Source organism: Curtobacterium sp. Csp2 (assembly GCF_013347165.1).
On the sequence record NZ_CP054593.1, the window covers coordinates 1637332 to 1695002 of the forward strand.

The 57671-nt window shown below is 71.6% G+C and carries 44 protein-coding genes, 3 tRNA genes and 3 rRNA genes; 41 read left to right on the forward strand and 9 right to left on the reverse strand.

Annotated features, from left to right (window positions below):
- Positions 1-89: 89 nt before the first annotated feature.
- The 10 genes from HUN59_RS08105 (at position 90) to HUN59_RS08145 (ending at position 13649) form a co-directional block, all read left to right on the forward strand.
- Positions 90-1611 (forward strand): 16S ribosomal RNA (locus HUN59_RS08105).
- Positions 1612-2075: 464 nt separating this feature from the next.
- Positions 2076-5203 (forward strand): 23S ribosomal RNA (locus tag HUN59_RS08110).
- Positions 5204-5338: 135 nt separating this feature from the next.
- Positions 5339-5455: ribosomal RNA gene (rrf, locus tag HUN59_RS08115) — 5S ribosomal RNA — on the forward strand.
- The 16S, 23S and 5S rRNA genes sit together here, the layout of an rRNA operon.
- Positions 5456-5583: 128 nt before the next feature.
- Positions 5584-7071 (forward strand): glutamate--tRNA ligase, encoded by a 1488-nt coding sequence (gene gltX / locus HUN59_RS08120; RefSeq protein ID WP_174778063.1) that lies wholly within the window; start codon positions 5584-5586, stop codon positions 7069-7071.
- 85 nt (positions 7072-7156) lie between these two features.
- The gene (locus tag HUN59_RS08125) at positions 7157-8098 is read left to right on the forward strand and encodes an NAD(P)/FAD-dependent oxidoreductase (RefSeq protein WP_174778064.1); all 942 of its coding nucleotides are present in this window, start codon (positions 7157-7159) and stop codon (positions 8096-8098) included.
- Between the two features lie 45 nt (positions 8099-8143).
- A tRNA-Gln gene (locus tag HUN59_RS08130) sits at positions 8144-8215 on the forward strand.
- Positions 8216-8655: 440 nt separating this feature from the next.
- Entirely contained in the window at positions 8656-9564 is a 909-nt protein-coding gene (locus HUN59_RS19375) for a glycosyltransferase family 2 protein (RefSeq protein ID WP_217483636.1), read from the forward strand.
- Positions 9561-10523 carry a glycosyltransferase family 2 protein gene (locus HUN59_RS19380; protein WP_058741703.1) on the forward strand — a complete coding sequence of 321 codons (963 nt, stop codon included), beginning with the start codon at positions 9561-9563 and terminating at the stop codon, positions 10521-10523. The genes HUN59_RS19375 and HUN59_RS19380 overlap by 4 nt, the downstream gene beginning before the upstream one ends.
- 92 nt (positions 10524-10615) lie before the next feature.
- A complete protein-coding gene (locus HUN59_RS08140; protein WP_174778065.1) occupies positions 10616-12784 on the forward strand; it encodes a hypothetical protein in 2169 nt (722 codons plus the stop codon).
- 7 nt (positions 12785-12791) lie between these two features.
- A complete protein-coding gene (locus HUN59_RS08145; RefSeq protein WP_174778066.1) occupies positions 12792-13649 on the forward strand; it encodes a glycoside hydrolase family 16 protein in 858 nt (285 codons plus the stop codon).
- Between the two features lie 87 nt (positions 13650-13736).
- On the opposite strand, the gene HUN59_RS08150 is transcribed toward HUN59_RS08145, so the two are convergent.
- Both HUN59_RS08150 and HUN59_RS08155 read right to left on the reverse strand, forming a co-directional pair.
- The gene (locus HUN59_RS08150; RefSeq protein WP_174778067.1) at positions 13737-15242 is read right to left on the reverse strand and encodes a lipopolysaccharide biosynthesis protein; all 1506 of its coding nucleotides are present in this window, start codon (positions 15240-15242) and stop codon (positions 13737-13739) included.
- The gene (locus HUN59_RS08155) at positions 15239-16135 is read right to left on the reverse strand and encodes a beta-1,6-N-acetylglucosaminyltransferase (RefSeq protein WP_058741707.1); all 897 of its coding nucleotides are present in this window, start codon (positions 16133-16135) and stop codon (positions 15239-15241) included. Before HUN59_RS08155 ends, HUN59_RS08150 begins: the two co-directional genes overlap by 4 nt.
- 450 nt (positions 16136-16585) lie before the next feature.
- Between HUN59_RS08155 and HUN59_RS08160 the strand changes: the two genes are divergently transcribed.
- A complete protein-coding gene (locus HUN59_RS08160) occupies positions 16586-17926 on the forward strand; it encodes a glycosyltransferase family 2 protein (RefSeq protein WP_174778068.1) in 1341 nt (446 codons plus the stop codon).
- Positions 17927-18127: 201 nt separating this feature from the next.
- Here HUN59_RS08160 and HUN59_RS08165 read toward each other — a convergent pair whose 3' ends face one another.
- A complete protein-coding gene (locus HUN59_RS08165) occupies positions 18128-19516 on the reverse strand; it encodes a glycosyltransferase (protein ID WP_174778069.1) in 1389 nt (462 codons plus the stop codon).
- 313 nt (positions 19517-19829) lie between these two features.
- Here HUN59_RS08165 and HUN59_RS08170 point away from each other — a divergent pair, with 313 nt between their 5' ends.
- The 8 genes from HUN59_RS08170 to HUN59_RS08205 all read left to right on the forward strand — a co-directional run bounded on the left by HUN59_RS08170 (position 19830) and on the right by HUN59_RS08205 (position 25754).
- A complete protein-coding gene (locus HUN59_RS08170; protein ID WP_231049038.1) occupies positions 19830-21119 on the forward strand; it encodes an ABC transporter substrate-binding protein in 1290 nt (429 codons plus the stop codon).
- A 157-nt stretch (positions 21120-21276) separates the two neighbouring features.
- Entirely contained in the window at positions 21277-22251 is a 975-nt protein-coding gene (locus HUN59_RS08175) for a carbohydrate ABC transporter permease (protein WP_058741711.1), read from the forward strand.
- Entirely contained in the window at positions 22248-23159 is a 912-nt protein-coding gene (locus HUN59_RS08180; RefSeq protein ID WP_058741712.1) for a carbohydrate ABC transporter permease, read from the forward strand. Before HUN59_RS08175 ends, HUN59_RS08180 begins: the two co-directional genes overlap by 4 nt.
- Positions 23160-23166: 7 nt before the next feature.
- Positions 23167-23559, forward strand: coding sequence for a hypothetical protein (locus HUN59_RS08185; RefSeq protein WP_174778070.1), 393 nt, complete (start codon positions 23167-23169; stop codon positions 23557-23559).
- Between the two features lie 13 nt (positions 23560-23572).
- Positions 23573-24586: a LacI family DNA-binding transcriptional regulator gene (locus HUN59_RS08190; protein WP_114850103.1), complete on the forward strand. Its 1014-nt coding sequence runs from the start codon at positions 23573-23575 to the stop codon at positions 24584-24586.
- 190 nt (positions 24587-24776) lie between these two features.
- Entirely contained in the window at positions 24777-25409 is a 633-nt protein-coding gene (locus HUN59_RS08195; RefSeq protein ID WP_174778071.1) for an MBL fold metallo-hydrolase, read from the forward strand.
- A gap of 129 nt (positions 25410-25538) precedes the next feature.
- Positions 25539-25614: transfer RNA gene (locus tag HUN59_RS08200), tRNA-Glu, on the forward strand.
- Positions 25615-25681: 67 nt separating this feature from the next.
- Positions 25682-25754, forward strand: a tRNA-Glu gene (locus HUN59_RS08205).
- Between the two features lie 352 nt (positions 25755-26106).
- Here the strand turns inward: HUN59_RS08205 and HUN59_RS08210 are convergent.
- Positions 26107-26601, reverse strand: a complete 495-nt coding sequence (locus tag HUN59_RS08210) for a MarR family winged helix-turn-helix transcriptional regulator (protein ID WP_174778072.1) — start codon at positions 26599-26601, stop codon at positions 26107-26109.
- A gap of 84 nt (positions 26602-26685) precedes the next feature.
- Between HUN59_RS08210 and HUN59_RS08215 the strand changes: the two genes are divergently transcribed.
- Positions 26686-27936 (forward strand): FAD-dependent oxidoreductase, encoded by a 1251-nt coding sequence (locus HUN59_RS08215; protein WP_174778073.1) that lies wholly within the window; start codon positions 26686-26688, stop codon positions 27934-27936.
- A gap of 280 nt (positions 27937-28216) precedes the next feature.
- Here HUN59_RS08215 and HUN59_RS08220 read toward each other — a convergent pair whose 3' ends face one another.
- Positions 28217-29326, reverse strand: a complete 1110-nt coding sequence (locus HUN59_RS08220; protein ID WP_174778074.1) for an FAD-dependent oxidoreductase — start codon at positions 29324-29326, stop codon at positions 28217-28219.
- Positions 29327-29445: 119 nt separating this feature from the next.
- On the opposite strand from HUN59_RS08220, the gene HUN59_RS08225 reads away from it, so the two are divergent.
- The 7 genes from HUN59_RS08225 to HUN59_RS08255 all read left to right on the forward strand — a co-directional run bounded on the left by HUN59_RS08225 (position 29446) and on the right by HUN59_RS08255 (position 36736).
- Complete coding sequence (locus tag HUN59_RS08225; RefSeq protein WP_254630022.1) at positions 29446-30951, forward strand: pyridoxal phosphate-dependent decarboxylase family protein; 1506 nt, start codon at positions 29446-29448, stop codon at positions 30949-30951.
- Positions 30948-32336, forward strand: coding sequence for a lysine N(6)-hydroxylase/L-ornithine N(5)-oxygenase family protein (locus HUN59_RS08230; protein ID WP_174778075.1), 1389 nt, complete (start codon positions 30948-30950; stop codon positions 32334-32336). Before HUN59_RS08225 ends, HUN59_RS08230 begins: the two co-directional genes overlap by 4 nt.
- Complete coding sequence (locus tag HUN59_RS08235; RefSeq protein ID WP_174778076.1) at positions 32333-34654, forward strand: GNAT family N-acetyltransferase; 2322 nt, start codon at positions 32333-32335, stop codon at positions 34652-34654. Before HUN59_RS08230 ends, HUN59_RS08235 begins: the two co-directional genes overlap by 4 nt.
- A gap of 92 nt (positions 34655-34746) precedes the next feature.
- Positions 34747-35217, forward strand: coding sequence for a RidA family protein (locus HUN59_RS08240; RefSeq protein ID WP_174778077.1), 471 nt, complete (start codon positions 34747-34749; stop codon positions 35215-35217).
- 69 nt (positions 35218-35286) lie between these two features.
- A complete protein-coding gene (locus HUN59_RS08245) occupies positions 35287-35748 on the forward strand; it encodes a fluoride efflux transporter FluC (RefSeq protein WP_284800646.1) in 462 nt (153 codons plus the stop codon).
- A complete protein-coding gene (locus HUN59_RS08250) occupies positions 35745-36134 on the forward strand; it encodes a fluoride efflux transporter FluC (protein WP_058742008.1) in 390 nt (129 codons plus the stop codon). The genes HUN59_RS08245 and HUN59_RS08250 overlap by 4 nt, the downstream gene beginning before the upstream one ends.
- Complete coding sequence (locus HUN59_RS08255) at positions 36131-36736, forward strand: histidine phosphatase family protein (protein ID WP_058742009.1); 606 nt, start codon at positions 36131-36133, stop codon at positions 36734-36736. Before HUN59_RS08250 ends, HUN59_RS08255 begins: the two co-directional genes overlap by 4 nt.
- 154 nt (positions 36737-36890) lie before the next feature.
- Here HUN59_RS08255 and HUN59_RS08260 read toward each other — a convergent pair whose 3' ends face one another.
- Positions 36891-37958: an FUSC family protein gene (locus HUN59_RS08260; protein WP_174778078.1), complete on the reverse strand. Its 1068-nt coding sequence runs from the start codon at positions 37956-37958 to the stop codon at positions 36891-36893.
- Positions 37959-38185: 227 nt separating this feature from the next.
- Between HUN59_RS08260 and leuC the strand changes: the two genes are divergently transcribed.
- The 6 genes from leuC to HUN59_RS08290 all read left to right on the forward strand — a co-directional run bounded on the left by leuC (position 38186) and on the right by HUN59_RS08290 (position 44688).
- On the forward strand, positions 38186-39637 hold the full coding sequence (gene leuC, locus HUN59_RS08265) for a 3-isopropylmalate dehydratase large subunit (RefSeq protein WP_058742011.1): 1452 nt from the start codon (positions 38186-38188) through the stop codon (positions 39635-39637).
- Positions 39637-40233, forward strand: coding sequence for a 3-isopropylmalate dehydratase small subunit (leuD, locus tag HUN59_RS08270; protein ID WP_174778079.1), 597 nt, complete (start codon positions 39637-39639; stop codon positions 40231-40233). Before leuC ends, leuD begins: the two co-directional genes overlap by 1 nt.
- Positions 40233-41600, forward strand: a complete 1368-nt coding sequence (murA, locus tag HUN59_RS08275; protein ID WP_058742013.1) for a UDP-N-acetylglucosamine 1-carboxyvinyltransferase — start codon at positions 40233-40235, stop codon at positions 41598-41600. Before leuD ends, murA begins: the two co-directional genes overlap by 1 nt.
- Positions 41601-41604: 4 nt before the next feature.
- A complete protein-coding gene (locus HUN59_RS08280) occupies positions 41605-42453 on the forward strand; it encodes a lysophospholipid acyltransferase family protein (protein ID WP_254630023.1) in 849 nt (282 codons plus the stop codon).
- Positions 42454-42544: 91 nt separating this feature from the next.
- Positions 42545-43558, forward strand: a complete 1014-nt coding sequence (locus tag HUN59_RS08285; RefSeq protein ID WP_058742053.1) for an NAD(P)H-dependent glycerol-3-phosphate dehydrogenase — start codon at positions 42545-42547, stop codon at positions 43556-43558.
- A 32-nt stretch (positions 43559-43590) separates the two neighbouring features.
- Positions 43591-44688 (forward strand): D-alanine--D-alanine ligase family protein, encoded by a 1098-nt coding sequence (locus HUN59_RS08290; protein ID WP_174778080.1) that lies wholly within the window; start codon positions 43591-43593, stop codon positions 44686-44688.
- Positions 44689-44800: 112 nt separating this feature from the next.
- Here the strand turns inward: HUN59_RS08290 and HUN59_RS08295 are convergent, their stop codons facing one another.
- Positions 44801-45286, reverse strand: coding sequence for a DUF3515 family protein (locus HUN59_RS08295; protein ID WP_174778081.1), 486 nt, complete (start codon positions 45284-45286; stop codon positions 44801-44803).
- A gap of 24 nt (positions 45287-45310) precedes the next feature.
- On the opposite strand from HUN59_RS08295, the gene thiL reads away from it, so the two are divergent.
- Positions 45311-46327: a thiamine-phosphate kinase gene (gene thiL / locus HUN59_RS08300; RefSeq protein WP_174778082.1), complete on the forward strand. Its 1017-nt coding sequence runs from the start codon at positions 45311-45313 to the stop codon at positions 46325-46327.
- A gap of 36 nt (positions 46328-46363) precedes the next feature.
- Here the strand turns inward: thiL and HUN59_RS08305 are convergent, their stop codons facing one another.
- Positions 46364-46927 carry an RsmD family RNA methyltransferase gene (locus HUN59_RS08305; protein WP_058742055.1) on the reverse strand — a complete coding sequence of 188 codons (564 nt, stop codon included), beginning with the start codon at positions 46925-46927 and terminating at the stop codon, positions 46364-46366.
- A 168-nt stretch (positions 46928-47095) separates the two neighbouring features.
- Between HUN59_RS08305 and HUN59_RS08310 the strand changes: the two genes are divergently transcribed.
- The 7 genes from HUN59_RS08310 to HUN59_RS08340 all read left to right on the forward strand — a co-directional run bounded on the left by HUN59_RS08310 (position 47096) and on the right by HUN59_RS08340 (position 56283).
- Entirely contained in the window at positions 47096-49276 is a 2181-nt protein-coding gene (locus HUN59_RS08310) for an ATP-dependent DNA helicase RecG (protein WP_441307037.1), read from the forward strand.
- Positions 49277-49367: 91 nt separating this feature from the next.
- Positions 49368-49871, forward strand: a complete 504-nt coding sequence (gene coaD, locus HUN59_RS08315) for a pantetheine-phosphate adenylyltransferase (RefSeq protein ID WP_058742017.1) — start codon at positions 49368-49370, stop codon at positions 49869-49871.
- A gap of 66 nt (positions 49872-49937) precedes the next feature.
- Positions 49938-50489 carry a YceD family protein gene (locus tag HUN59_RS08320; protein ID WP_058742018.1) on the forward strand — a complete coding sequence of 184 codons (552 nt, stop codon included), beginning with the start codon at positions 49938-49940 and terminating at the stop codon, positions 50487-50489.
- Positions 50490-50533: 44 nt separating this feature from the next.
- The gene (gene rpmF / locus HUN59_RS08325; protein WP_056126067.1) at positions 50534-50737 is read left to right on the forward strand and encodes a 50S ribosomal protein L32; all 204 of its coding nucleotides are present in this window, start codon (positions 50534-50536) and stop codon (positions 50735-50737) included.
- A 13-nt stretch (positions 50738-50750) separates the two neighbouring features.
- Positions 50751-51476: a ribonuclease III gene (gene rnc / locus HUN59_RS08330; RefSeq protein WP_083519962.1), complete on the forward strand. Its 726-nt coding sequence runs from the start codon at positions 50751-50753 to the stop codon at positions 51474-51476.
- 4 nt (positions 51477-51480) lie between these two features.
- Positions 51481-52455, forward strand: a complete 975-nt coding sequence (mutM, locus tag HUN59_RS08335) for a bifunctional DNA-formamidopyrimidine glycosylase/DNA-(apurinic or apyrimidinic site) lyase (RefSeq protein WP_174778084.1) — start codon at positions 51481-51483, stop codon at positions 52453-52455.
- A 78-nt stretch (positions 52456-52533) separates the two neighbouring features.
- A complete protein-coding gene (locus HUN59_RS08340; RefSeq protein ID WP_174778085.1) occupies positions 52534-56283 on the forward strand; it encodes a chromosome segregation SMC family protein in 3750 nt (1249 codons plus the stop codon).
- A gap of 155 nt (positions 56284-56438) precedes the next feature.
- On the opposite strand, the gene HUN59_RS08345 is transcribed toward HUN59_RS08340, so the two are convergent.
- The gene (locus HUN59_RS08345) at positions 56439-57467 is read right to left on the reverse strand and encodes a TerC family protein (RefSeq protein ID WP_174778086.1); all 1029 of its coding nucleotides are present in this window, start codon (positions 57465-57467) and stop codon (positions 56439-56441) included.
- Positions 57468-57671 lie beyond the last annotated feature (204 nt).

Here is a 57671-nt window from a genome sequence, read left to right on the forward strand (position 1 = left end):
CAATTCCTTTTGGATTGAATTGATTGTCAGTAGACAGTCTTTACAGTCAGTTTCAACTCGCTGACGCTTTCGGGTGTTGGTTGTATTTTTTTACGGAGAGTTTGATCCTGGCTCAGGACGAACGCTGGCGGCGTGCTTAACACATGCAAGTCGAACGATGATGCCCAGCTTGCTGGGTGGATTAGTGGCGAACGGGTGAGTAACACGTGAGTAACCTGCCCCTGACTCTGGGATAAGCGTTGGAAACGACGTCTAATACTGGATATGACTGCCGGCCGCATGGTCTGGTGGTGGAAAGATTTTTTGGTTGGGGATGGACTCGCGGCCTATCAGCTTGTTGGTGAGGTAATGGCTCACCAAGGCGACGACGGGTAGCCGGCCTGAGAGGGTGACCGGCCACACTGGGACTGAGACACGGCCCAGACTCCTACGGGAGGCAGCAGTGGGGAATATTGCACAATGGGCGAAAGCCTGATGCAGCAACGCCGCGTGAGGGATGACGGCCTTCGGGTTGTAAACCTCTTTTAGTAGGGAAGAAGCGTAAGTGACGGTACCTGCAGAAAAAGCACCGGCTAACTACGTGCCAGCAGCCGCGGTAATACGTAGGGTGCAAGCGTTGTCCGGAATTATTGGGCGTAAAGAGCTCGTAGGCGGTTTGTCGCGTCTGCTGTGAAATCCCGAGGCTCAACCTCGGGCTTGCAGTGGGTACGGGCAGACTAGAGTGCGGTAGGGGAGATTGGAATTCCTGGTGTAGCGGTGGAATGCGCAGATATCAGGAGGAACACCGATGGCGAAGGCAGATCTCTGGGCCGTAACTGACGCTGAGGAGCGAAAGCGTGGGGAGCGAACAGGATTAGATACCCTGGTAGTCCACGCCGTAAACGTTGGGCGCTAGATGTAGGGACCTTTCCACGGTTTCTGTGTCGTAGCTAACGCATTAAGCGCCCCGCCTGGGGAGTACGGCCGCAAGGCTAAAACTCAAAGGAATTGACGGGGGCCCGCACAAGCGGCGGAGCATGCGGATTAATTCGATGCAACGCGAAGAACCTTACCAAGGCTTGACATACACCGGAAACGGCCAGAGATGGTTGCCCCCTTGTGGTCGGTGTACAGGTGGTGCATGGTTGTCGTCAGCTCGTGTCGTGAGATGTTGGGTTAAGTCCCGCAACGAGCGCAACCCTCGTTCTATGTTGCCAGCGCGTTATGGCGGGGACTCATAGGAGACTGCCGGGGTCAACTCGGAGGAAGGTGGGGATGACGTCAAATCATCATGCCCCTTATGTCTTGGGCTTCACGCATGCTACAATGGCCGGTACAAAGGGCTGCGATACCGTAAGGTGGAGCGAATCCCAAAAAGCCGGTCTCAGTTCGGATTGAGGTCTGCAACTCGACCTCATGAAGTCGGAGTCGCTAGTAATCGCAGATCAGCAACGCTGCGGTGAATACGTTCCCGGGCCTTGTACACACCGCCCGTCAAGTCATGAAAGTCGGTAACACCCGAAGCCGGTGGCCTAACCCTTGTGGAAGGAGCCGTCGAAGGTGGGATCGGTGATTAGGACTAAGTCGTAACAAGGTAGCCGTACCGGAAGGTGCGGCTGGATCACCTCCTTTCTAAGGAGCATCTGGCTCGTCCTCGTCTGCAGTAGGCAGGTGTGGGGTGGGTCCAGGCGCCTGGTTCGGACCGAACGTGTCCGACGGGTAGCTCATGGGTGGAACATTGACAGTGCAGTCGGGAGCGCAGCTTCCGGCCTTAGTACGCCAGCTTGCTGGTTGGGACGGGTCGGTGGTGAGCGGGTCGGCTGGTGCACGTTGTTGGGTCCTGAGGGACCAGGCTTCCCGGTCGCCGCCCTGTTCCAGGGTGGATGGTTTCCGGGGGTTGAGCCGGCGGAGTGATCCGTCAGGGTTCTTCGGTGGGCCACATGAAGCTGATGCGTTGGTGTCGGTGGGGTGTGGTGCCGATCGTATGTTGAGAACTACACAGTGGACGCGAGCATCTTTGAAATCGCTTGCAATGGTTGGTCGGCCTTCGGGTCTGACCGGCTTGTTGTGAGTGGATTGCAATTTTTAATCTTTGTGGTCAAGTTTCTAAGAGCAAACGGTGGATGCCTTGGCATCTGGAGCCGAAGAAGGACGTAGAAATCTGCGATAAGCCTCGGGGAGCTGATAATCGAGCTGTGAGCCGAGGATTTCCGAATGGGGAAACCCCGCCAGGCGCTTTGTGACCTGGTGACTCCCGCCTGAATATATAGGGCGGGTAGAGGGAACGTGGGGAAGTGAAACATCTCAGTACCCACAGGAAGAGAAAACAACATGTGATTCCGTGAGTAGTGGCGAGCGAAAGCGGATGAGGCTAAACCGATCATGTGTGATAGCCGGCGGGCGTTGCATGGTCGGGGTTGTGGGACACGTCGCTCAGTTCTGCCGGACTGGGGCGGTTACAGCGCATCATAGTCGAACCGGTTTGAAAGCCGGGCCGTAGTGGGTGCCAGCCCCGTAGACGAAATGGTGTTATGGCCGGATGTGTATCCCAAGTAGCACGGGGCCCGAGAAATCCCGTGTGAATCTGTCAGGACCACCTGATAAGCCTAAATACTCCCAGATGACCGATAGCGGACAAGTACCGTGAGGGAAAGGTGAAAAGTACCCCGGGAGGGGAGTGAAATAGTACCTGAAACCGTTTGCTTACAAACCGTCGGAGCCTCCTTGTAGGGGTGACGGCGTGCCTTTTGAAGAATGAGCCTGCGAGTTAGTGATATGTGGCGAGGTTAACCCGTGTGGGGCAGCCGTAGCGAAAGCGAGTCTGAATAGGGCGATTCAGTCGCATGTCCTAGACCCGAAGCGAAGTGATCTATCCATGGCCAGGTTGAAGCGACGGTAAGACGTCGTGGAGGACCGAACCCACTTCAGTTGAAAATGGAGGGGATGAGCTGTGGATAGGGGTGAAAGGCCAATCAAACTTCGTGATAGCTGGTTCTCTCCGAAATGCATTTAGGTGCAGCGTTGCGTGTTTCTCGCCGGAGGTAGAGCTACTGGATGGCCGATGGGCCTCAACAGGTTACTGACGTCAGCCAAACTCCGAATGCCGGTGAGTGAGAGCGCAGCAGTGAGACGGTGGGGGATAAGCTTCATCGTCGAGAGGGAAACAACCCAGACTACCAACTAAGGCCCCTAAGCGTGTGCTAAGTGGGAAAGGATGTGGAGTTGCACAGACAACCAGGAGGTTGGCTTAGAAGCAGCCACCCTTGAAAGAGTGCGTAATAGCTCACTGGTCAAGTGATTCCGCGCCGACAATGTAACGGGGCTCAAGCACACCGCCGAAGTTGTAGATTTCGCACACCGATTAGCCTTCGTGGTTCAGTCGTGCGGAGTGGTAGGAGAGCGTCGTGTGGCGAGTGAAGCGGCGGAGGAATCCAGCCGTGGACGCCACACGAGTGAGAATGCAGGCATGAGTAGCGAAAGACGGGTGAGAAACCCGTCCTCCGAAAGACCAAGGGTTCCAGGGCCAGGTTAATCCGCCCTGGGTAAGTCGGGACCTAAGGCGAGGCCGACAGGCGTAGTCGATGGACAACGGGTTGATATTCCCGTACCGGCGAACAACCGCCCAAGCTAATCCAGTGGTGCTAAGAGTCCTAACCCGGGCTTACCGGATCCCTTCGGGGTGATGGTGTCCGGTCTAACGCTCGACCCCATGCTGGTGCGGCTAGCGTATGAACAGGTGTGACGCAGGAAGGTAGCTGAGCCAGGCGATGGTATCCGTAAGGTGAACCTGGTGTAAGGATGTAGGGCTGACGATAGGCAAATCCGTCGTCTGTGTGCCTGAGATCCGACGCGTACCCGTTTGGGGAAATCAGTGATCCTATGCTGCCGAGAAAAGCATCGACGCGAGGTTGCAGCCGCCCGTACCCGAAACCGACTCAGGTGGTCAGGTAGAGAATACCAAGGAGATCGAGAGAATCGTGGTTAAGGAACTCGGCAAAATGCCCCCGTAACTTCGGGAGAAGGGGGGCCGGACACGTGATACGAACTTGCTTTGTTGAGCGTTGAAGGCCGCAGAGACCAGTGGGAAGCGACTGTTTACTAAAAACACAGGTCCGTGCGAAGTCGCAAGACGATGTATACGGACTGACGCCTGCCCGGTGCTGGAAGGTTAAGAGGAAGGGTTAGCCTCCGGGCGAAGCTCTGAATTTAAGCCCCAGTAAACGGCGGTGGTAACTATAACCATCCTAAGGTAGCGAAATTCCTTGTCGGGTAAGTTCCGACCTGCACGAATGGCGTAACGACTTCCCAGCTGTCTCAACCGCGAACTCGGCGAAATTGCACTACGAGTAAAGATGCTCGTTACGCGCAGCAGGACGGAAAGACCCCGTGACCTTTACTACAGTTTGGTATTGGTGTTCGGAGTGGCTTGTGTAGGATAGGTGGGAGACTGTGAAGCGGGCACGCTAGTGTTCGTGGAGTCATTGTTGAAATACCACTCTGGTCACTTTGGATGTCTAACGTAGGACCCTGATCGGGTTCATGGACAGTGCCTGATGGGTAGTTTAACTGGGGCGGTTGCCTCCCAAAGAGTAACGGAGGCGCCCAAAGGTTCCCTCAACCTGGTTGGCAATCAGGTGGCGAGTGTAAGTGCACAAGGGAGCTTGACTGTGAGACTGACAGGTCGAGCAGGGACGAAAGTCGGGACTAGTGATCCGGCAGTGGCTTGTGGAAGCGCTGTCGCTCAACGGATAAAAGGTACCTCGGGGATAACAGGCTGATCTTGCCCAAGAGTCCATATCGACGGCATGGTTTGGCACCTCGATGTCGGCTCGTCGCATCCTGGGGCTGGAGTAGGTCCCAAGGGTTGGGCTGTTCGCCCATTAAAGCGGTACGCGAGCTGGGTTTAGAACGTCGTGAGACAGTTCGGTCCCTATCCGCTGCGCGCGTTGGAAATTTGAGAAGATCTATCCCTAGTACGAGAGGACCGGGATGGACGAACCTCTGGTGTGTCAGTTGTTCTGCCAAGGGCACCGCTGATTAGCTACGTTCGGACCGGATAACCGCTGAAAGCATCTAAGCGGGAAGCCGTCTTCGAGATGAGATTTCCATGCACCTTGAGTGTGAGAGGCTCCCAGCAGACTACTGGGTTGATAGGCCGGATGTGGAAGCGGGGACTAACGACCCGTGGAGCTGACCGGTACTAATAAGCCGAAGACTTGACAACACACTTTTTACCCACACCGTTGGTGTGGGGCTCGCGTCCACTTTGTGGTTCCCGACAGACGATCGGGAACATGAAACTGAACACCGCGCATGCGCGGGACAGCTTTCTTGATCCGATGGGTCAAGTCGAAGGTGTTCCGGTGGTCATAGCGAGAGGGAAACGCCCGGTCACATTCCGAACCCGGAAGCTAAGCCTCTCAGCGCCGATGGTACTGCAAGGGGGACCTTGTGGGAGAGTAGGACGCCGCCGGACTCAACGTTGGTAACACCAGGGAACCCCTGACCATGACTGGTCAGGGGTTCCCTGCGTTTCCGGCCCTCTTCCACAGCGTCTCCTGCCGCCTGCTCGGGGCGGTGGGCTGCCGGTAGGATCGACCCGTCATGACTGCACCGTTCACCGCCGCAACCGGCTCCGACATCCGCGTCCGTTTCTGCCCGAGCCCGACGGGGACCCCGCACGTGGGCCTCATCCGGACGGCGCTCTTCAACTGGGCCTACGCCCGCCACAACGGCGGCAAGCTCGTGTTCCGCATCGAGGACACCGACGCCGCCCGGGACAGCGAGGAGTCGTACGAGCAGATCCTCGACGCACTCCGGTGGCTCCGGTTGGACTGGGACGAGGGCGTCGAGGTCGGCGGCCCGCACGGCCCCTACCGGCAGTCGGAGCGTTCGGACGTGTACGACGACGTCATCGCGAAGCTGCGCGCGTCGGGGCACGTCTACGAGTCGTACGTCACCCCGGAGGAGATGGAGGCGCGCAACAAGGCCGCCGGTCGCGACCCGAAGCAGGGCTACGACAACCACGAGCGCGACCTGACCGAGGCGGAGCGTCAGGCCTTCCGTGACGAGGGCCGGCAGCCGGCACTGCGGCTGCGCGTGCCGGACCGCGACCTGAGCTTCGAGGACCTCGTGCGCGGCGAGATCACCTTCAAGCAGGGGACGTTCCCGGACTTCGTCGTGGTGCGTCCGAACGGCAAGCCGCTCTACACGTTCACGAACCCGGTGGACGACGCCCTGATGGGGATCACCCACGTGCTCCGCGGCGAGGACCTGCTGTCGTCGACACCGCGACAGATCGCCCTGTACGAGGCGCTGTACGAGGTGGGGATCACGTCCTTCATCCCGCGCTTCGGGCACATGCCGTACGTGATGGGGGAGGGCAACAAGAAGCTCTCGAAGCGCGACCCCGAGTCGAACCTGTTCCACCACCGTGCCGCGGGCATGGTTCCCGAGGGTCTGCTCAACTACCTCGCGCTGCTCGGCTGGTCGATCGCACCGGACCGGGACGTCTTCACCTCGGACGAGATGGTCGCGGCGTTCGACGTCGTCGACGTGAACCCGAACCCGGCCCGCTTCGACCACAAGAAGGCCGAGGCGATCAACGGCGACCACATCCGGCTGCTCGACGCCGACGACTTCCGCGCGCGACTGCTGCCGTACCTGGCCGGGATGGTCGCCGACCCGCCCACGCCGGAGCAGGAGCGCGTGCTCACCGCCGCAGCCCCGCTCGTGCAGGAGCGCATGCAGCTGCTCGGCGAGGCGCCGGCACTGCTCGGGTTCCTCTTCACGTCGGACGACGACCTGGTGGTCGAGGACGACGCACTGGCCGCCCTCAAGGGCGACACGGCCGAGGTGCTCTGTGCCGGCACGGTGGCGCTCGAGGGCCTGCAGGACTGGGACACCGCCTCGATCGAGGCCGCGCTCCGCACGGCGCTGATCGACGAGATGGGCCTGAAGCCGCGGGTCGCGTTCGGACCCCTGCGCGTCGCGGTGTCCGGCCGTCGCATCAGCCCGCCGCTGTTCGAGTCGATGGAGATCCTCGGCAAGGAGTCCACCCTGACGCGGCTGCGTCGGCTCGCGGATCGCTGACGACACCGTGGGAGCTGACGACGCGGTGCCGGCTGACGCGGTGCCGGCTGACGCGGTGTCGACTGACGCGGTGTCGACTGACGCGGTGACGGCTGAGATCGTGCAGGCGGACGTCGCGGTCATCGGGGCCGGTCCGGCCGGGCTCAGCGCGGCGCTCAACCTCGTGCGTGCACGGCGGACGGTGCTCCTCGTCGATGCGAACCGCCCGCGGAACGCCGCCACGCTGCGGTCGCACGGGTTCGTGACGCGTGACGGCATCTCGCCGCTCGAACTGCGGCGTCTCGGGCGCGAGGAGGTCGCCGGCTACCCGGAGGCCACGGTCGTGCAGGCCGTCGTCGACCGCGTGGCCCCGGACGGAGACGCGTGGACGGTGCACGGCTCGTGGCGCGGCACCGAGACGTCGGCGCGGGTGCGCGCCGTGGTCGTCGCGACCGGGCTCCGCGAGGAGTTCCCCGCGCTGCCGTCGCTCCGGGCGTTCTACGGCACGTCCGCGCACAGCTGCGTCGAGTGCGACGGGTACGAGCACGCCGGTCAGGCCCTCGGACTGGTCTGCGAGACGCGGGACGTCGTCGAGCGGGCGCTGCTGCTGGCGTCCTGGACCGACGACCTCGTCGTGTACACGAACGGGGTCGCGCCGCTCGACCCCGCCGGTCGTGCACGCCTGGCGGCCGCCGGGGTGCGGGTGGACGAACGTCCGGTGGCGGACCTCGAGGGGGACCGGTCGGGCCTCACGGGCGTCCGGCTCGCCGACGGCACCGTGACGCCGCACAAGGGGGTCTTCGTGCGCCCGGTGTGGCACGCGGACCTCGACTGGCTCGACGCCCCGGTCGAGCGTGACGGGGAGGGCCTCGTCCGGGTCGACCGGCTCGGGCGGACAGGTGTCGCAGGGCTCTACGCGGTCGGCGACGTGACGCCGCCCGGACCGGAACAGCTCATCGTGGCGGCCGGTCACGGGGCGGCGACGGCGGCTGCCGTGCACCGTGACCTGGTGGGTGGTCTCGAAGACGCTCGGGATGCTGTACAGTAGTTGATCGTGCCCCGGGCAACCGGGAACAGAAGGCCAACGGCCTTTTGGGGTATGGTGTAATTGGCAACACAGCGGTTTCTGGTACCGTCGTTCTTGGTTCGAGTCCAGGTACCCCAGCAACAGGACAAGTGAAAGGCCCCCGGGAATCCCGGGGGCCTTTCGCGTTGTCCGCGGACGGCCTCGGATCCGAGGACACGCCCGGATCGCCCGCGAGGCTCGGATCCGCCCGGGTCGCGCGCAGCAGACTGCTCACGTCGGGTGGTCCGCGCTGGACTGGTCGCGCCGGCGGCTCGCACCAGGGTGGGGAGCACCCGGCGGGACGCGCGGGGCGGGCGCGGTGGCGATCCTCCAGGCCGGCGGCGGAGCCGCTTGCGGGTTTCCGTAGCGGTCGCTGGTGAGCCGCAAGGCGGACCCGAGCGCATTGACCCGCCCACGCGCCGCGACGAGGGTTGGAGCACGGACGAGGCGTACCCACTCGTCCAGGACCCCCGGCGGCGTACCCGCGCCCCAGTCGGGAGCTGTCCCCTGCACCCTGAACCCGACAGGAGCACCTCCGCATGTCCGTCAGCCCGGTCCGTCCGGCAGACCCCCGCGTCTCCGTGGTCATCCCGGCGCGCAACGAAGCGCGCAACCTCGAGATCATCCTCCCGAAGCTTCCGCCGGTGCACGAGGTCATCCTCGTGGACGGCAACTCCGTCGACGACACCGTCGCGACCGCCCGCCGGATCATGCCCGGCATCCGTGTCGTGCACCAGACCCGGAAGGGCAAGGGCAACGCCCTCGCATGCGGGTTCGAGGCCGTGACCGGCGACGTCGTCGTGATGTTCGACGCCGACTGCTCCGCGGACCCGGACGAGATCCCGCGCTTCGTCCAGGCGCTCCGCGACGGTGCCGACGTCGCGAAGGGCACCCGGTACGCCCTGGGCGGCGGCAGCGACGACATCACCATCGTCCGGAGCCTCGGCAACCGCGGGCTGAACCTGCTGTGCAACGTCATCCTCGGCACCCGGTACAGCGACCTCTGCTACGGCTACAACGCCTTCTGGGCCGACACGCTGCCGGCGATCGCGCTGCTGTCCTCGACGCTGCCGAAGCCGCTGGACGGCTCGATGCTGTGGGGCGACGGGTTCGAGATCGAGACCGTGCTGACGTGCCGGTGGTCGGCCGCCGGACTGCGCATCGCCGAGGTGCCGAGCCACGAGAAGCTGCGCGTGCACGGGGCGAGCAACCTCAACGCCGTCACGGACGGCATCCGCGTCCTGACGTCGATCGTGCACGAGCGGCGGCGGGCCTCCGGGCGCCGTGCCGTGTCGGCTGCGCCGGTGGTGGCTGCGCCGGTGGTGGCTGCGCCGGTGGTGGCTGCGCCGGTGGTGCTGCCCGCGGCGGCGCACGCACCGGCGTCGGTGCACGCGCCGGCGGCCGTGCACGCGTCGCCGGCCGGGGCGCTCGAGGGGGACGCCGCGTGACACGGGTCGCCGTCGTCGTCTGCGCCTACACGCAGCTCCGGTGGGGCGACCTGCAGGACAGCGTCGAGTCGGCGCGTCGGCAGCCGGAGCACCCGGAGGTCGTGCTGGTGATCGACCACGAGCCGGAGCTGCTCGCCCGGGCCCGCGCGCGCTGGCCGGAGCTGCTCGTCCTCGAGAACGCCGAGGACCGCGGCCTGTCCGGCGCCCGCAACACCGGGGTGGCGGCGACGGACGCCGACGTGGTCGCGTTCCTGGACGACGACGCCACCGCCGATCCCGACTGGCTCGGGCACATGCTCGCCGCGCTCGAGGACCCCGCGGTCGTCGGCGTCGGCGGCCGCGCCACGCCGTCCTGGCCCTCGACCACGGGCTCCGGGCCGTACGTCGACGAGCTCCTGTGGATCGTCGGCTGCAGCTACACCGGCCTGCCGGAGACCGCGGGCGACGTCCGCAACGTGATCGGGTCGAGCATGGCGTTCCGTCGCGAGTCGATCCTGCGCGCCGGCGGCTTCCGGTCCGGCATCGGCCGCGTCGGGAACCAGCCGCTCGGCTGCGAGGAGACCGAGCTGTGCATCCGCATCGCCGCGGTGCAGCCGGGGGCGCGGATCCGCCACGAGCCGCGGTCGAACGTGTCGCACCGGGTGTCGGCGGACCGCGTCGGCATGCGGTACCTGCTCCGCCGGAGCTACTACGAGGGCATCTCGAAGGCCGTGCTGGCACGTCGCGTCGGCACCGGTGATGCGCTCGCCAGCGAGTCCACCTACCTGACCCGGGTGATCCCGCGGGCGGTGCTCCGCGAGCTCCGTGCCGTCGGTCGCGGCGGGCTCGCTCGTGCTGCCACGGTGGTCGCGTCGGTCGCCACGACCGTCCTGGGCTACGCGGTGGGCCGGCTGCTCGGCGGCGTGGTCGTCGCCGCACCGGCACCGCGTCCCGTCGCCGACCCGGTCGGCACGCGATGAGCCGGGGGACCGCCACGCCCGCGGTCGGTGCCCACGTCGCCACCGGACCCACGTCGGCCCGACGGCGCGATGGTGTGGACGCGGACGACGTCATGGGACCCGGTGCTCGGCTCGCTGCGGCCGGGGTCGTCGTCGTCACGCTCGTCGCCGTGGCCCTCGGCGCCGGGCTGCACCTGCCGGTCCTGCGGGGGAGCGCGGCCGTCGTCTTCCTGTTCGCCCTGCTCGGCGTCGCGCCGCTGCTGCTCGTCCGACCGATGCCCCTGGCACGCTTCGTGCTGCTCGCGGTCGCGGGGTCGATCACCGGCACGATCGGGATCGGCTACACGATGGCGACCGTCGGGTGGTGGCACCCGGCGGTGCCCTTCGCCGTCGTGGTCGTCCTGACGTCGGCGGTGCTCGCGTCCACCGTGCTGCGGGACCTCCAACAGCTGCGTCGACGGGAGCGCCGACCGGCCCCGGCACCCCTGACGGAGTCCGTGCGGACCGGGTCCGGGCGGATCGTGCTCGGGTGGATCGTGATCGGGGGGACCGTGCTCGGTCTCGCGACGGTGGTGGTCGCCGCGGTGACCCACGTCGGCGACCCGGTGCCCGCCGGGCTGTTCGGTCGGCTCGGGGTCGGGCTGCCGGTCGGGCTCGCCGTGCTCGTCGCGGCGGCGGTCGTCGCGTTCGTCCGGGGTCGAGCCGTCGCCGTGCCCGTCGTGGCGCTCGGCCTGGCCGTGCAGCTCGCGCAGGCGATCACCTACGGGATGCCGACCGTGACCGCTGCCGCGCGGCACGTCGGGGTCCTGGAGTACATCCGGCAGTTCGGCCGCACCGATCCGGCCTCGGACATCTTCCAGACCTGGTCGGGGCTGTTCGCCGGGGGCGCGTGGGCCGCTGACGTCGGCGGCATCGTGAACGCGATGACGATCGCCGCGTGGGTGCCCGTGCTGCTCGCGGGCGTCACGACGCTCGGCGTCGGGGTGCTCGCCGCGCACTGGCTGCCCGGTCGACGCCGGCCGTGGATCGCGGCGCTCCTCACCGCGATGACGGGTTCGCTCAACACGACGTACTTCTCGCCGCAGTCGACCGGCGTCCTGCTCGTCGTCGCGATGCTCGTGCTCGCCACGGGCCCGCTCCTGGAGACCGCCGCGGCCGTCGCCGACGGGTGCGTGCAGCGGGTCCTCCGGCCGCGCAACGTGCGGCTGCCACAGGTGCTCGCGATCGCCGTGATCGGCGTCGTCCTCGTCGTCACGCACCAGATCTCGCCGTACCTCGCGGTCGCGGCGCTCGGCGTCCTCGTGGTCTTCCGGCTCCTGCGTCCGTGGTGGCTGCCGCTCGTCGTGCTCGTGCCGGCGGTGGTCTTCGCCGCGCTGAACGGCGACGTGCTCGGCCGGTTCCTGTCGCTCTCGGCGATCGGGAAGGTGTTCGACAACGTGCAACCGCCCGAGCACGACATGACCGTGCTCCCGAAGCCGCTCGTCACCGGCCTGGCGTTCGACGTGCCGGCGGCGACGCTCGTGCTCGTCGGCCTCGTCGCGGTCGTCACCGTGCTGGTCCGACGCGACCGGCTGCACTGGGGGCTCCTCGCCGCGGCCGCGAGTCCGATCTCGCTGCTCGTCGCGACGAACTACGGGCAGGAGGGCATCTTCCGCGTGGTCCTGTTCGCGACCCCGTGGCTGGCGGTCCTCGCCGCCGGGCTCCCGCTCCCCGCCGGTCGGTGGGCGCGCGTCGGGACGGCCGTCCGGGCAGCGCTCCGATCGGCAGCCGCCCGGTACGTCCTCGCGGCGGCGGGCGTCGCGGCCCTCGTGGCGGTCGGTGCCTTCGGACAGACCGCCCTGGACTGGAACCGCGTGACGACCCGGAGCGAGTCGGCGGCGACGCAGTGGTACGACCGGACCGCGCCGAAGGGGTCGGTCATGCTCCTCACCGGTTCGGGGAACGCCGTGCCGGGGAACACCGGCGCCCGGTACTTCGACGTCGACTACGTGTCGCGTGAGGCGCTCGGCCCGTACCCGTCCGGTACCGGCTACGACCCCGACGCCGACGTCTCGACCCTGACGCGGCAGTTCGTCGCCCGGACCACCGCGACGAAGTACTACGCCCTCGTGGCCGCGCCGATGGGTGCGTACGACGAGCGCTACGGCTACCAGCGGTACCCCGACTACGAGCGGCTCGCGGACGCGATGGCCTCGTCGCCGTACTGGCACCGGGTCTGGTCGTCCGGCACCACCGCCGTGTACGAGCTGACCACGGCCGGGATGCGGCATGCCGCGAGCTGATCCACCGATGACGACGACGGCCGCGCGGGCCACCACGGACCGTGGCGGCCCGCCCGGCCGCGGCCGACACCGTGCGACGGCGCTCGGTGTCGGCGCGGTCGTCGGCGCGCTCGCCGTCGGCGCCGCGGTGCTCACGGTGACCGGCGGCTCGAGCGCGCACGACCCGAGCGGCGAGACGATGCCGACCTCGGACGGCGGTGCGTGGCATCGCGTGTACTCCGAGGACTTCGCGGACGATGCGCCGACCGGAACCTTCGCCTCCCGGTACGCCGACCGGTTCACCACCTACGACGGCTTCGCGGACACCGCCGGGACCGGACGGTACAGCGCGTCCGCGGTCACCGCGCACGACGGACTGCTCGACGTCGGGCTGCGGACGACCGACGGCGGCACCCCGCTGGCCGGCGGCGTCGTGCCGCTCGTCGACGGGCGCTGGGGCGGGCAGACCTCGGGGCGGTACAGCATCCGCATGAAGAGCGACCGGGTCGACGGCTACGGCGTGGCCGTCCTGCTGTGGAGCGACGCGAACCGGTGGTCGGACGGCGAGGTCGACTTCCCCGAGGGCGGCCTGGGGCAGCGGGCCTGGCTCAACGTGCACTGCCTGGACGAGCCCGCGCGGCAGTGCGTGCACCACGAGACGGACGCCCGGCTCAGCGACTGGCACACCTACACGATCGAGTGGACGCCCGAGCGGATGACCTTCATGGTGGACGGACGCACGGTCGGCACGACCACCGAGGACGTCCCGACGGCGCGCATGCACCTCGTGCTGCAGGCGGGGTCCACCGGGGGGACGCCGCCGCGGGCCGCTCGGGGGTCGGTGCTCGTGGACTGGGTCACGATCGACGTCCCCGCGGCGGGCTGAGACCGTCGGCCCCGACGCACGGACCGCACCGCGCCCGCCGCTTGCGCCGGACCGGGCGCACGAGCACGCGTCCGCGCGGCTCCGTCGTCAGACCGCGGTGGCTCCGCCGCGCGCCGCCCCGAGCCGCCGCAGGAACCACGGCACGCACGCCGCGACGCCGACGACCCGCACGACGTCCCAGGGGGTGTCCTGGGGCAGCAGCAGGGACACCCCGGCCACCACGAGGGCTGCCACGAGGGGCAGGGTCACCCGGGCTCCCGGTCCCCGCCACGCCCGACGGTCGGGCAGCGCGAGCAGCTGGGCCGCCGCGAGGAGCGTGTACGCGAGCACGGTCGCGACGCCCGCGCCGAGGATGCCGAGCCACGGGACGAGGAACAGGTTCGCCGCGATGTTCACGGCCCCGGCGCCGGCCGCGATGACGCCGACGGCGACTCCGCGGCGCTCGACCACGAGCAGCCGCCCGGTCGCGCCGCTCGCCACGACGGGCACGGCCGTGACGGCCACGACGAAGACGACGACGCCGAGCTCGTCGACGCGGTACGACGCGGGCGCGAGGAACGGCAGCGCGACGGGTGCCGCGAGCGTCACGGCGAGGACGACGGGCGCCACGAGACGGTAGAGCTCGTCCCGCGCGTGCAGGGCCAACCGGAGTCGGGCGCCGGCGTCCCGGAGCGCGGCGAAGTGCGGTGCCCACGCCGAGTTCGTGAACGTGAGGAGGAGGACCACGGCCGACCCGACGACGTAGGCGATCTGGTAGCGGGCGACCTCCGCCGGGCCGAGCAGGCTCTGCACGACGACACGGTCGCCGGCGTTGAGCACGAAGTACGACAGGTTGCCGAGGGCGACCGGGACCCCGAGTCGGAACGCCCGGGCCGTGGTCCGCCGGTCGAACAGGCCCTGGAGGCGGGGCCGCGTCGCCGCGATCCCGATCACCATCGCGACGCCCTGGGCGACGACACCGCCCCACGCGTACGTGGTGGCGTCGGCGTGCACCCACAGGAGCAGCCCGAGACCGATGACGGAGCCGCCGACCGACGACAGCAGGCTCGTGACCGCGAAGACCCGGATGCGGTCCTGCGCGACGAGGAGCGCCAGCGCCACCTGGACGACCGCGGCCGGCGCGGTCCAGAGCACGGCGACGAGGAGCAGCGGGTGCGCTCCGACGAAGCCCGCGGCGTCCGCCCAGACCGGGATCGTGGCGAGCGCCGTCCCGGTGACGACCGCGGCGGTCAGCGCGCCGACGGCGAGCAGCCCGCGGGCGCGACGGTCCGAGCCGTCCTCGGCGCGCTGCAGGACCGTCGCCTGGTCGAGCCCGGCGACCGCGAGCACGGAGAGCGCCTGAAACAGGGCGATCGAGGACGCGAGGACGCCGAACTCCGACGCGGGCAGCAGGTGCGCGAGGACGGGGGAGATCAGCGACGAGACGACGAGCTGCATCGACCAGACGACGACGTACAGCAGACCGCGGCCGAACAGTCGGGACGACCCCTCGGCGACGTCGTCGACTGCCGCGTCCGATGCGTCCGACATCCGGTCGGACGCGGCCCGTCGTGCCCGACCGAGCGCCTCGCGCCGGGTGAGGGGCTGGGTCACGACCGGACCACGTCCTGCCGCAGGGCGAACGCCCCGTCGATGAGGTCGAGCAGCTCCGTGCTCCGCTCGGTCGAGAACTTCCGCGCGAACAGGTGCGGCAGGCCGCCGTCCGGGACGGTCCGGCGCTCGAGCACCCGTCCGGCGTCGGCGGTCCCGAGCCACGGCGGGCTCTTCCGCCGCGAGTCGTCCCAGCCGATCCACCACAGCGAGTGCTGCACGTGCTCGTCCGCGAACCCGGGGGTGAGCGCCGGGGTCGCCAGCACCGTCGGGACGAAGGTCTCGTCGGCCACCCAGCTGCGCCGCCAGGTCCGGACGAGGTCGGGGCGGCCGTCGAACGCGTCCACGACCGCGGTGGCGTGCCGGCGGGCGAGGACCTTGAGCTGCGACCCGCCGGTCAGGACGACGCCCGAGGGCAGCCGCCGGGGGATCGGCAGCCGCAGCATGTGCTTGCGCCAGGCCCAGTGCCGGTAGCGGAGCCGGGCGAGCCCGCCGTCGCGGCCCCAGAGCGGGTCGGGCAGCGGGAACGTCGCGACGAAGGAGTCCTCGCGGTGCGCCTCGAGGGTCGCGCGGATCTCGGCGGCGTCCGCCAGCGGGTAGTCGCTCCCGGTGAGGACGGCGACGTGGGTCGCGTCCGTGCCGTCGAGCGCGGCCCGGTAGCCGGCGACCTCGGCGACGACGTTCTCCCACCGGGCCCACCCGGTGCGGATGCGCGGCAGGAGTCGGACCCGGTCGGGCAGTCCGTCCACCATCGCGCGGTACACGGACTCCGGGGTGCTCACGTCGCAGTGCAGGAACACGTCGAACGGGTCGAGTGCCTCGACGAGCCGGCGCACGTGCGCAGGGTCCTGGTGCGCGAGCACGACGCACGCCGGGACCGCGGGGGAGATGGCCATGCCGGGACGCTAACCCGGGTGCAGCGCGGCGGGCAGCCGGTCCCGGGCCCCCTGCGGGGAAGCGGCGGTTTCCCGCAGGCGACGACACAGGCGCACGGCGCACGACACAGGCGCACGGCGCACGACGCAGGCGCCGGCCACGGCGCCAGCGCAGCCGCAGTCGCCGGTCAGCGCCGCAAGCGGAACCTCGGACAGTCGCAGAGCGCGCAGTCCGTGCCCGAGCGGTAGTGCTCGTGCGCGGCACGCGGGTGCCCGCAGACGCAGGGGTCCGTGTCGGATCCGGCCGGCATGGGTCCTCCTCGTGCCCGGCTCGGGTCGGCCGGTGCGTCACCCGCGATCCTACGGGGCGCGAGCGGTCCGGTCGCGGCAAACCGCACGGCTCGGCGACCGTCGCCGCAACCGTCGCCCGGGTCGCTTGACCCGTCCCGGCCCGCTGCCGAGCATCGGGACGTGACCCCGAGCCGGACCAGCCCGATCGCCAGCAGCGTCCTGACGCTCCGCCCTGCGCTGCCGCGCGCCGACGAACCGACGTGGGCCGGAGCCGCCTGGGTCGGCGCCGTCGACCGACCGACGGCGCTCGCCGCGACGACGGTCGCGCTCGCGGGAGCCGACGGCTTCCGTCGCGCCCGCCTGCTCGTCCGCGACGGGCTCGAGATCGCCGGCTCCGTCGACGTGTCCGTCACCCCGGACGGGGACCTGGACCCGGCCGAGCTGGGACGGGCGCTGCGCGCGCTGCCGGCCACGATCCTCCCGGCCGACACCGGCCCCGCACCCGTGGGGCGCGTCTCTGTCGTGATCGGGACCCGCGACCGGCCGGAGGACCTGCGGACCTGCCTGCGGTCCGTCCTCGCGTCGACGTGGCCCGACCTCGAGGTGGTCGTCGCGGACAGCGCGCCGACCACGTCGGCGACGCGGGACGTGGTCGCCTCGATCGCGGATCCTCGTGTCACCTACGTCCTGGAGGCACGGCCTGGCGTCGCGCGGGCACGGAACGCCGGGCTCGCCGTCGCCACGGGCGAGGTGGTCGCGTTCACCGACGACGACGTCGTCGTCGACCCCGACTGGGTGACGGCCGTCGCGGGCGCGTTCGCGCGCGACGCGGACGTCGCGTGCGTGACGGGGCTCGTGCCGAGCGCGGAGCTCCGGACGCCCACGCAGCGGTGGTTCGACGAACGCGTGACCTGGGCACGGAACACCCGGCGCCGGGTCTTCCGGGCCGCTGAGCCGCCCGCCGACCTGCCGCTCTTCCCGTTCTCGGTCGGGGCGTTCGGCACCGGGGCGAACGTGTCCCTCCGGCGCTCGGCCGCGGTCGCGCTCGGCGGGTTCGACGACGCCCTCGGCGTGGGGACGCCGACGAAGGGCGGCGAGGACCTGGACGTGTTCGTCCGGGTGCTGTCCTCGGGTGCGGCGCTCGCGGTCGAGCCCTCGGCCGTGGTGTGGCACCGGCACCGCTCGGAGCCGGCGGCGCTGCGCGCGCAGGCGGTCGGCTACGGCGCAGGGCTCGGTGCGTGGGTCACGAAGCTCGTGCTCCACCCGCGGACGGCGCTCGCCGTGGTGCGGCGTGCGGTCCCGGCGCTGCGGCGGCTCGGGTCGCTCGGGCAGGACGATGGAGGGCGGTCGGCCGGTGCTCCTGGCGCGGTGGGTGCGGATGCACCGGGGACGGCACGGTCCGGCGCGTGGGCGGCCGACGAGGAGCTCCGTGCGGCGACGGTGGGGTTGCGGCGGATCGAGCTGACCGCGGCGCTCGGCGGCCCGTGGCGGTACCTCGTGTCGCGGCGCGCACGACGCTGACGCGGGGCGCTCGCGCGCGGGGTCGTCGCGCGGGCCGTCGTGGCGCGGGTCGTCGTGGCGCGGGTCGAACCACGGATGCGACGTCGAACCAGGGAGAGGCACTGGTTCGACGTCGCATCGCTGGTTCGACGCAGCCGAGCGCGGCGGGCGGCGGGCGGCGCGGGCCGTCCCGGCGCGGGGCGCCGGGGCGCCCCGCGCGCGTCAGGCGCCGGTGTGCGTCCGCTCGACCTCGCGCCAGGCGCGACGGCTGCGCAGCCACGCGGCCGGTCCCGCCGGGAACCCCCGGAGCTCGTGGAACGCCAGAGACCGCGGCACACGCGTCGGCGGCACGGTCGACGGGGTCACGGACGCCGCCGGAGTGCTCCCACGTCGGACGAGTCGGCCGAGCACCCGGCCCGCCATCGCCCGGGCCGCCGGGGGAGCGAGCCGCACCAGGGCTGCCAGGTGCCGACGGTCCGCCGACACGAGTGCGCAGAGCAGCGCCGTGAAGCCCACCCCGTTCGCGTGCAGCTGCGCGTGCAGTCCGGCCAGGTCCGGCCGGTGCCGGTGGTGCACGACCGCGCGCGGCTCGACGCCGATCCGCCCACCGCGCCACAGGACGTCGATGAACATCGCGAGGTCCTCGCCGCCGCGTGCGGGGACGCCGGCACCGAGCACCGGGTCGAACCCGCCGACGCGGTCGAACACGCTCCGACGCACCGCCCAGTTCGCACCGGCACCGTACCCGCCCACGCCGTACACCGGGAACCGCCGACGGACCGAGCCGTCGGCCGCCACGGCGGAGACCCGTGCGTGCCGCAGGGCCCCGGGAGCGTCCTCGGGCACCAGGGTCAGCGGGTCGAAGGTGCGCTCGCCGCTGAACCCGCCGTAGTACGCCTCGTACCAGATCTGCGCGGGGGTCTCGAGCTCGGCCGGCAGGATCATGCCCGTGACCGCGTCCAGCTCGGGTTCCTGGACGAACCGGGTACCGATCATCCGGAGCCACCGCGGGTCGACGCGGACGTCGTCGTCCGTGAAGGCGACGACCTCGCCCGTGGCCGCCGCGACACCGGCGTTCCGTCCGGCGGAACAGCCCGGGCGACGCTCGACGACGAGTCGCACGTCGTGCCCGGCGAGGAGTCCGGGCAGCGGGTCCTCGGCGGGGACCGCGACACGGTTGTCGACGACGACGACCTCGTAGGACGGGTAGTCGAGTGCCGCGAGGTGGTCGAGCAGCCGCGCGATGTCGGCCAGGCGCGTCACGATCGTCGAGACCACGACGGAGACGGACGGCAGCGCGGCGTCCGGTACCGCGGACGTGCCGGCGGTCCAGCCGGTCGGCACGACGGACGAGCCGGCGTGCGGGCCGTCCGATGTGCCGGCGCGCGCATCGGCGGGACCCGCGGCGAGGGCTGCGATCGCCCGCCCGGCATCGGCCGGGTCGTCGGTCAGTGCGACGTCGAGCGTCGTCACGGGGTGGCCGTCGCGGTACCCGACCACGAGCGCGGTCGCCCCGCGGTCGTCGGCGACGAGTTCCGGGAGCGGGGCGTCCAGGTCCACACGGACCACCCGTCGGGGACCGGGGGTCGACACGGGCGTGAGCAGGGCCATGTCCGGACGGTACCGAGCAGTGCGGGAGACGGACAATGCCCGACGAGCGCCGTGGCGGGGTTCCCACGCGGTTCCTGCGTGGTTCCGCAGTCAGAACGTCTCAGATTCCGCGCTGCCGGAGAAGTGAGCGCTCACCAGGGAAAACCGTCCACCGGGTGGAGATCACGGGCAGGTCACGATCTCTTTGCAACCGGTTGCGAAGATCTTCTGGATGGGCGTAGCTTCCTCCTCCAGCAGGCAGCGCCGCCTGCTCCAGGCCGCGTCGTCGCACCCGATCGACGCCCCCTGGTGATCTCGATGAGGAGACAACGCTGTGCAGAAATCTCGCGCCAAGGTGCGCCTCGCATCCGTCGCCGGGGTCGCCGTCATCGGCCTCGTGCTCACCGGTTGCTCGTCCGGCGGCTCGGCCAGCTCGAACGACGCTTCGAACGGCCAGGACAGCCGCGGACCGATCACGTACGTGCAGGGCAAGGACAACTCGAACGTGGTCCGCCCGCTGATCGAGAAGTGGAACGCCGCCCACCCGGACGAGAAGGTCACGTTCAAGGAGCAGTCCGACCAGGCCGACCAGCAGCACGACGACCTCGTGCAGCACTTCCAGGCCAAGGACGCGAACTACGACGTGGTCGACGTCGACGTCGTCTGGACCGCGGAGTTCGCCGCGAAGGGCTGGCTGACCCCGCTCACCGGCAAGATGAAGATCGACACGTCGAAGCTCCTGCCGTCCACGGTCAAGACCGCGACGTACAACGACACGCTCTACGCCGCACCGCAGACCTCCGACGGTGCGCTGCTCTACTACCGCAAGGACCTGGTCAAGACGCCCCCGACGACGTGGGACGAGATGATGAAGGACTGCGACATCGCCAAGCAGGCCGGCATCGGCTGCTACGCGGGCCAGTTCGCGAAGTACGAGGGCCTGACCGTGAACGCCTCCGAAGCGATCAACGGCTCCGGCGGTTCGGTGCTGAACAAGAGCGGCTCGCCCGACGTCGACACGGCCGACGCGAAGGCCGGCCTGCAGAACCTGGTCGACGCGTTCAAGGACGGGAACATCCCGGCCGAGGCGATCACCTACCAGGAGGAGCAGGGCCGCACCGCGTTCGAGAGCGGCAAGCTGCTGTTCCTGCGCAACTGGCCGTACGTCTACAACCTCGCGAAGACCGACGGGTCGAGCACGGTGAAGGACACGTTCGGCATCGCGCCGATCCCCGGCAAGGACGGCACGGGCGCCTCGACGCTCGGCGGGCACAACGCCGCGATCAGCGTGTACTCGAAGCACAAGGCGACCGCGCACGACTTCCTCGAGTTCCTGGAGTCGAACGAGACGCAGAAGTTCTTCGCGACGCAGGGCTCGCTGGCCCCGGTCGTCGGTGACCTGTACACCGACTCCGAGCTCACGTCGAAGCTGCCGTACCTGCCCACCCTGCTGAAGTCGATCGAGTCGGCCGAGCCGCGTCCGGTGACGCCGTTCTACCCGGCCGTGACGAAGGCGATCCAGGACAACTCCTACGCCGCGCTCAAGGGCTCGAAGAGCGTCGACGAGGCCGTCAAGGACATGCAGGCCGCGCTCAAGACCGCGACCAGCGGCAACAGCAACTGACCGTGGCCCGCGGCTGACGCCGCAGCGGACTGGAGGATCGTGGCGGTCCCGCCACGATCCTCCCGTCCGCCCCCACATGCGTCCCGACACCCGGCAAGGAGGCCGCCACGTGTCCGCAGCAACCGAGATCCCCGCCGCCATCCCGAACCCACAGGGGATGGAGCCGCCGAAGCGGCGCAAGGGCGGACTGAACGCCGAGCACGGCCGGTGGGCCGTGTACCTGATCGGCCCGACGATCGTGCTCCTCGCGATCGTCATCGGCTACCCCGTCGTCAGCGCCGTCATCCAGTCGTTCCAGCTCGACGCCGGACTCGACAAGGCGACCGGCCTGTTCGTGCAGGGCGGGTTCGCCGGCGTCACGAACTACGTGCACTGGCTCGCACAGCAGTGCGGCAACACCACCTGCCCGCCCGGCAACCTCGGCTCGCAGTTCTGGGTGTCGATGGGCAACACGGTCTTCTTCACCGTGGTGACCGTCGCGCTCGAGACCGTCATCGGCGTGTGGATGGCGATCATCATGAACCGCAACTTCAAGGGCCGCGCCTTCGTCCGTGCCGCGATCCTGGTGCCGTGGGCCATCCCGACCGCCGTCACCGCGAAGCTCTGGTACTTCATCTTCGACGCGAACGGCGTGCTCAACCACGTGCTCGGGCAGCAGATCCTGTGGACGTCGAGCGAGTGGGCGTCCCGCTGGGCGATCATCATCGCCGACACCTGGAAGACGACGCCGTTCATGGCGCTCCTCATCCTCGCCGGGCTGCAGCTCATCCCGGAGGAGGTCTACGAGGCCGGGAAGATGGACGGCGCCTCCACCGTGCAGCGCTTCGTCAACATCACGCTGCCGCTCATCAAGCCCGCGCTCATGGTCGCCGTCCTGTTCCGCGTGCTCGACGCGCTGCGCATGTACGACCTGCCGGCGATCCTCACGGGCGGCGGCGGTGGCTCGGGCAACGCGACGACCACGCTGTCGATCCTGGTCGTCGACCAGATCCGGCAGGGCTTCAACTCCGCCTCGGCACTCTCCACCATCACGTTCCTGGTGATCTTCCTCGTCGCGTTCGTCTTCGTCCGGTTCCTCGGCGCGAACGTCGTGCAGACCCAGGCCGCCCAGCAGAAGGGTGAACTCAAGTGACGCTCGCAGCAGACCGACCCCGCTCGGCCGCCCGTTCCCGCGACCACGCCACCGACCGGTCGCAGGTGCGGGTCAAGCGGCACACCGGCCCGCGGCTCCGCACCGGCATCCAGGCCGTGGTCATCGCCGTGTGGTGCCTGCTGCCGTTCTACTGGATGGTCGTCACGAGCTTCCGGGACGTCGGCTTCACGTTCGACGCCACCCCGTGGCCGACCCACGTCACGCTCGACAACTACGCGACGGCGTTCTCGACGGCGCTCGGCAACCATCTCGGCCGTGCGCTGCTGAACAGCCTGCTCATCGGCGGCGTGGTCACGATCATCGCGCTGCTCGTCGGCACGAGTGCGGCGTACGCGCTGGCCCGGCTCGAGTTCAAGGGGAAGTCGCTCATCGCAGGCGCAATCCTCGCCGCGTCGATGTTCCCGGGTGTCGCGCTCATCTCGCCGCTGTTCCAGCTGTTCACGGACATCGGCTGGATGGGCACCTACCAGGCGCTCATCCTGCCGAGCATCTCGTTCGTGCTGCCGCTGACCGTCTACACGCTCGCGTCGTTCTTCCGCGAGATGCCGTGGGACCTCGAGGAGGCGGCCCGCATCGACGGGTGCACCCGGGTTTCGGCGTTCCGGCGGATCATCCTGCCGCTCGCCGCGCCCGCCGTGTTCACGACCGCGATCCTGGCGTTCATCTCGTCCTGGAACGAGTACCTCATCTCGTCCCAACTGTCGTCCGACGCCACCCAGCCGGTCACCGTCGCGATCGCGTCGTTCGCCGGGTCGCAGCCGCACCAGGAGCCGTACACCGCGGTGATGGCGGCGGGCACGATCGTCACGATCCCGCTCGTCATCCTCGTGCTCGTGTTCCAGCGACGCATCGTGGCCGGCCTCACCGCCGGTGGCGTGAAGGGCTGACGGAGTCATGGCACAGCGAGGACCCACCCGTCCCACCGCCCGGATCGAGGAGGCGATCGGCTTCGCCGGCACCTTCGGCGTCCTGTTCCTCGGCGTCACGGTCTTCTGCGAGGTCACCGGACGCCCCGCGCTCGGCTGGGCGATGACCCTGCTCGTCTGCGTGCTCGCGGTGGTGGTGCTCGACCGGTGGCGGGTCTCCGTCCTCCGGCGGCACGCGGCGGCGACCGGGGTCGTCGACGGCATCGGTGCGACGGGACCGGCGAGCGGTCGGCCCGGGTCCTCCCGGACCGGCGTCGACCGCGCCGCTCCGGGCCGGACCGCGTCCGTGTCCGCACCGGCGTCGCGATCCGCGGTCCGGACCCGGCCCGTCGCGGACGCGACGCACGGTGCCGACGGCTGACGGGCCTCCCGGCATGCCCATGGGGATCCAGGAGATCGCGACCGTCACGGGCCTGTCCAAGTCGACCGTGTCCCGCGCGCTGCGGGGGATGCCGACGGTGGCGGACGCCACCATCGACCAGGTGCGGCGGGTTGCCGACGAGCTCGGGTACGTGCCGAGCTCGGCGGCGGCCGGACTCGCGACCGGACGGCAGCGGGCCGTCGGGGTGGTCGTTCCGGTGATCGACCGGTGGTTCTACGTGCGGGCCCTCGGCGGGGTCGACGCGGAACTGCGGCGGGCCGGGTACGACCTCGTGCTCTACAACCTCGGCGGTCCCGGCGGCGACCGTGGTCGGGCGTTCCGGCGCTCGATGCTCCGGCACCGCGTCGACGGCCTCGTGCTGCTCTCGCTCGTGCTCGACGAGACCGAACGCGCCGAGCTCGAGCTCACCCGACACCCGATGATCGTGATCGGGGGCCCCGCGCCCGGGCTCCGGAACGTCGGGGTCGACGACCTCGCCGTCACCGAGACCGCGATCGGGCACCTCGCCGGGCTCGGCCACCGCGAGGTCGCGTACCTCGGCGGCCAGGACGAGGACGGCATGAACGTCGCCGTGCCGTACCTGCGCCGGGACGGGTTCGCGGACGCGATGCACGCGCGGGGCCTCGACGTCCGCGCGGACCGGCTGCTCGACGGACGGTTCTCGTTCGCCGGGGGAGTGGCGGCCGGTGCGCACCTGTTCGACCGTGACCCGGCGGACCGTCCCACGGCGGTGTTCTGCGCCTCGGACGAGATGGCACTCGGGGTACTGCTCGCGGCGTCGCGGGCCGGGCTGTCGGTCCCGGGGGACGTCTCCGTGATGGGCATCGACGGCCACGAGTACGGCGCGGTCGTCGGGCTGACCACGGTGGCCCAGGACCCGGAGGCGCAGGGCCGCGCGGCCGCACGGGCCGTGCTCGCGGAGGTCGACGGCGGTTCGGCGGGGCCGTTGCCCGCGGCGCCGGCGGAGCTCGTGGTGCGCACGTCGACGGCGGCCCCGCGGCGGTAGGGCGCCGGGGCGGCGCGGGGTGGCGCGCAGGCCGGTCCGTGGTGCGGCGTGCTGCCGCACAACCGGAAGCACGCCGCGCCGTCGAAGTCCGTGGCACGGTGTGCTTCTGGTTGTGCCGAGGCCCGCCCGGCCGGCCCGCCCCGCCCGCCCGGCCCGACCGGCTCGGCGCTCCGGGCGTAGGGTCGCCGGCGTGGAGGTCACGAAGCTCGAGCACGCCTGCCAGGTCGTCCGGTCCGGGAACGTCCGCCTGGTGCTCGACCCCGGCGAGTTCACCCGCCCGGTCGAGGTCACCGGGGTCGTCGCCGTCGTCGCCACGCACCAGCACCCCGACCACGTCACCGCCGAGCAGGTCAGCCGGATCCTCGCGCGCAACCCGGACGCGGTCGTCCTCGGCCCGCCGGGGGTCGCCACGGTCCTCGCCGACGCCGGGATCACCGTGGACGTGGTCACCGACGGCGACCACCGCGAGATCGGCCCCTTCGCCCTCGACTTCCACGGCACGCGGCACAACGTGATCCACGCGTCCGTCCCCGTCGTCGACAACACCGGCGTGCTCGTGGACGGCCGGCTGTTCCACCCGGGCGACGCCTACACGGTGCCGGGGGTCCCGGTCGAGGTCCTCGCCGCACCCGTCGGCGCCCCCTGGCTCAAGGTCGCCGAGATGATGGACTGGATCGCCGCGGTTGCGCCGCGCCGTGCGTACCCGATCCACGAGGCGACGCTCTCCGCGGTCGGCTTCGCGATGCACACGGGCCGCCAGCGCGAGGCGCTCGGCGACGGGGAACTCGTGGTGCTGCAGCCGGGCGACGTGCTGCAGGTCTGACCCGACACCGGCCTGGAGGCACGCCCCACCACCCACGGATCGGCCCGCTCCGGGCGCGGCACACCCGGGCGACACGCCTCGTTTTGGCAGTGCGCTGCGGCTGTGCCATACTTATCGGGTTGTCGGAACGGCCCCATCGTACAGCGGCCTAGTACGTCGCCCTCTCACGGCGGTAACGCGGGTTCGAATCCCGCTGGGGTCACCAAGAGCAGGTCACTTCGGTGCCTTGCCTCCGTGTCCGACAACACGTGTGCTCCGTCCGCGGAGACCACGGCCCCATCGTACAGCGGCCTAGTACGTCGCCCTCTCACGGCGGTAACGCGGGTTCGAATCCCGCTGGGGTCACACACCACGAACCCCCGTCGAGCTCCGGCTCGGCGGGGGTTCCGTCGTTCCCGGACTGTGTCGCCGCCGGGCTCTGTCGACTCCGGGCTCGGAGCTCCGAGCTCCGAGCGCTGCTTGCGCGCTGTTGCCCGTGCGTCGCGCGTCTCCGGTCGCTCGTCGATTGAGCAGAAGACGTCGGACATCCGGATCCGACCCGACAGCTTGTGCTCCACGACGGGAGAACGACGGAAGTGCGCCGGAGTGCTCGACGGCCGGTCGCTCGTCGATTGAGCAGAAGACGTCGGGCGTCCGGACCCGACCCGACGACTTCTGCTCCACGACGGAAGTGCGCGACGGAAGTGCGTCGGTGTGCTCAGCGCCCGCGCCGTGCCAGTCGGGCGTTCGCGGTCGTGGCCGCCTCCGTCATCCGGTCGAGGAACGCCAGCGCCGCCCGGGTCTCGTCCGGCGCCGACCCGCGGAGCGTCGACGCGATCTCCTGCCCGGCGAACCCGAGGAACGCCGCGTTCGCCCGCTGTGCGGTCTCGGTCGTCCGGAGCGTCACACGCCGCCGGTCGGTGCTCTCCCGGTGCCGGGTGACGTGCCCCGCCGACTCGAGCCGGTCGACCAGGACCGAGGTCGCCCCGGAGGTCATGCCGATCCGCCGCGCCAGCTCGGCGGGTGACAGCGGCTCGCCGGCCCGCTCGGCCCAGAGCAGCTGCCCGAGGGCGTTGGCGTCGGACGGCGTCAGATCGACCCAGGCGCCGAGGTGCCGGTTCAGCTCGTCGAACGCCACCGCCCAGTCGCGCAGGCGCTGCATCACCGCGACCTCCACCTCGGTCCACGCGGTGTCGAGCGGGTCGACGTCCATCCAGATTCCTCCACAGTCAAGTCGCTTCACTGTAAAGCACGACGGCCGAGCGGTCGCTCGACGACAGCACACGAGGAGCAGGACATGTCCGCACCACACGCAGTGATCTCCGGGGCGAGCATCGCAGGTCTGTCCGCGGCCTGGTGGCTGCGCCGCACCGGTTGGGACGTCACGGTGATCGAACGCGCGCCGGCGTTCCGCGACGGCGGCCAGAACGTCGACGTCCGCGGCGTCGCGCACGAGGTCCTCGAGCGGATGGGCCTCGTCGACGCCGTCCGTGCGGCGAACACGACCGAGACGGGCACGGTCCTCGTCACACAGGACGGGTCGGTCCGGGCCGAACTGCCGAGCGACGGGCCGGACGGCGCGACCGCCGAACTCGAGGTGCTGCGCGGCGACTTCGCCCGCATCCTGCTCGACGACCTGCCCGACGGGGTCGAGGTCGTGTACGGCGACACGATCACCTCGGTGACCGACCGCGACGACGCCGTCACCGTGACGACCTCGGCCCGACGACGGTTCGACGCCGACCTGCTCGTCGTCGCCGAGGGCGTCCGGTCGTCGACGCGGAGCCTCGTGTTCAACGCCCCGGACGACGTCGACCCCCGCGACCTCGGCGACACGATGGCCTTCGGCACGATCCCGCGCACCGCCTCCGACGACGACCGCTGGCGCTGGTACACGGCGGTCGGCGGCCGGCAGGTGCACCTCCGCCCCGACCCGCACGGCACCACGCGGGCGATCCTCGCGTACGCCGCCGAGGTTGACCAGGACGACCTGGGCGACGTGGCCAGCCGGGACCGGTCGTCCGTCGTCGCGGCCCTCACCCGTCGCTACGAGGGTGTCGGGTGGGAGACCGACCGTGTCCTCGCGGGCTTCGCCACCACCGACGACCTGTACGTCGACCGCCTGACCCAGATCCGGATGCCGTCCTGGCGGCGCGGGCGTGTCGCCCTGGTCGGCGACGCCGCGTGGTGCGTCACGCCGATGGGCGGCGGCGGGGCGTCACTCGCCCTGACGAGCGGCTACGTCCTCGCCGCGTCCCTGGCCGCCCAGCTGCGGGACGACACCGCAGCCCGCGACGAACCCTCGACCGCGTCGGTCGAGCGCGCACTGGCGGCCTTCGACGACTGGATGCGTCCGCTCGTCGACGACGTGCAGGGCATCCCGAGCGGCGTGGTGCGGTTCGCCTACCCCCGCAGCCGGGTCGGACTCGCGGCGCGCTGGGCCGTCGACGCGCTGCTGCTGTCGACGCCGCTCCGCTCACTGGCCGCGCGGGTGACCCGGGTCGCGGACACCGACCGGCCGCTCCCACCGCTCACTCTGGTCTCCTGAGGCACCCTCCGGTGCGCCTGACGCCGCCGAGTCCGCGAGAAGCCGCCGGATCCGGGGGCGTCTCGCTGCGCTGGGGCGTTTCGCGGACTCGGGGCGTCTCGCGGGCGCAGGGCGCGGGAGCGGGAGCGGGTGCACGTGCGTCCGGCGTCGCGACCCGACCAGGCGACGGACGGGAGGCGCGGGGCGGGCTGGCGCCGTCCTCCCTCGCAGGCTCGGTCGGCGCGGCCCGCGTGCCGCTGGCGCGTCACCGCTGAGCGTGCCGCGCCCGCCCGCCCTGTGGTCACGTCGCGGACGGGACCGGCGCGCCGTCGAGGAACCGCGCAACCTCGCGGGCGGCCGCGCGTCCCGCGCGGTTCGCGCCGATCGTGGACTGCGACGGTCCGTAGCCGACCAGGTGCACACGGGGGTCCGCCGTGACCTGCGTCCCGGTCATCGGGATGCCGCCGAGCGGGCCGCGCAGCCCGAGCGGCGCGAGGTGGTCGAGGTCGGCGCGGTAGCCCGTCGCCCAGAGGACGACGTCGACCGAGGTGGACGACCCGTCCTGCTCCACGACCCCGTGCGGCCCCATCCGCGTGAACATCGGCCGCCGGTCGAGCACGCCGCGCTCCCGGGCAGCCACGGCGTAGTCGGTCCAGATCAGGCCCGTGTAGGACACGATGCTGCTCGGGGTGCGACCGGCCGTGACGTCCGCCGCGACCCGGCGCTCGACGTCGACCCCGTCGAGCTCGTGGACGAAGTCGCCCGGCAGGAACACCGGCTCGCGGCGGGTGTACCAGACGGTGTCGGTCACCCGGCTGACCTCCTCGAGGAGCTGCACGGCCGAGATCCCGCCACCGACGACCGCGACGCGCCGGCCGCGGAAGTGCTCGGCGTCGACGTAGTCCCGGCTGTGCAGCTGCTCGCCGGTGAACCGCTCGGCACCGGGCACGTCCGGGACGACCGGGGTGTCCCAGGTGCCGGTGGCGTTCACGACCGCACGGACCCGCCAGTCGCCGCGGTCCGTCTCGACGAGCAGCGGCGCCGTGGTCGTCGCCCCGAGGGACCGGACGGCGCGGACGTGCACCGGGCGGTGGACGGGCAGGTGCTCGTGCTCCTCGTACCCGGCGAAGTACCGGGGGACTGCCGTGCGGCTCGGCTCCTCGGGGTCGATCGGTGGCACGGGCATGCCTGGCAGGTCGAAGATGCCGTTCACGGTGCGCATCCGGAGCGACTCCCAGCGGTGCTGCCACGCCCCGCCCGGCCGCGGGTTCGCGTCGAGCACGACCACGCTCCGTCCCGCCGGGTCGCCGTCCGGGACGAACCCGCGTCGGACGAGGTGGTGCGCTGACGACAGTCCGGCCTGCCCGGCCCCGACGACGGCGACCGACGCGGTGGCGGGGGCAGCGGGCACGGTCCGACGATAACCCGGCGGGTGCGTCGCCTGCTCCGGGGGACGGTCCCGCCAGAACGACCGTTCTTCCCCCGAACGCGGGTACCGGCGGGCCGCAGGTAAGGATAGCCTTCCCTAACGTGAACGCCTCCGAACCACAGCTCGAGATCCTCGACACCGCCCGGGCCGACCGCTACCGGGCCGTCGTCCACACCGCCGTCGACCGGACCGCGGACCGCTTCGCGTCGGTCACCGCGCCGACCACCGACACCCCGGCCGCCGTGCTCCGGGACCGGATCGCCGCGATCGACCTCGACCGCCCGCTCGGGAGCGCCGAGGCCGCCGTCGCGGAGATCGACACGCTCTTCTGCGCCGAGGCGGTCTGGTTCCACCACCCCGACTCCCTCGCACACCTCAACTGCCCGGTCGCGGTGCCCGCCGTCGCCGCGGAGACGGTGCTCGCGGCCGTGAACCCCTCGGTCGACACCTGGGACCAGTCGCGCATCGGCACCGACATCGAACGGCGCGTGGTCCGTTGGGCCGCAAGGACGATCGGCTTCGCGGACGGGGACGGGATCTTCACCTCCGGCGGGACCCAGTCGAACCTGCACGCCCTGCTGCTCGCACGGCAGGCCGCCACGAGCCGGACGGGCCGGGCCGGTCGCCGTCCGGCGCTCGACGACCTGGTCGTGTTCGCCACCGCGTCGAGCCACTTCAGCGTCCGCAAGTCGGCGATGGTCCTCGGGCTCCCCGAGCACGCCGTCGTCGACGTCCCGGCCGACGCCGCCGGCCGGATGCGCCCCGACGCCCTGGCCCACGCCGTCGCGGACGCCCGCCGCGAGGGCCGCACGCCGATGGCCGCCGTCGCCACCGCCGGGACGACCGACCGCGGGTGCATCGACCCGCTCGAGCCGATCGCGGACGTGTGTGACCTCGAGGACGTCTGGCTGCACGTCGACGCTGCGTACGGGTGCGGACTGCTCGTGTCCCCGACGCGCCGGCACCTGCTCGACGGGATCGAACGGGCGCGGAGCGTCACCGCGGACTTCCACAAGTCGTTCTTCCAGCCGGTGTCCTCGAGCGCGCTGCTCGTGCGGGACCCGGCGGACCTGGGCCGTGCGGCCTGGCACGCCGACTACCTGAACCCCGCGGACGCCGACGAACCGAACCAGGTCGACAAGTCGCTCCAGACGACCCGGCGCTTCGACGCGCTCAAGCTCTGGGCGACGCTGCGGGCGAGCGGTGCGACCGCGATCGGCCGGGCGTTCGACACCGTGCTCGACGTGACCGAGCAGGTGCACGAGCACGTGGGTGCGCACCCGGACCTGGTGCTCGTCGCGCCGACCCAGCTGAGCACGGTGCTGTTCCGCTGGCAGCCGGACGGGGTCGTCGACGCCGATGCGGACGTCCTCGTCGCACCCCTACGCGCCGCACTGCTCGCCGAGGGGCGGGTGCTCGTCGCGAAGACCGTGGTCGACGGTCGGCCGTGCAACAAGCTCACGCTGCTCGACCCCGGGACGAGCGCCGAGCAGGTCGTCGCGGCGCTCGACCACGTGGTCGCGACCGCGGAGCGCCTGCACGCGGAGCGCACCGCGACGACGACGAACCACCTCCGCACCACCGAGCCGACGGGAGCGAACCGATGACCCCGACCCCGACCCCGACCACGGGCACCGTCCACGACCTCGTCGGCGTCGGCATCGGCCCCTTCAACCTCGGCCTCGCCTGCCTGACGGACCCGATCGCCGACCTCGACGCCGTGTTCCTCGACCGGGCCGACGGCTTCGCCTGGCACCACGGCATGATGCTCGACGACGCCACGATCCAGGTGCCGTTCCTCGCCGACCTCGTGACGATGGCCGACCCGACCTCGCCGTACTCGTTCCTCGCCTGGCTCAAACGGACCGGGCGGCTCTACCCGTTCTACATCCGCGAGGACTTCCACCCCCTGCGCAGCGAGTACGACGCCTACTGCCGGTGGGCCGCCGACCAGCTCGACACCCTCCGCTGGGGCCGCCGGGTCGTCGCCGTCGAGCACGACCCCGAGACCGACCTGTTCACGGTGCACGCCGAGACCCCGACCGGGCCCGAGACCTACCGCGCCCGCCACGTCGTCACGGGCATCGGCACCGAGCCGGCGGTTCCCGAAGCCCTCCGCGACCTGGGCGGCCCCGTCGTGCACTCCGCCGGGTACCTGCCCGCCCGCGAGGACCTGCGCCGCGCCGACTCGATCGCCGTCGTCGGCAGCGGGCAGTCCGCCGCCGAGGTCTACCGCGACCTGCTCGAGGGCATCCGCGACGGCGGGTACCGCCTCGACTGGATCACCCGCTCGCCCCGGTTCTTCCCGATGGAGGACACCAAGCTCACCCTCGAGATGACGAGCCCGGAGTACACCGACCACTTCCACGCGCTGCCGCCCGACGTCCGCGACCGTCTCGGTCGCGAGCAGCGCGGGCTGTACAAGGGCATCAGCGCCGACCTCGTCGACACGATCTACGACACGCTCTACCGGATCAGCGCCCACGGACCCGTCCCCACGACGCTCCGCACGGACACGAGCGTGGTCGCGGCAGAGTGGCTGCCCGACCGCGACCGCTTCCGCCTGACGCTCCGGCACGCGCAGCTCGGCACCGAGGCGACGCACGAGGTCGCCCGGCTCGTCCTCGCGACCGGGTACCGCCCCCGCACGCCCCACTTCCTCGCCCCTGTCGAGCACCTCGTCGCCCGCGACGAGTGCGGCCGGTTCGCGGTCGCCCGCGACCTGCACGTCGACACCCTGGGCGGCCGCATCTGGGTGCAGAACGCCGAGGAGCACACGCACGGCCTGACCGCGCCCGACCTCGGGATGGGCGCGTGGCGGAACGCGTCGATCATCCGGTCCGTCACGGGGCGCGCCGTGTACGGCCTGGAGGATCGGATCGCCTTCCAGGAGTTCGGCCTGCCCGGCGGGCGGCCGGCTCCCGGAGCGTCGCCGGTGGCGGCGAGCGCCGCCACCACGCGCCTCCCGCAGGCCGCGGGGGTGCGCGCGTGAGCGCCCGGACGGCCGAGCGCGACCTGGCGCGCGCAGCCACGGGCCTCCTGTCCGTCGAACCCGTGGACCCGGGACGGGACGCCGCCCTGCTGGGGTCCTGGCTGGCGGACCCCGCGTCGTCCTGGTGGGGGATGGCGGACCGCGACGTGGACGCGGTCCGGACGTACCTGACGGCGGTGCGCGACGACCCGGCGCAGGCGGGGTGGCTGCTCCGCCGCGACGGCGCGCCGATCGCCTACGCCGAGACGTACGACCCGGCCGTCGTGCTGCTCACCGACGTGTGGGACGCCGAGCCGGGCGACGTCGGCATGCACCTGCTCGTCGCACCGCCGCCCGCCGGGGGACGGGTGCACGGCCTGACGAGCGCGGTGATGCGAGCGGTCGTCGAGCACTGCCGCGACGTGCTCGGCGCGCGCCGTGTCGTCGTCGAGCCGGACGTGCGGAACACGGCCGTGCAGCGGAAGAACGCCGAGGTCGGGTTCCGAGCGCTCCGTGTGGTGGACGTCGACGGCAAGCGGGCGCTCCTCTCGGTGCTCGACACCGCGCGCATCGGGGTGCCGGACGACGGCGGGCCGGCGGCGCACCTGCGGCCGGAGCACCTGGAGCCCGCGGAACGGCACCTCGTCGCGAAGGCGATCGCCGAGTTCACCCACGAGCGGTTGACCGCGCCGCGTGTGGACGGTGACGGGTGGGCACTCGACGCGGGGGACTCGACCTACCGGTTCCGGGCGCGGGTGCACACGCTCGAGCACTGGGTGCTCGACGAGGACTCGCTGACCCGGACGCGTGACGGCGTCCCCGCGCCGCTCAGTGCGCAGGAGCTCGTGCTCGACCTGCGGGACGTGCTCGGGATCCCGGACGCGATGCTCGGCACCTACCTGGACGAGATCGCGTCGACGCTGGCGAGCGCGGCGGCGAAGCACCGGCGAGGTGGGCCGTCCGCGGCGCAGCTGGCGCGCGGGCGGACGGACGGCGACGTCGTCGCGTCGTTCCAGGACGCCGAGGCCGCGATGACCGAGGGGCACCCGGCCTTCGTCGCCGCGAACGGGCGGATCGGGTTCGGGCTCGACGAGTACCACGCCCACGCCCCGGAGGCGGGCGCCCGCTTCCGCTACCGGTGGCTCGCCGCACGGCGGGAGCACACGCACCTGGCGCTCGCCGCGGACCGCACCGAGCACGACCACTGGGCCGCCGAGCTCGACGCGGCGACCGTCGCAGGCTTCCAGGCGACGCTCGAGCGCCGTGGCCTCGATCCCGACGGGTACACCTGGTTCCCGGTGCACCCGTGGCAGTGGCAACACCGGATCGCCGTGACCTTCGCGCCCGACCTCGGCCGGCAGGACCTCGTCGACCTCGGCGAGGGACCCGACGAGCACCAGCCGCAGCAGTCGATCCGCACGGCGTTCAACCGGAGCCGTCCCGCGCGCTCGTACGTCAAGACGGCGCTCGCCGTGCAGAACATGGGGTTCCTCCGCGGCATGTCGCCCGCGTACATGCGGACGACCCCTGCCGTGAACGACTGGGTCGCCGGACTCGTCGACGCCGACCCCGTGCTCGCCGACGCCGGCTTCGGTGTGCTCCGCGAGCACGCCGCCATCGGGTACACCGGGGACGCGCACCACCGCGTCGACGTGGCGTCACCACAGCGGAAGATGCTCGCCGCGCTCTGGCGGGAGAGCCCCGTGCCGCGGCTGGGACCGGGGGAGCGGCCGATCACCATGGCCGCCCTGCTGCACCGGGACGCGCGCGGTCGCTCGGTGGCCGCTGCCCTCGTCGCACAGTCGGGCCTCGGCGCCGCGGACTGGGTGCGCCGGTACCTCGACGCGTACCTCCGACCCGTCGTGCACTGCCTCACCGAGCACCAGCTGCTCTTCATGCCGCACGGCGAGAACCTCGTGCTCGTGCTGCGCGACGGCGTGGTCTCCCGGGTGTTCATGAAGGACATCGGGGAAGAGGTGGTGGTCGTCGGCGACGTCGCCGTCCCGGTCGGCACCGAGCGGATCGTGCACCCGGTCGACGACGCCGAGGCGGCCCTCGGCGTGTTCACCGACGTGTTCGACGGGGTGCTCCGGTACCTCGCCGCGATCCTCGACGAGGACGGGGTCCTGTCCGGTGCGACGTTCTGGCGGTTGGTCGGCGCGTGCGTGGACGACGCCGTCGTGGGCCGTGCGCGACCGCTCGACCTGCGGGCGCCGGACTTCGAGCACTCGTGCCTGAACCGGCTCCAGCTGCGGAACACCCTGCAGATGGTGGACCTGTCCGCGCAGACGGAGTCGCTCATCCGAGCGGGGCGGATGCCGAACCCGATCGGGCGCTGAGGGCGGGCGGCGCCGAGCCGCGCCGGGCCGCGCCGTGCTGCGCCGGGTCGTGCCGTCGCGCCGGCCCGGCGCGGCTCTGCCAGGCTGTGGCCATGACCGGTGTCGTCCAGCTCGTCCGATCCGACCGACTCAGTGACGTCGCCGAGTACGCGTACGCGGCGACCGCACCCGCCGACGCCCGCCTGGTGTTCGCGGCCGGGGCGTGCCCGCTCGACGAGCAGGGTCGGACCGTGGCGGTCGGGGACCACCGCGGCCAGGCCGCCCGGTGCATGGCCAACCTCGAGACGGCGCTCGCCGCAGCGGGAGCGGGACTCGGTGACCTGCTCCACACGCGGGTGCTCGTGGCGTCCTCGCGGCAGGAGGACCTCGTCGCCGCGTGGCAGGTGGTCCGTGCGGCGATGGGCGACCACGACGTGCCGAGCACCCTGATGGGTGTCACCGTCCTGGGCTACGACGACCAGCTCGTCGAGGTCGAGGGCGTCGCCGCGGTCCGGGACGGAAGCGGTATCGTCGGAGCGTCGTCAGACCCGGCAGTGGGGCCTGCCGGACCCAACCGCGGCTGAGCCGCCAACGGTCCCTGTTCCGAGATGAGTGCACGTGTGCGATGCCGCGTGCTCGGTGACAGGAGACCCGTGACGACCAGACCCATGACGACCGCGACCGACCGCCCCCCGCACCGCCGCTGGCGGTACCTCGTGCTCGTCGCCCTCGGCGGCGCGATCGGCACCGGTGCCCGTGCGGCGCTCGCCGCGGCCCTGCCCGCGGTCGACGGCCTGAGCTGGACGATCCTCGCGATCAACGTCGTCGGGGCGCTCTGCCTGGGCGCGCTGCTCGAGTCGCTCGCGCACCGCGGCCCCGACGTCGGTGCGCGCCGCACCGTCCGCCTGTTCGTCGGCACGGGTGTCCTCGGCGGCTTCACGACGTACTCGACGCTCGCCGACGACACCGCGAAGCTCCTCGACGTCGGCCGGTGGGGCGCGGGCACCGGGTACGCGCTGCTGTCGGTCGCGCTCGGGGTGGTGGCCGCGGCCGCGGGTGCGTGGCTCGCCGGGGCCCGCCGCTCGCGCCGCGCCCGGACGGAGGACGCCCGGTGAGCCCCCTCGAACTCCTCGTCGTCTCGCTCGGCGGCGGCCTGGGCTCCGCGCTCCGCTTCGCACTCGACGGCACCGTGAAGGCGCGGGTGGCACGGGCCGCGCTGGGGTGGTTCCCGGTCGGCACGATGCTCATCAACGTCACCGGATCGCTCGTGCTCGGGGTCGTGACCGGGCTCGGCGAGGCGGGCACGCTCGGCCTGCCGCTGGTCGCGGTCCTCGGGACGGGCATGATGGGCGGGTACACGACGTTCTCGACGGCGAGTGTCGAGACCGTGCAGCTGTTCCGGTCCGGGAAGCCCGGGCCCGCCGTGCTCAACGGCCTCGGGATGCTCGTCGTCTCGGTCGGCGCGGCTGCGCTCGGCCTGTACCTCGGAAGGAACACATGACCTCGGAACGCCCCGGCGAACTCGTCCTCGTCCGCCACGGAGAGACGGAGTGGTCGAAGAGCGGTCAGCACACCGGCCGCACCGACATCCCGCTCACCGAGAACGGCATCGAGCAGGCGAAGCGCGCCGGACGCTACCTGGCGGACCGGACGTTCGCGCTCGCGCTGTCGAGCCCGCTCGAGCGCGCCCGCGAGACCGCGCGGCTCGTCGGTGTCGACCCGGAGCTCGACGAGGACCTGTACGAGTGGGACTACGGCGCGTACGAGGGCTTGACCACCCCGCAGATCAAGGTCAAGCGGCACGGACCCTGGGACCTCTGGACCGACGGCGTCCCCGCGGGCGACACCCCGGGGGAGAACGCCGCCGAGGTCCGCGTCCGCGTCGAGCGCGTGCTGAACCGGGTGCGCCCGGTCCTCGCCGAGGGGGACGACGCGATCGTGGTCGCCCACGGGCACGTCCTGCGCGCCCTCGGTGCCGCCTGGATCCGCCTCGCGCCGCAGGACGGTGCCGTGCTGAAGCTCGGCACGGCCACGGTGAGCTCGCTCGGCTACGAGCACGGCCGCCCGGTGATCGACTCCTGGAACATCGCACCGCGCGACTGATCCCGGGGGCGGAACGTCCCATCACACGTGCGATCGGAGGACGATCCGCGCATGGACAGCCGGAACGAACGGCCTTCCATGCGCAGATCGTCCTCCTTCGCGCGGAACAGCTTCCGACGCGCGGATCGGCCGAGCAGACCACCCGCCCCGCGGCTCAGACCGTGCGGATCGCGCCCGTCGCGCCGAGCGCCCGGCCCCGCCGACGCTCGATCAGCCGCCCGACCACGAGGAGCGCCACGCTCACCACGGCGCCGAGCGTCGTCTGCGCGATCCGGTCGAGCGCGAGGAGCTCCGGCGCCTCGGGCAGGCTCAGCCACGACACCGCGAGCGCGAGCGGCGTGAGGAACAGCAGCGTCACGGCGTAGTGCCGCGCGACGAAGATCTCGGCGAAGAACTGCCCGACGACCGCGATCACGACGATCCACCACGCCGAGGGCTCCAGGAGCAGGATCCCGACGGCGACCACGGTCCCGCCGATCGTGCCGATGACGCGCTGGGACGCGCGCCGGACGGTGTGCCGCTGCCGGATCGCGGGCAGGGTCGACACCACGGCGACGACCGCCCAGTACGGGTGCCCGAGGGCCGGGACCGACTCCGCGACCGCCCCCGCGAGGAGCGCCCCGACGACGTTCAGCCCGACGGTCTCCCACAGTGCCGGCGTCCGCAGGACCGCGAACGACCGGTGCTTGTGCGGCGCGATCGGACGGAACACGTGCGGTGCGCGCGGGTGCAGCACGAGCCGGATGACCGCGCCTGACATCGCCACGAGCCACGCCCACACGACCGAGCCGACGATGATCGTCGCGACGAGCGGCAGGTCCGCCGGCCGCACCGGGACGAGGGCCGACACGCAGAACGCGAACACCGGGAAGATCGGCTGGGCCGGGATCGTCTGCAGCGTGCTGAGGGTGCACACCGCGACGACGAGCACCACGACGAGCCCGGTGCCCTGCAACCACAGCGGCGCGCCGGACATCGACACCGCGATGCCGGCGGCCATGCACGCGGCCTGCAGCAACCCCGCGATGCCGGTGGTCACCATCCGCTGTCGGTACGGCTCGGTCGCGCCGAAGATCGCGGTGAACCCGGCGAACATCGCGAACGCCGCGTACCCGGGCATCCCGAGCGCGATGAGCAGGGCGAGCGGGGCGCCGCCGGCGATCGCGGCGCGGGCTGCGCCCTCGAGGTTGGTGGTCCGGGTCGAGTGCGCAGGTGTCGTCATGTCCTCCCCATCATCCCACCGCGACAGGTGTCGTCCGGGACCGCGGGTGCTCGGCCCGCCCCGGCGCGCGACGCGACCCACCACCGGACGGGAGGATCGTGGCGGCCCCGCCCCGTGCCTCCAGGCCGTCCCGCCCTGGGCACGCGAGTTGGTATACCAACCTGCTAGTCTTGCCGGACCGAGCCGCGCACGCGGCGCATCGACGTCAACGAGGAAGGGCCGGGCCGATGGGAAAGACGCTCGCCGAGAAGGTGTGGGACGACCACGTCGTGGTCAAGGGCGAGGACGGGAACCCGGACCTCCTCTACATCGACCTCCACCTCGTGCACGAGGTCACGAGCCCCCAGGCGTTCGACGGCCTGCGCCAGGCCGGCCGCCCCGTGCGCCGCCTCGACCTGACCATCGCGACCGAGGACCACAACACCCCGACCCTCGCGATCGACCGGCCCATCGCGGACCCGACGAGCCGCACCCAGATCGAGACCCTGCGCCGCAACTGCGCCGAGTTCGGGGTCCGCCTGCACTCGCTGGGCGACAAGGAGCAGGGGATCGTCCACGTGGTCGGCCCGCAGCTCGGCCTGACGATGCCCGGCATCACGGTCGTGTGCGGCGACTCGCACACGAGCACCCACGGCGCGTTCGGCGCGATGGCCTTCGGCATCGGCACGTCCGAGGTCGAGCACGTCCTCGCCACCCAGACCCTGCCGCTCAAGCCCTTCAAGACGATGGCGATCACGGTCGAGGGCACGCTGCGCCCCGGCGTCACGGCGAAGGACATCATCCTGGCCGTCATCGCCCAGATCGGCACCGGCGGCGGGCAGGGCTACGTGCTCGAGTACCGCGGCTCCGCGATCCGGGCGCTCTCGATGGAGGGCCGCATGACGATCTGCAACATGTCGATCGAGGCCGGGGCCCGCGCCGGCATGGTCGCCCCCGACCAGACCACCTACGACTACGTGCAGGGCCGCGACCACGCGCCGACCGGCCAGGACTGGGACGACGCCGTCGCGTACTGGGACACGCTCGCGACCGACGACGACGCCGTGTTCGACGCCGAGGTGTTCATCGACGCCGACGCCCTCGAGCCGTTCGTCACGTGGGGCACGAACCCCGGCCAGGGCGTGTCCCTGTCCGAGTCGGTGCCGGACCCCGCGAGCTACAGCGACCCGAACGACCAGGCTGCGGCGCAGCGCGCGCTGGAGTACATGGACCTGCAGGCCGGAACGCCGATGAAGGACATCGCGGTCGACGCGGTCTTCATGGGCTCGTGCACGAACTCCCGCATCGAGGACCTCCGGGCCTTCGCGTCGATCATCAAGGGCCGGTCGAAGGCACCCGGTGTCCGCGTGATGGTCGTGCCGGGGTCCGCCCGGGTCCGGCTCGAGGCCGAGGCCGAGGGGCTCGACCAGGTCTTCACGGACTTCGGCGCCGAGTGGCGGTTCGCCGGCTGCTCGATGTGTCTCGGCATGAACCCCGACCAGCTCGCGCCGGGGGAGCGCTGCGCGAGCACCTCGAACCGGAACTTCGAGGGCCGCCAGGGCAAGGGCGGGCGCACCCACCTGGTGTCGCCGCTCGTCGCGGCCGCGACCGCCGTCCGCGGCACGCTCTCCAGCCCGTGGGACCTCGCCACCGATGACGAACTGAACGACGTCGTGAACAGCACCGAAGGGGCCAACTGATGGACAAGATCACCACCGTCACGGGGATCGCCGCCCCGCTGCAGCGGTCGAACGTCGACACCGACCAGATCATCCCCGCGGTGTACCTCAAGCGCGTCACGAAGACCGGCTTCGAGGACGCCCTGTTCGCCGGGTGGCGCCAGGACCCCGAGTTCGTGCTCAACCAGCCCGTGTTCCAGGGCGCGCAGGTGCTCGTCGCCGGGCCGGACTTCGGCACCGGTTCCTCGCGCGAGCACGCCGTCTGGGCGCTCCGCGACTTCGGGTTCCGCGTCGTCGTCTCACCCCGTTTCGCGGACATCTTCAAGGGCAACGCGGGCAAGCAGGGCCTGGTCACCGCGATCGTGGCCGAACCGGAAGTCGAGCGGCTCTGGGCCGAGATCGCGGCGAACCCGGGGATCGAGGCGACCGTCGACCTCGTCGCGCAGCGCGTGTCGCTCGGCGCGGTGGACGTGCCCTTCGAGATCGACGCTTACACTCGTTGGCGGTTGATGGAAGGGCTCGACGACATCGGGCTCACCCTCCGTGACGAGTCCTCGATCACGGAGTTCGAATCCCGCCGCTCCAGATGGCGGCCGAAGACATTGCCGGTGAAGTAGTGAACTCCCTCGTACAGGACGCAGCAGCAGCAGGGGCCCGCGTCGGCCTGAAGTCGGACGAGATCGTCATCCGGGGCGGCAAGCCGCTCGTGGGACGCATCGAGGTCCGCGGCGCGAAGAACCTCGCGACCAAGGCGATGGTGGCGTCCCTGCTCGGTGACACCCCGTCGATCCTCAAGGACGTCCCGGACATCTCCGACGTCAAGGTCGTCCGCGGCCTGCTCGAGGTGCACGGTGTGCGCATCACGGATCCTGCACGAGGCGAGCTCATCCTCGACCCGTCGAACGTCGAGTCGGCGCACTTCGCCGAGATCGACGCGCACGCCGGGTCGAGCCGCATCCCGATCCTGTTCTGCGGCCCGCTGCTGCACAAGCTCGGCGAGGCGTTCATCCCCGACCTCGGCGGCTGCCGCATCGGCGACCGGCCGATCGACTTCCACCTCGACGCCCTCCGCGCGATGGGCGCCGTCGTCGACAAGCAGGTCAACGGCATCCACCTGACCGCACCGGACGGCCTCCGCGGCGCGAAGATCGAGCTGCCGTACCCGAGCGTCGGCGCGACCGAGCAGGTCCTGCTGTCGTCGGTCCTCGCCGAGGGCGTGACCGAGCTCCGCAACGCCGCGATCGAGCCCGAGATCATGGACCTCATCGCGATCCTGCAGAAGATGGGCGCGATCGTCACGGTCGAGCCGTCCCGCACGATCTTCATCGAGGGCGTCGAGTCGCTCCGCGGCTACACCCACCGCGCGATCAACGACCGCAACGAGGCCGCCAGTTGGGCCTCGGCCGCGCTCGCCACGAACGGCGACATCTTCGTCGAGGGCGCGGACCAGCAGGACCTCATGACGTTCCTCAACGTCTTCCGCAAGGTCGGCGGCGGGTTCGACGTCCAAGAGGACGGGATCCGCTTCTACCGCGAGCGCGAGGTCCTGCGCCCGGTCGTCGTCGAGACCGACGTGCACCCCGGCTTCATGACCGACTGGCAGCAGCCGCTCGTCGTGGCGCTGACCCAGGCCGAGGGCACGAGCATCGTGCACGAGACCGTCTACGAGAACCGCTTCGGCTTCACCGACGCCCTGAACGAGATGGGCGCCGACATCGTCGTCCACAAGGAGGGGCTGCCCGGCCACGACCGTCGCGTCGCCCGCCGCCCGTTCGAGCAGGCCGCCGTCATCACCGGGCCGACGCCGCTGCACGCCGCGAACGTCCGCGTCCCCGACCTGCGCGGCGGCTTCAGCCACCTCATCGCGGCGCTCACCGCCGAGGGCGAGTCGCACATCACCAACGTCGGCATCATCAGCCGGGGCTACGAGCACTTCATCCCGAAGCTGCGCAAGCTCGGCGCCGACTTCGACTTCGCGGGCTAGGCGCGTGGCTGCTGACGCGGCCGGTCGCGGCCCGGCAGACGGTGCCGGCGACGGCCTGGAGGCACGGCGCACGTCCGCCACGGACGTCACGACGGGTCTGCCCACGCCCGGGCGCCGGTGGCGACGCGGAGAGCTGAACACCGCGTTCCGCATCACCGCCTCCGTCGTGATCCCGGTCTTCCGGTTCTCGGCTCGGTACCACTGGCACGGGTCGAAGCGGCTGCCGGAGGGCGGCGCGTTCGTGCTCGCCCCGAACCACTTCACGAACATCGACCCGCTCGTGGTGGGCACGGCCGTGTGGCTGTCCCGGCGCGCCCCGCGGTTCCTCGCGAAGGCGTCCCTCTTCAAGGTCCCGGTCTTCGGCAAGCTCATGTCGGGGATGGGCCAGATCCCGGTCGAGCGCTCCGGACGCACGCGGCTGAGCGACCCGCTCGGCGGCGGCAGGTCGGTCATCGAGCAGGGCGGTGCGATCATCGTCTACCCCGAAGGGACGCTGACACGCGACCCCGACCTGTGGCCGATGCGCGGCAAGACCGGCGCGGTGCGGATCGCGCTCGAGAACGACGTGCCGCTCATCCCGATGGCCCACTGGGGCACGCAGGGGATCATGGCGCGGTACGGCAAGGAGCTGAAGCTGTTCCCGCCGACCCGCGTCGACGTGATCGTCGGCGACGAGGTCGACCTGTCGGCGTACCGCGGCCGACCGATCGACCAGCAGATGCTGCTCGAGGCCACCGCGATCGTCATGCAGCGCATCACCGAGCTGCTCGAGGAACTGCGCGGCGAGACGGCTCCCGCCACCCGCTGGGACCCGTCCGCGAACAACCAGAAGGAGACCGGCAAGTTTGAGTGACCACGGCACGGGCCTCCGCCCGCACGAGGACCACCCGGACCCCGCGGTCGCCGCACCCGGCGCGGTCGACACCGCCGCCATCCGCGTGGTGATGCAGTCGACCGACAAGCCGCGCGTCGCCGTGATCGGTGCCGGCAGCTGGGGGACCACGTTCGCCAAGGTGCTCGCCGAGGGCGGTGCCGACACCGTCGTCTGGGCGCGCCGGCCCGAGGTCGCCCGCGAGATCACCGAGACGAAGCGCAACTCCGACTACCTGCCCGGCATCAACCTGCCCCGGACCCTGACGGCGTCGACCTCGCTGTCGGCCGTGCTCGACGGCGCCGAGCAGGTGTACGTCTCGGTCCCGTCGCAGTCCCTGCGCTCGAACCTGGCCGCGATCGCGCCGCTGCTGCCCGAGGGCGTCCCCGTCGTCAGCCTGATGAAGGGCGTCGAGAAGGCCACCGGGCTGCGGATGAGCGAGGTCCTGCACGAGGGACTCGGCATCGACCGCGACCGGATCGCCGTCGCGAGCGGCCCGAACCTCGCGCTCGAGATCGCCCGTCGGCAGCCGACCGCGGCCGTCGTGTCGTCGACCTCGATCGACACCGCCACCGCGGTCGCCGCGGTCGCCACGAACCCGTACTTCCGGTCGTTCACGAACACCGACGTGATCGGGACCGAGTTCGGCGGCGTGCTGAAGAACCTGATCGCCGTGGCGATCGGCATCGTGGACGGCGTCGGCTACGGCGAGAACACGAAGGCGTCGATCATCACCCGCGGGCTCGCCGAGATGACCGACTTCGCGGTGTCCCTCGGGGCGCAGCCCTCCACGCTGTCCGGGCTCGCCGGGCTCGGGGACCTCATCGCCACGTGCCAGTCGCCGCTCTCGCGGAACAACACCGCCGGGCGACTGCTCGGGCAGGGGTACCGCTTCGACGAGGTCGTGCGGCAGATGGACCAGACCGCCGAGGGGCTGGCGTCGGTCGCTCCGATCCTCGAACTCGCGGCGGCGAACGGCGTCGACATGCCCATCGTCGGGCAGGTGGCCGAGGTCCTCGCCGGTAGGCTCGACCCGCGCAACATCGCGCCGCACCTCACCGAGACCGACGAACCCCAGGGCGAGTGACCGGTCCGGTCCCGACCAGCAAGGGGACTGCCATGCCCACGATCGCTCCCGCGACCACGACCGTCGCCGTGCTCTTCGGCGGGCGCTCCAGTGAGCACGAGATCAGCTGCGTGACCGCCGGAGGGATCATGGACGTCGTCGACCGGTCGTCCTACGACGTCGTGCCGATCGGCATCACCGCCGAGGGTGCGTTCACGCTGCAGGCCGACGACCCCGCGCAGTGGGCGCTCCGGGACGGCGTGCTGCCGACGGTGCCCGACAACGGCACCCGCGTGGCGTTCCCGACGTCCCCCGCGACGAACGAGCTCGTCGTGTCGCACCCGGACGGCTCGGTCGAGACGATCGCCGTCGACGTGGTGTTCCCGATCCTGCACGGCCCCTTCGGCGAGGACGGCACGATCCAGGGCCTCCTCGAGATCGCCGGGCTGCCGTACGTCGGCGACGGCGTGCTCGCGAGCGCCCTGGCGATGGACAAGCACACCGCCAAGGCCGTGCTCGAGCACGCCGGGCTCCGCGTCGCGCCGTGGACCACGGTGCTCCGCCGCGAGTGGTCCGCCGACCCGGTGGACGTCGCCGAGACAGTCGCCGCGCACGGCTGGCCGCTGTTCGTGAAGCCCGCGCGCGCCGGTTCCAGCATGGGCGTCTCGCGGGTCGACGAACCGTCGCAGCTCGGAGGCGCGATGGACCTGGCGTTCGAGCACGACTCGAAGGTCATCGTCGAGCCGCGGGTCGTCGGTCGCGAGGTCGAGGTCGCCGTGCTCGAGGGCCGCGACGGTGTGCCGCGCACGAGCCTGCCCGGCGAGATCGTCGTCGCCGAGGACGGCTTCTACGACTTCGCCTCGAAGTACCTCGGCGGGGACGAGGCGCTCCTCTGCCCGGCGCCGCTCACCGAGGCCGAGACCGACGAGATCCGGTCGATCGGTGCCCGTGCGTTCGAGGCGATCGGCGGCGCGGGACTCGCCCGCGTCGACTGCTTCCTGACCGACGACGGCTTCGTGGTGAACGAGGTCAACACCATGCCCGGGTTCACGCCGTTGTCGATGTACCCGCGGTGCTGGGCGGCGTCGGGCGTGTCGTACGGCGAACTCGTGACGGAGCTCATCGAGCTGGGGCGCGCCGCCGTCCGTTGACGCGCGGCGGGTCGTGCGTCAGCCCGAGTCTCGCGTGCAGCGACGAGTCGCGGCGTGGCGCGACCGAGTCGTGTCGGTCAGCCCGAGACTCGGGGCGACTGGCGGCCGTGCGTCACCCCTGCACCTGCGACGGGTCGAGGCACTCGCGTCCGTCCTTCGGCAGCGTCGACACCGCGTCGGAGAGGTCCTGCACCACCTGTGAGGTGGTCAGCTTCGTGTCGATGACGACCTGCACCGCGGGCGTGCGGCCGAACGTGGTGAACACGATCTGCGCGCCCCGGTCGTCGCGGATCCAGTCGACCCCGCCCTGGCTGAAGCACGGCAGGTCGGACACGGTCGGCACCGCGACGCCGCAGTGGTAGATCGCCGCCTCGGGGTCGCCCCACGCGGCAGTCGACTGCGCGTTCGTGTTCCGCATCGCGTACTTCGTGTCGACGGTGCCCGGCAGCCGGACCTGCACGGCGGCGCACGCGGCCGCGTCGGCTGAGGGCGCCGGGGACATCGAGACGGCGTTCGTGCAGCCAGTCAGGCCGGCGGCGAGGGCCACGGCCACGCCCGCGATCGCGGTCCAGCGGAGGGGGCGGCGCACGGTGTCCATCGGGGTCCAGGCTACCGTTCTGGTGTGGACGCACCGAACGAGGCCTGGGCCGGACCGACCGCGGGCGAAGCCGGACCGACCGTCGGCGAGGTCGGTGAGCTGGCCGTCCTGGACCGCATCGTCCGACGGCTCCCGCCCGGGGCACCCGAGGTCGGCCCCGGCGACGACTGCGCCGTGGTGTCGGCGCCGGACCGCCGGTTCGTCGTGACGACGGACATGATGGTGCACGGTCCGGACTTCCGGTGGGCGTGGTCCTCGCCGGCCGACGTCGGGTGGAAGGCCGCGGCGACGAACCTGTCCGACGTCGCAGCGATGGGCGCGGTGCCCACGGCGCTCGTGATCGCCCTCGCGGCGCCCCAGGACACCCCGGTGACGGTCCTCGAGTCCTTCGCGGACGGGGTCCGGCAGGCCGTCGACGCGCTGGCGCCCGCGTGCGGTGTCGTCGGCGGCGACCTCTCGACGTCGGCGACGTTCACGGTGTCCGTCTCGGCGTTCGGCGACCTCGACGGACACGCACCGGTCCTGCGCTCGGGAGCCCGTCCCGGCGACGTCCTCGCCGTGTCCGGCGAGCTCGGCCCCGCGGCGCGCGGGCTCGCCCGGCTCTTCCGTGACGGCGTCGACGCCGACGGCAAGCCGTCCCGAGCGGCGACGCTCGCGAGTGGTGCCGACACCGACCCGGACGTCGCGCGGCAGCGGCGTCCCGTCCCACCGATCGCCGACGGCCCCGCGGCCGCGGCTGCGGGGGCCACGGCGATGCTCGACCTGTCCGACGGCCTCGCGATCGACGCCGGTCGCCTCGCCCGCGCGAGCGGGGTCACGCTGGCGTTCGACGCCGAGGCCGTCCCCGAGGGCCCTGCGCTGCACGGCGGCGAGGACCACGGGCTCCTCGCGACCTTCCCCGCCGGGACGGACCTGCCCGGGGGCTTCCGGCGGATCGGCAGCGTGCTCGACCGCGGCGAGCACGACCTGCGCCGCGCCGGCGTCCCGGTGCCGACCTCCGGCTGGGACCCCTACGCGGACTGGGACGGCGCCGCGGGCTGACACGCCCGCGCCCGCACGGAGGCCCCGGCCCCCGCGTCACGCGGTCGGCGCGACGGCCTCCCACGCCACGGTCTCGCCGTAGCTCCGCTTGCTGAAGGGCTCCAGTCCCGCGGGCCACGTCGGCTCCGGGGAACGCTTGCTCCGCTCGACCACCACGACCGCACCAGGGGTCAGCCGCGGCACGAGCGCCTCGAGCACCTCGGCGATCTCGTGCTCCGTGACGTCGTACGGCGGGTCGATGAACACCAGGTCGAAGGTCCGCACCGTCGCCCGCAGGAACCCGAGCGCCGGCTGCGGGTGCACGTCGACGCGCACCCCGGGGACCCGCTGCTGCACGGCCCGCGCGTTCGCCCGGCACGCCTCGGCCGCCCCGGAGGCCCGGTCCACCAGCACCACCTCGACCGCGCCGCGGGACGCCGCCTCGAGTCCGAGCGCGCCCGTGCCGGCGTACAGGTCGGCCACCGCCGCGTCGTCGACGAGCCCACGCGCCTCCAACGAGGAGAACAGCGCCTCGCGCACCCGGTCGCTCGTCGGTCGCGTCCCGGACTTCGGCACGCGGAGCGTCGTGGAACCGGCGGCACCGGCGATGATCCGTGTCATGCAGCCACCGTAGCGGCCGCCGGGCGTCGCCCCGGGTCCCTCCACAGGCGCGCGTGACCAGTCGCCTGCTCCACAGGCCGGACGGGAGGATCGGGGCACGTCGGCCGTGCCGGGTACCGTGGTCGCGTGGTCACCTCCGCGAGCCCCGCACCGGCGGTGGCGCCCGACCTGGGTCCGGCGCCGCTCGACGCCCGGCTGAGCGGCGTGCTCGGCGGCCGGACGGCGACGGCGATCGAGAAGGCGTTCGGGTACCGCACCGTGGGGGAGTTCCTCGAGCACGCCCCGCGGCGCTACGCCGAGCGCGGAGCCCTGACGGCGCTCGACTCCCTGGCGATCGGCGAGTCCGTGACGATCGTGGCCGAGGTCATCGACGTCCGCGAACGCACGATGCGCGCCCGCCGCGGGTCGATCCTCGAAGCGAAGATCGGCGACGGCAAGGGCCTCCTGACGCTGACGTTCTTCAACCAGGGCTGGCGGACCAAGGACCTCGTCCCCGGTGCCCGCGGGGTGTTCGCCGGCAAGGTGGGCGACTACCGCGGCGCCCGGCAGCTGGCGCACCCCGACTACGAGCTGTTCGACGCGGACGACCCCCGTGCGACCGCGGACCCGGAGAGCGACGAGGCCATCCGCTGGTCCCGCCAGCCCATCCCGATCTACCCGGCGACCGCCTCGCTGACGTCCTGGCAGATCGCGAAGGCCATCGGTGTGGTGCTCGACACCCTGCCCGACGTCGACGACCCGATCCCGGCACCGGTCCGGAACCGACTCGGCCTCGTGCCCTTCCGCCGGGCACTCGAGCTGCTGCACCGTCCGGAGAAGGTCGCGGACTTCAAGCGCGCCCAGGACGCCCTGCGCTACCGCGAGGCGTTCGTGCTGCAGACCGCGCTCGTGCAGCGGCGGATCGCGGCACGGGCGACCGCGGCGACCCCGCGGCGCGCTGCACCGGGCGGCATCCTCGAGCGCTTCGACGCGACGCTGCCGTTCACGCTCACCGACGACCAGCGTGCCGTCGGCGCCGAGATCGACCACGACCTCGCCGGCGACTGGCCGATGCACCGGCTCGTGCAGGGCGAGGTCGGTTCGGGCAAGACCCTCGTGGCGATCCGGGCGATGCTCACGGTCGCCGAGTCCGGCGGGCAGTCGGCGCTCATCGCCCCGACCGAGGTGCTGGCGGCGCAGCACCTGCGCTCCATCGTGAAGTTCCTCGGGCCGGACCTGGCCGCCGAGCTCCGCCCCGTCATCCTGACCGGCTCGCAGTCCACCGACGAACGCCGACGGGCCCTGCTCGCCGCCGCGTCCGGCAGCTCCCGCCTCGTCGTCGGGACGCACGCGCTCCTCGGCGACCGCGTGGACTTCGCCGAGCTCGGACTCGTCGTGGTCGACGAACAGCACCGCTTCGGCGTCGAGCAGCGCGAGGCGCTCCGCACGAAGGGCGCGACCCCGCCGCACGTGCTCGTCCTGACCGCCACGCCGATCCCGCGCACGGTGGCGATGACGGTCTTCGGCGACCTCGACGTCTCCACGATCACGGGCCTGCCGTCCGGCCGGGCCGGTGTCGAGACCTTCGCCGTCGGGCTCGCCGAGCACCCCGGGTGGGAAGCCCGGATCTGGACCCGGATGGCCGAGGAGCTCGCTGCGGGGCGCCAGGCGTTCGTGGTCTGCCCGGCGATCGACGACGCCCACCGCGAGGACGACGGCGACGCCGACCCGGACGGCGACGACGCGCCGAAGCGCGCGCCCGCCACGGTGCTCGCGACCGCCGAGCGGATGCGCGCGATGCCCGTGCTCCAGGGCCGCCGGATCGAGGTCCTGCACGGTCGGATGTCCGCCGACGAGAAGGACCGCGTGATGACCTCGTTCGCGGCCGGCGACGTCGACGTGCTCGTCGCGACCACCGTCATCGAGGTCGGGGTCGACGTCCCGAACGCCTCGATGATGGCCGTGCTCGACGCCGACCGGTTCGGGGTGTCCCAGCTCCACCAGCTCCGCGGGCGCATCGGCCGCGGGCAGTACCCGGGCGTGTGCCTGCTGGTCACCACCGCCGAGGCCGAGACGGTCTCCCGCGAGCGCGTCGACGCGGTGGCGGCCTCGGACGACGGCTTCGAGCTCGCCCGGGTGGACCTCGAACTCCGCCGCGAAGGAGACGTGCTCGGCGAGCGGCAGTCCGGCGGCCGGTCGTCGCTCAACCTACTGCGGGTGGTCGAGCACGCCGACCTCATCGTCGACGCGCGCGAGGAAGCCGAGCGGGTCCTCGAGCCGGACCCGCAGCTGCAGGACCACCCGGCCCTGCGCGAGGCCCTCGCGCGCCGCCTGGACGAGTCGGACGCCGCCTTCCTCGGCAAGAACTGACGGCACGCGGCCGGACGCGGCGGCACGCGGCCGGATGCGACCACACGCGCTCCGAGGCACCCGGACGCCCGGACTCGGTAGCGTTGCGGCCATGGCCCACATCGCCGTCGTCCCCGGCTCCTTCGACCCCGTGACCCTCGGGCACCTCGACGTCATCGGACGGGCCGCCCGGCTCTTCGACGAGGTGCACGTCCTCGTCGTGCACAACCCCGACAAGAAGCCCGCCATGTTCGAGGCCGCTGACCGGGTGCGGCTCATCGAGTCCTCGCTCGCCGAGGTCGGCGTGCCGGGGGACGTCCGGGTCGGCGAGTGGACGTCGGGCCTGCTGGTCGACTACTGCCGGCAGGTCGGTGCCGGGGTCCTCGTGAAGGGCGTCCGCTCGGGCGAGGACGTCGCCTACGAGACGCCGATGGCGATCATGAACCGGCACCTCGCGGACGTCGAGACGGTGTTCCTGCTGCCGGAGGCCTCGCGGGCGCACGTCTCGAGCTCCCTCATCCGCCAGGTCTCCACCCTGGGCGGCGACGTCACGCCGTACGTCCCCGCCGTCGTGGCCGAGGCGCTGGCACAGCGCACAGGCGCGACCGACGACTGACACGCCCTTCCGCCATCTCGACTCTCCGCCCGGTTCGCGCTAGGCTCGACGATCGTGTCTTCCCCCGTGAACAGCCCCTACGCCCTGCGCGTGCGTGACCTCGCGCACCGTCCGGGCGAGATGCGCGAGCACTCGCTCGACGTCGAGGTGCCGGACGCGATGGGTGCGGGCGTCATCGCCGTCCGCACGGGGGCGCAGCTCCACCTGGACGTCCGACTCGAGGGCCTGCACGAGGGTGTCCTCGTCTCCGGTCACGCCTCGGCAGAGGCGACGGGGGAGTGCTCGCGCTGCCTCATCGACATCAGCGAACCCGTCGAGGTCGATTTCGCCGAGTTGTTCGCGTATGATGCCTCGGAGGATTTCGACTTCTTCGTTCGCGACGACCACGTGGACTGCGAACCGGTCGTTCGAGATGCGGTGGTGCTGTCGCTGCCGTTCCAGCCGGTCTGCCGACCGGACTGCCCAGGACTCGACCCGGAGACGGGTGAGCGTCTGGCCGACCTCGACGGGTACACCCCTCGCGAGGTCCTGGACCCGCGCTGGGCCGCACTGAGCGGCTTCCAGGGGGCCGACGACACACCGAACCAGAGCCCCGAGGACGACGGCCGCACGGCCTGACGCTCCTCGCACACCGACCACCGACCTACCGAAAGAGAACCACCATGGCCGTTCCCAAGCGCAAGCAGTCCCGTGCCAACACGCACGCCCGTCGTTCGCAGTGGAAGGCCGCGCCGGTCCAGCTCGTGAAGACGATCGAGAACGGTCAGGTCACCTACAGCCTTCCGCACCGCGCGAAGGTCGTCGAGGACTCGGCCGGCACGCCCCTGTACATGGAGTACAAGGGCCGCAAGGTCGCCGACGTCTGATCGGACACCACGCATGACCGCGACGTCCGGCACCACGGGGTCCCGCCCCGTGGGGCCGGACGTCGTTCGTCTGCAGGGCATCCTCGGCGTCGACCTCGACCCCGAGCTGCTCCAGCTCGCCCTGACCCACCGCTCGTACGCCTACGAGCACGGCGGAGTCGGGCACAACGAACGCCTCGAGTTCCTCGGGGACTCCATCCTCGGCCAGGCCGTGACCGTGAAGCTCTTCCGGTCCTTCCCCGACCTCGACGAGGGCGAGCTCGCCAAGCGGCGTGCGAGCCTCGTCTCGACGGTCGCCCTCGCCGAGATCGCCCGCATCATCGGGCTCGGCGCCTTCCTGCGCCTCGGCAAGGGCGAGGAGCAGACCGGCGGCCGTGACAAGGCGTCGATCCTGGCGGACACCGTCGAGGCCGTGATCGGCGCGACGTACCTGTCCGCGGGCCCCGACGACGCGACCGACCTCGTGCTCCGCCTGGTCGAACCGCTGCTCGTCGACCCGGACCGCTTCGGCGCCGCGATGGACCCGAAGACGAGCCTGCAGGAGCTCGCCGCCAGCCTGGCCCTCGGCAACCCGTCGTACCGGGTGACCGAGGAGGGCCCCGACCACGACAAGACGTTCCACGCGACCGTCGTGCTGCAGGGCGAGGACGTCTCCACGGGCTCCGGCTCGAGCAAGAAGACCGCCGAGATGGCCGCCGCGCTCGACGCGTGGACGCGGCTGTCCGGCCGGGCGGCCTGACCGCGTGCCCGAACTCCCCGAGGTCGAGGTCGTCCGCGCCGGCCTCGAACCCGCCGTCAGCGGCGCCCGGGTCCTGCACGTGGACGTCCTCGACGACCGGGCGCTCACCCGGCACGACGGCCCCGCCGAGGACTTCGCGGAGCGCCTGACCGGGCGGACCATCGCCGCGGCCGTCCGTCGCGGCAAGTTCATGTGGTTCCCGCTGGCGCCCGCGCCGGACGGCGACACGCACCCCGAGGCGCTCGTCACCCACCTCGGCATGTCCGGCCAGGTGCTCCTCGGCCGCGACCGCCCGGCGGCGAAGCACCGCCGCATCCTCATCGACGTGCAACCCGTCGGCACCGACCGCGACGGCGCCCCCGAGGCCCCGGTCCAGCTCGAGTTCGTCGACCAGCGGACCTTCGGGTCGATGGCGATCGACGCGATGGTCCCCACCGTGGACGGCGCGCCGGCCGGGTCCGCCGGGGCCGTCGACACCCGGGACCCCGACGCACCGTGGCGCCGCTCGGTCCCGTACCAGGTGTCGCACATCGCGCGGGACCCGCTCGACCCCGCGTTCGACGACGACCGGTTCGTCGCCACGGCACGGAAGCGCTCGAGCGGCATCAAGCGGGTGCTCCTCGACCAGGGCGTCGTGAGCGGCATCGGGAACATCTACGCCGACGAGTCGCTGTGGGCTGCCCGCCTGCACTTCGACCGTCCGGCGGACCGGCTGCCCCGGGCCGACCTGCACCGGCTCCTCGCCGAGGTCCGGAGCGTCCTGGGCCGCGCGCTCGAGGACGGCGGGACGAGCTTCGACGCGCAGTACGTCAACGTGAACGGGCAGTCCGGGTACTTCTCGCAGCGCCTGGCGGTCTACGGGCAGCAGGGGAAGCCGTGTCCCCGGTGCGGCACGACGATCGTGCGCGAGGCGTTCATGAACCGGTCGAGCCACCGTTGCCCCGTGTGCCAGCCCGCGCCGCGCCCGCGCAGGCGTTAGCCTGACGCCCACCAGGACCACCGCCAGCGGCGGCAGCACCGCCGCCCCCAGCAGCGCAGCAGACCGCCCGGAGACCGCATGTACTTGAAGAGCCTGACCATCAAGGGGTTCAAGTCCTTCGCGCAGCCGACGACGTTCGCGTTCGAGCCCGGGGTGACCTGCATCGTCGGACCGAACGGATCGGGCAAGTCGAACGTCGTCGACGCCCTCGCGTGGGTGATGGGGGAGCAGGGCGCGAAGACCCTGCGCGGCGGCAAGATGGAGGACGTCATCTTCGCCGGGACCTCCACCCGCGGCCCGCTCGGCCGGGCGCAGGTGCTCCTGACGATCGACAACACCGACGGTCTGCTGCCGATCGACTACTCCGAGGTGACGATCTCGCGCACGCTCTTCCGGAACGGCGGCAGCGAGTACGCGATCAACGGCGAGAACTGCCGCCTGCTCGACGTCCAGGAGCTCCTGAGCGACACCGGACTCGGCCGCGAGATGCACGTCATCGTCGGGCAGGGCCAGCTCGACAAGGTCCTGCACGCCACCCCGGAGGACCGCCGCGGCTTCATCGAGGAGGCCGCCGGCATCCTCAAGCACCGCCGCCGCAAGGAGAAGACCCTCCGCAAGCTCGACGCGATGCAGACGAACCTGACGCGCTTGTCCGACCTCGCGGGCGAGATCCGTCGGCAGCTGAAGCCCCTCGGGCGCCAGGCCGAGGTCGCCCGGCGCGCGCAGTCCGTCGCCGCCGTGGCCCGGGACGCCAAGGCCCGCATCCTCGCCGACGACGTGGTCCGGCTCCGCCGCGAGCTGCACGACCACCAGGAGGTCGAGGCCGGCCGGAAGTCCGAGCGCATCGTGCTGCAGGAGCGCCTGGAGCAGACCAGGGCCCGGCAGCAGCAGGTCGAGCAGAGCATGGTCGGCGACGACGTCGACCGCGCCCGGACGGTCGTGCACCGGCTGGAGAGCGTCCAGGAGCGGCTGCGCGGCCTGTCCAGCCTGGCGAACCAGCGGCTGATGTTCCTCGCGCAGCAGGCCGATGCGCCGCAGCAGGGCCCGACGATCACCCCGGAGCGGGTGCAGGGCGTCCGCGACGAGGCCGAGCGGCTCGAGGCCCGCGCCGCCGCGATGACCGCGGGCACCGCCGACACCGCCCGTGCCGTCGCCGAGGCCCGCGCCCGGCTCGACGCCCTCGACGAGCAGATCGCCGCGCAGGCCGCCCTCGTCGCGCAGCACGACCTCGAGGCCCAGCGGCTCGCCGGTGCCGTCGAGGTCGCGCGGTCGCGTCGCGGATCGGCCGTCGCCGACCGGGAGCGACGGGCGCGCGCCCTCGCCGAGGCCGAGGACCGTGCGGAGCGCGCGGCCGCGGCGCTGGCCGAGGTCGGCGTCGACCCCGCCGAGGGCGTCGACGAGTCCGCGCTGACGACCGCGCACGAGACCGCCCGGCACGACCTCGAGGCGGCCCAGACCGAGCGGGACGCGCAGCGCGACCGGCTGCACGCCCTGGAGCGCGAACGGGACGCCCTCGACGCGCGCGTCGCCGCGCTCGGCATGTCCATCGACGTGCGCGACGGCTCCCAGGCGGTCATCGACGCGGCACGGGACGGCGTGCTCGGTCGCCTGGCCGACGCGCTCACCGTCACCGCCGGCTTCGAGGCGCCGGTCGCAGCCGCCCTCGACGGGCTCGCCGACGCCGTGCTCACCGCGGACCGCGCCGCCGCGCTCGACACCGTCGCGCACGCCCGCGCAGCGGACCTCGGGCGCGTCGACGTGGTGGTCGCCGACGCCGTCGACGACGGCCCCGGGCTGCCGACGACGCTGCCGGCCGGCGTCCGACCCGCCCTGGACGTCGTCCAGGGCCCGCCCGCCCTGACCGCGCTCCTCCGGACCACGCTGGTCGCGGTGGACGACACCGTCGACCTGGAGGCGGTGCTCGCCGCCGCCCCGCACGCCACGGTCGTCACGGGGTCGGGTGACCTCGTCCGTGCGGTCCGCGTCACCGGCGGCGGGAAGCGCGCGGTCTCCCGCATCGAGCTCGTCGCGGAACGCGACGCCGCCCGGGCCCGCCGCGACGCGGTCGCGACGGACGCCGAGGGCGCGGCCACGAGCCTCCAGGCCGCGCGGACCGCCGTCGAGGACGCGCGCCGCCGGACCGACGAGGCCGACCGCGCACTCCGCGCGCACACCGCGGCGAAGGCCGAGTACGACCGGTCGAGTGCGTCGACGCGCGCGAAGGCCGAGAACGCCGCAGCCGAGGTCGAGCGGCTGCGTGCCGCCCTCGCCGAGACCGACGGTGCCGGCGAGGCGGCCGAGGCCGCGCTCGCGGCCGCCGAACAGGACCAGCACGCGTTCGCCGAGCGGCCCCGGCCGGTCGTCGACGCGTCCGGGCGGCCCGCGCTGCAGGAGGCCGTCGAGGCGGCCAGGGCCGCCGAGATCGAGCACCGCATCCAGGTCGAGACGGTGCGCGAACGCGCGCGATCCGAGCGGAACCGGGCCGCGGGGCTCCAGCGGCAGCTCGAGGCGGAGCGCGCGGCCGCCGAGGAAGCAGCCCGACTCGCCGTCGTGCGGCGGGGGCAGATCGCGGTGGCCGAGAGCGTGCTCGCGGACCTGCCGGGGCTGCTCGGCGCCGTGGACCGCTCGCTCGCCGAGGCCCGCGTGCGGCTGGCCACCGAAGAGGCCGAGCGGACGAAGCGCAACACCGAGCTCCAGGTCATCCGGAACGAGGAGCGCGAGCTCCGGGACCGTCTGCAGACCATCACCGACGGCGTGCACTCCCTCGAGATGGAGATCTACGAGAAGAAGCTGCACGTGTCGGGGCTGCTCGACCGGGCGCAGAGCGAGCTCGGGCTGCCCGAGGCGGTGCTCGTCACGGAGTACGGGCCGCACGTGCCGGTGCCGGTGGACGTCCTGGTCGACCCGCGGGTCCTGGCGCGGCGGCACCGCGAGTCGGAGCGGGCGCGCGCGGCGGCGGAGCGGGACACCGACACCGACCCCGACGCCGCGGGCGTCGACGCGGTCGAGGCAGGGGCCGAGGACCTGGATGCCGACGACGTGGTCGAGCTCGTCGACGCCGGGTCCACGCTGCCCGGCGGTGCGGCCCTGCCCGAGTTCGACGCCACCGACGAGGTCGACCCCGCCTCGGTCGAGACCGTGCCCTACGTCCGCGCCGAGCAAGAGGCCCGACTCGCAGCGGCCGAGCGCGACCTCGGGCGGCTCGGCAAGGTGAACCCGCTCGCCCTCGAGGAGTTCCAGGCGCTCGAGCAGCGGCACGCGTTCCTCGCGGAGCAGCTCGAGGACCTGCAGAAGACCCGGACGGACCTCCTCACGATCATCGAGGAGCTCGACACGAAGATGCAGACCATCTTCGAGGCCGCGTTCCACGACACCCGCGAGGCGTTCGACGTGATCTTCCCGATCCTGTTCCCGGGCGGCTCCGGGTCGATCACGCTGACGAACCCGGACGACCTGCTCGCCACCGGCATCGACGTGCAGGTGAAGCCCGCCGGCAAGAAGATCGACCGCCTGACGCTGCTGTCCGGCGGGGAGCGGTCCCTCGCGGCCGTGGCGCTCCTCGTGGCGATCTTCACCGCGCGGCCGTCGCCGTTCTACATCATGGACGAGGTCGAGGCGGCGCTCGACGACGCGAACCTCGGGCGTCTGCTCACGGTGTTCGAGCGGCTCCGTGAGTCCTCGCAGCTCATCGTCATCACGCACCAGAAGCGCACGATGGAGATCGCGGACGCGCTGTACGGGGTGTCGATGCGGCAGGACGGGGTGTCGGCCGTGGTCGGGCAGCGCGTGCAGCGGCGCGAGCCGGAGCCCGCGGACGCGGTCGCGTAGCGCGGGCACGAGCTCACGCGCTGAGCGACAGTCCACGCGCTCGGCGCGCCGTGAAGTGTCGCTGGGCGCGTGAAGTCGCCCGGTCGCGACCCACGGACGGACAGGAGGCACGGTGCCAGCTGGCACCGTGCCTCCTGTCCGGAACCGTCCCGCGACTACTTCGCGTCGGCCTCGACCGCGGTATTCGGCTGACCCGTCGGGGTGAGGCCGCGCTCCTGGCGCTTCTTCGAGACGACCAGCGAGGCGACCGTCGCGACGGCGATCGTCAGCGCGATGAAGCTCAACGAGAACCAGATCGGGATCTCCGGCGCCCAGAGGATCGGCTGCCCACCGTTGATGAACGGCACCTCGTTGACGTGCATCGCGTGGAAGACGAGCTTCACGCCGATGAACGCGAGGATGACGGCGAGACCCTGACCGAGGTAGATGAGCCGCTCGAGCAGCCCCGCGATGAGGAAGTAGAGCTGGCGGAGACCGAGGAGCGAGAACGCGTTCGCGGTGAACACGATGAACGCGTCCTGCGTCAGACCGAAGATCGCCGGGATCGAGTCGAGGGCGAACAGCACGTCGGTCAGACCGATGGCGACCATGACGAGCAGCATCGGGGTGAACAGCCGCTTGCCGTCGACCCGGGTGGTCAGCTTGTCGCCGTCGTAGTCCTTCGACGTCGGGATGATGCGGCGGAGGATCCGGATGAGGCGGGAGTCGCCCTCGGACGCGTCGTGCTCACCACTGCTGCGGGCCTGCGACCACGCGAGCCAGAACAGCAGCGCGCCGAACAGGTAGAACACCCACGAGAAGTTCTCGATGATCGTGACGCCCAGGGCGATGAACACACCGCGCGCGACGAGGGCGATCGCGACACCGACCAGCAGGACCTTCTGCTGGAACTCCTTCGGCACCGCGAAGCTCGTCATGATGATGAGGAAGACGAACAGGTTGTCGACCGACAGCGCCTTCTCGGTCAACCACCCGGCGAAGTACTCGCCGCCGGCCTGTCCGCCGCCGAAGACGAGGATGCCGACACCGAACAGGATCGCGAGCCCGACGTAGAACGCCGACCAGAACGCGGATTCCTTGATGTGCGGCACGTGCGGCGTGCGCACGTGCGAGTAGAAGTCGAACACCAGCAGCGCGAGGATGCCCGCGATGGTGATGAGCCAGACGTAGAGAGGAACGTCCATGGATGTCCTTCAGGTTCGGGGCGTCCCGCCGTGCGGGTACGCCGATGCCTGAAGGTCTCCTCCACCGTGTCGACCGTGTCGTCACGACCGGCGTCCCGGGCCTGGATCGTCCCAGACCGTACTGACGGGTGCGCCGCGAGGGAGTACTCCCCTTCAGGACCTGAGCCTATCCGGCACAGCCCGCACTCGACGCGCTCTAAGCTG

Coding starts and splice junctions, on each gene's coding strand:
- gltX (WP_174778063.1), top strand. CDS start 5,584: ATGACTGCACCGTTCACCGCCGCAACCGGCTCCGACATCCGCGTCCGT.
- HUN59_RS19375 (WP_217483636.1), top strand. CDS start 8,656: ATGTCCGTCAGCCCGGTCCGTCCGGCAGACCCCCGCGTCTCCGTGGTC.
- HUN59_RS08140 (WP_174778065.1), top strand. CDS start 10,616: ATGGGACCCGGTGCTCGGCTCGCTGCGGCCGGGGTCGTCGTCGTCACG.
- HUN59_RS08145 (WP_174778066.1), top strand. CDS start 12,792: ATGACGACGACGGCCGCGCGGGCCACCACGGACCGTGGCGGCCCGCCC.
- HUN59_RS08155 (WP_058741707.1), bottom strand. CDS start 16,135: ATGGCCATCTCCCCCGCGGTCCCGGCGTGCGTCGTGCTCGCGCACCAG.
- HUN59_RS08165 (WP_174778069.1), bottom strand. CDS start 19,516: ATGGCCCTGCTCACGCCCGTGTCGACCCCCGGTCCCCGACGGGTGGTC.
- HUN59_RS08175 (WP_058741711.1), top strand. CDS start 21,277: ATGGAGCCGCCGAAGCGGCGCAAGGGCGGACTGAACGCCGAGCACGGC.
- HUN59_RS08185 (WP_174778070.1), top strand. CDS start 23,167: ATGGCACAGCGAGGACCCACCCGTCCCACCGCCCGGATCGAGGAGGCG.
- HUN59_RS08190 (WP_114850103.1), top strand. CDS start 23,573: ATGCCCATGGGGATCCAGGAGATCGCGACCGTCACGGGCCTGTCCAAG.
- HUN59_RS08210 (WP_174778072.1), bottom strand. CDS start 26,601: ATGGACGTCGACCCGCTCGACACCGCGTGGACCGAGGTGGAGGTCGCG.
- HUN59_RS08215 (WP_174778073.1), top strand. CDS start 26,686: ATGTCCGCACCACACGCAGTGATCTCCGGGGCGAGCATCGCAGGTCTG.
- HUN59_RS08230 (WP_174778075.1), top strand. CDS start 30,948: ATGACCCCGACCCCGACCCCGACCACGGGCACCGTCCACGACCTCGTC.
- HUN59_RS08240 (WP_174778077.1), top strand. CDS start 34,747: ATGACCGGTGTCGTCCAGCTCGTCCGATCCGACCGACTCAGTGACGTC.
- HUN59_RS08255 (WP_058742009.1), top strand. CDS start 36,131: ATGACCTCGGAACGCCCCGGCGAACTCGTCCTCGTCCGCCACGGAGAG.
- HUN59_RS08260 (WP_174778078.1), bottom strand. CDS start 37,958: ATGACGACACCTGCGCACTCGACCCGGACCACCAACCTCGAGGGCGCA.
- leuC (WP_058742011.1), top strand. CDS start 38,186: ATGGGAAAGACGCTCGCCGAGAAGGTGTGGGACGACCACGTCGTGGTC.
- leuD (WP_174778079.1), top strand. CDS start 39,637: ATGGACAAGATCACCACCGTCACGGGGATCGCCGCCCCGCTGCAGCGG.
- HUN59_RS08285 (WP_058742053.1), top strand. CDS start 42,545: ATGCAGTCGACCGACAAGCCGCGCGTCGCCGTGATCGGTGCCGGCAGC.
- HUN59_RS08290 (WP_174778080.1), top strand. CDS start 43,591: ATGCCCACGATCGCTCCCGCGACCACGACCGTCGCCGTGCTCTTCGGC.
- HUN59_RS08295 (WP_174778081.1), bottom strand. CDS start 45,286: ATGGACACCGTGCGCCGCCCCCTCCGCTGGACCGCGATCGCGGGCGTG.
- HUN59_RS08305 (WP_058742055.1), bottom strand. CDS start 46,927: ATGACACGGATCATCGCCGGTGCCGCCGGTTCCACGACGCTCCGCGTG.
- coaD (WP_058742017.1), top strand. CDS start 49,368: ATGGCCCACATCGCCGTCGTCCCCGGCTCCTTCGACCCCGTGACCCTC.
- rpmF (WP_056126067.1), top strand. CDS start 50,534: ATGGCCGTTCCCAAGCGCAAGCAGTCCCGTGCCAACACGCACGCCCGT.
- rnc (WP_083519962.1), top strand. CDS start 50,751: ATGACCGCGACGTCCGGCACCACGGGGTCCCGCCCCGTGGGGCCGGAC.
- HUN59_RS08340 (WP_174778085.1), top strand. CDS start 52,534: ATGTACTTGAAGAGCCTGACCATCAAGGGGTTCAAGTCCTTCGCGCAG.
- HUN59_RS08345 (WP_174778086.1), bottom strand. CDS start 57,467: ATGGACGTTCCTCTCTACGTCTGGCTCATCACCATCGCGGGCATCCTC.